Origin of the sequence: Bacillus sp. DE0042 (assembly GCF_007680225.1) — a bacterium.
Lineage (GTDB): Bacteria > Bacillota > Bacilli > Bacillales > Bacillaceae_G > Bacillus_A > Bacillus_A wiedmannii.
Map to the genome: position 1 here is coordinate 57,672 of NZ_VEJP01000009.1, position 57,671 is coordinate 115,342.

The 57,671-nt window shown below is 35.2% G+C and carries 48 protein-coding genes, 3 pseudogenes and 3 riboswitches (2 of these 54 cut by a window edge); of the genes and pseudogenes, 34 read left to right on the forward strand and 17 right to left on the reverse strand.

The features are described 5' to 3' along the window. Positions 1 to 292: the start of a mandelate racemase/muconate lactonizing enzyme family protein gene (locus FS802_RS26035; protein WP_098653533.1), read on the reverse strand. Its footprint begins 818 nt before the window's first position; 292 of the gene's 1,110 nt are visible here — the first part of the coding sequence; it begins with the start codon at positions 290 to 292; its stop codon lies off the left edge, out of view. A 92-nt stretch (positions 293 to 384) separates the two neighbouring features. On the opposite strand from FS802_RS26035, the gene FS802_RS26040 reads away from it, so the two are divergent. Next, on the forward strand, positions 385 to 1,656 hold the full coding sequence (locus FS802_RS26040; protein ID WP_098653534.1) for a transcriptional regulator: 1,272 nt from the start codon (positions 385 to 387) through the stop codon (positions 1,654 to 1,656). On the opposite strand, the gene nhaC is transcribed toward FS802_RS26040, so the two are convergent. Continuing rightward, positions 1,645 to 3,066 carry a Na+/H+ antiporter NhaC gene (gene nhaC, locus FS802_RS26045; protein ID WP_098653535.1) on the reverse strand — a complete coding sequence of 474 codons (1,422 nt, stop codon included), beginning with the start codon at positions 3,064 to 3,066 and terminating at the stop codon, positions 1,645 to 1,647. The genes FS802_RS26040 and nhaC overlap by 12 nt on opposite strands. Positions 3,067 to 3,332: 266 nt before the next feature. Here nhaC and FS802_RS26050 point away from each other — a divergent pair, with 266 nt between their 5' ends. Further along, on the forward strand, positions 3,333 to 4,448 hold the full coding sequence (locus FS802_RS26050; protein ID WP_098653536.1) for a M20 peptidase aminoacylase family protein: 1,116 nt from the start codon (positions 3,333 to 3,335) through the stop codon (positions 4,446 to 4,448). Positions 4,449 to 4,621: 173 nt separating this feature from the next. Then, complete coding sequence (locus tag FS802_RS26055) at positions 4,622 to 5,230, forward strand: SAM-dependent methyltransferase (RefSeq protein ID WP_098653537.1); 609 nt, start codon at positions 4,622 to 4,624, stop codon at positions 5,228 to 5,230. A 47-nt stretch (positions 5,231 to 5,277) separates the two neighbouring features. Here FS802_RS26055 and ahpF read toward each other — a convergent pair whose 3' ends face one another. Further along, positions 5,278 to 6,804 carry an alkyl hydroperoxide reductase subunit F gene (gene ahpF / locus FS802_RS26060; protein WP_000599491.1) on the reverse strand — a complete coding sequence of 509 codons (1,527 nt, stop codon included), beginning with the start codon at positions 6,802 to 6,804 and terminating at the stop codon, positions 5,278 to 5,280. A 14-nt stretch (positions 6,805 to 6,818) separates the two neighbouring features. Next, on the reverse strand, positions 6,819 to 7,382 hold the full coding sequence (gene ahpC, locus FS802_RS26065) for an alkyl hydroperoxide reductase subunit C (RefSeq protein ID WP_000924417.1): 564 nt from the start codon (positions 7,380 to 7,382) through the stop codon (positions 6,819 to 6,821). 585 nt (positions 7,383 to 7,967) lie between these two features. Between ahpC and mtnK the strand changes: the two genes are divergently transcribed. From mtnK to FS802_RS26080, 3 genes are read left to right on the forward strand one after another with little or no spacing between them, the layout of a single operon-like run. Next, positions 7,968 to 9,197, forward strand: a complete 1,230-nt coding sequence (gene mtnK, locus FS802_RS26070; RefSeq protein WP_098653538.1) for an S-methyl-5-thioribose kinase — start codon at positions 7,968 to 7,970, stop codon at positions 9,195 to 9,197. A gap of 12 nt (positions 9,198 to 9,209) precedes the next feature. After that, positions 9,210 to 10,253: an S-methyl-5-thioribose-1-phosphate isomerase gene (gene mtnA / locus FS802_RS26075; RefSeq protein WP_000392502.1), complete on the forward strand. Its 1,044-nt coding sequence runs from the start codon at positions 9,210 to 9,212 to the stop codon at positions 10,251 to 10,253. 54 nt (positions 10,254 to 10,307) lie between these two features. Next, a complete protein-coding gene (locus FS802_RS26080; protein ID WP_000926542.1) occupies positions 10,308 to 10,949 on the forward strand; it encodes an L-fuculose-phosphate aldolase in 642 nt (213 codons plus the stop codon). Positions 10,950 to 10,990: 41 nt separating this feature from the next. On the opposite strand, the gene FS802_RS26085 is transcribed toward FS802_RS26080, so the two are convergent. From FS802_RS26085 to FS802_RS26095, 3 genes are read right to left on the reverse strand one after another with little or no spacing between them, the layout of a single operon-like run. Next, complete coding sequence (locus tag FS802_RS26085) at positions 10,991 to 11,998, reverse strand: FecCD family ABC transporter permease (protein WP_000983741.1); 1,008 nt, start codon at positions 11,996 to 11,998, stop codon at positions 10,991 to 10,993. Continuing rightward, a complete protein-coding gene (locus tag FS802_RS26090) occupies positions 11,995 to 13,035 on the reverse strand; it encodes a FecCD family ABC transporter permease (protein ID WP_002096896.1) in 1,041 nt (346 codons plus the stop codon). The genes FS802_RS26085 and FS802_RS26090 overlap by 4 nt, the downstream gene beginning before the upstream one ends. A 48-nt stretch (positions 13,036 to 13,083) precedes the next feature. Beyond that, positions 13,084 to 14,001 carry an iron-hydroxamate ABC transporter substrate-binding protein gene (locus FS802_RS26095; protein WP_000732569.1) on the reverse strand — a complete coding sequence of 306 codons (918 nt, stop codon included), beginning with the start codon at positions 13,999 to 14,001 and terminating at the stop codon, positions 13,084 to 13,086. Positions 14,002 to 14,332: 331 nt separating this feature from the next. On the opposite strand from FS802_RS26095, the gene FS802_RS26105 reads away from it, so the two are divergent. Further along, positions 14,333 to 15,382: an NAD(P)/FAD-dependent oxidoreductase gene (locus FS802_RS26105; RefSeq protein WP_001070939.1), complete on the forward strand. Its 1,050-nt coding sequence runs from the start codon at positions 14,333 to 14,335 to the stop codon at positions 15,380 to 15,382. A gap of 195 nt (positions 15,383 to 15,577) precedes the next feature. Here the strand turns inward: FS802_RS26105 and FS802_RS26115 are convergent, their stop codons facing one another. Beyond that, positions 15,578 to 15,946, reverse strand: a complete 369-nt coding sequence (locus FS802_RS26115) for a hypothetical protein (protein ID WP_048541984.1) — start codon at positions 15,944 to 15,946, stop codon at positions 15,578 to 15,580. Positions 15,947 to 16,125: 179 nt separating this feature from the next. Between FS802_RS26115 and FS802_RS26120 the strand changes: the two genes are divergently transcribed. The 7 genes and pseudogenes from FS802_RS26120 (at position 16,126) to FS802_RS26150 (ending at position 21,182) form a co-directional block, all read left to right on the forward strand. Next, the gene (locus tag FS802_RS26120; protein ID WP_002006755.1) at positions 16,126 to 16,365 is read left to right on the forward strand and encodes a helix-turn-helix domain-containing protein; all 240 of its coding nucleotides are present in this window, start codon (positions 16,126 to 16,128) and stop codon (positions 16,363 to 16,365) included. Positions 16,366 to 16,599: 234 nt separating this feature from the next. Then, a pseudogene (locus tag FS802_RS26125) lies at positions 16,600 to 17,088 on the forward strand (spore coat protein). Positions 17,089 to 17,132: 44 nt separating this feature from the next. Next, positions 17,133 to 17,582, forward strand: coding sequence for a spore coat protein (locus tag FS802_RS26130; RefSeq protein ID WP_098653539.1), 450 nt, complete (start codon positions 17,133 to 17,135; stop codon positions 17,580 to 17,582). Positions 17,583 to 17,744: 162 nt separating this feature from the next. Further along, the gene (locus FS802_RS26135) at positions 17,745 to 18,413 is read left to right on the forward strand and encodes a hypothetical protein (protein ID WP_048560139.1); all 669 of its coding nucleotides are present in this window, start codon (positions 17,745 to 17,747) and stop codon (positions 18,411 to 18,413) included. 237 nt (positions 18,414 to 18,650) lie between these two features. Further along, on the forward strand, positions 18,651 to 19,916 hold the full coding sequence (locus FS802_RS26140) for an S-adenosylmethionine decarboxylase related protein (protein WP_098653541.1): 1,266 nt from the start codon (positions 18,651 to 18,653) through the stop codon (positions 19,914 to 19,916). 168 nt (positions 19,917 to 20,084) lie between these two features. Beyond that, positions 20,085 to 20,577: pseudogene (locus FS802_RS26145) on the forward strand (ATP-binding protein); the annotation flags it as partial. Between the two features lie 224 nt (positions 20,578 to 20,801). Beyond that, a complete protein-coding gene (locus tag FS802_RS26150) occupies positions 20,802 to 21,182 on the forward strand; it encodes a hypothetical protein (RefSeq protein WP_000424112.1) in 381 nt (126 codons plus the stop codon). A gap of 27 nt (positions 21,183 to 21,209) precedes the next feature. On the opposite strand, the gene FS802_RS26155 is transcribed toward FS802_RS26150, so the two are convergent. Then, positions 21,210 to 21,842, reverse strand: coding sequence for a cyclase family protein (locus tag FS802_RS26155; RefSeq protein ID WP_000862971.1), 633 nt, complete (start codon positions 21,840 to 21,842; stop codon positions 21,210 to 21,212). An 85-nt stretch (positions 21,843 to 21,927) separates the two neighbouring features. Further along, a riboswitch (SAM riboswitch) is annotated at positions 21,928 to 22,040 on the reverse strand. Between the two features lie 149 nt (positions 22,041 to 22,189). Between FS802_RS26155 and FS802_RS26160 the strand changes: the two genes are divergently transcribed. Further along, complete coding sequence (locus FS802_RS26160) at positions 22,190 to 23,299, forward strand: PRK06851 family protein (protein WP_098275662.1); 1,110 nt, start codon at positions 22,190 to 22,192, stop codon at positions 23,297 to 23,299. A 121-nt stretch (positions 23,300 to 23,420) separates the two neighbouring features. After that, positions 23,421 to 24,203, forward strand: coding sequence for a nucleotidyltransferase domain-containing protein (locus FS802_RS26165; RefSeq protein ID WP_098653542.1), 783 nt, complete (start codon positions 23,421 to 23,423; stop codon positions 24,201 to 24,203). 15 nt (positions 24,204 to 24,218) lie between these two features. Here FS802_RS26165 and FS802_RS26170 read toward each other — a convergent pair whose 3' ends face one another. Beyond that, positions 24,219 to 25,520 (reverse strand): MFS transporter, encoded by a 1,302-nt coding sequence (locus FS802_RS26170; RefSeq protein ID WP_098093665.1) that lies wholly within the window; start codon positions 25,518 to 25,520, stop codon positions 24,219 to 24,221. Positions 25,521 to 25,662: 142 nt separating this feature from the next. Then, entirely contained in the window at positions 25,663 to 27,189 is a 1,527-nt protein-coding gene (locus tag FS802_RS26175; RefSeq protein WP_098653543.1) for an FAD-dependent oxidoreductase, read from the reverse strand. A 581-nt stretch (positions 27,190 to 27,770) separates the two neighbouring features. On the opposite strand from FS802_RS26175, the gene desB reads away from it, so the two are divergent. Beyond that, the gene (gene desB, locus FS802_RS26180; RefSeq protein ID WP_000661209.1) at positions 27,771 to 28,856 is read left to right on the forward strand and encodes a Delta(10) desaturase DesB; all 1,086 of its coding nucleotides are present in this window, start codon (positions 27,771 to 27,773) and stop codon (positions 28,854 to 28,856) included. Between the two features lie 53 nt (positions 28,857 to 28,909). On the opposite strand, the gene FS802_RS26185 is transcribed toward desB, so the two are convergent. From FS802_RS26185 to FS802_RS26195, 3 genes are all read right to left on the reverse strand, one after another. Further along, positions 28,910 to 29,602, reverse strand: a complete 693-nt coding sequence (locus FS802_RS26185) for an amino acid ABC transporter permease (protein ID WP_000461606.1) — start codon at positions 29,600 to 29,602, stop codon at positions 28,910 to 28,912. 93 nt (positions 29,603 to 29,695) lie between these two features. Continuing rightward, on the reverse strand, positions 29,696 to 30,490 hold the full coding sequence (locus FS802_RS26190; protein ID WP_000823734.1) for an ABC transporter substrate-binding protein: 795 nt from the start codon (positions 30,488 to 30,490) through the stop codon (positions 29,696 to 29,698). A 121-nt stretch (positions 30,491 to 30,611) separates the two neighbouring features. Continuing rightward, a complete protein-coding gene (locus tag FS802_RS26195; protein ID WP_098653544.1) occupies positions 30,612 to 31,334 on the reverse strand; it encodes an amino acid ABC transporter ATP-binding protein in 723 nt (240 codons plus the stop codon). Between the two features lie 374 nt (positions 31,335 to 31,708). Here FS802_RS26195 and FS802_RS32110 point away from each other — a divergent pair. From FS802_RS32110 to FS802_RS26235, 9 genes and pseudogenes are all read left to right on the forward strand, one after another. Beyond that, a pseudogene (locus tag FS802_RS32110) lies at positions 31,709 to 31,894 on the forward strand (HAMP domain-containing protein); the annotation flags it as partial. Positions 31,895 to 31,909: 15 nt separating this feature from the next. Next, on the forward strand, positions 31,910 to 32,836 hold the full coding sequence (locus tag FS802_RS26200; RefSeq protein ID WP_428830773.1) for a methyl-accepting chemotaxis protein: 927 nt from the start codon (positions 31,910 to 31,912) through the stop codon (positions 32,834 to 32,836). A 146-nt stretch (positions 32,837 to 32,982) separates the two neighbouring features. After that, complete coding sequence (argR, locus tag FS802_RS26205) at positions 32,983 to 33,432, forward strand: arginine repressor (RefSeq protein ID WP_098653546.1); 450 nt, start codon at positions 32,983 to 32,985, stop codon at positions 33,430 to 33,432. Between the two features lie 268 nt (positions 33,433 to 33,700). After that, the gene (arcA, locus tag FS802_RS26210; RefSeq protein WP_098093676.1) at positions 33,701 to 34,933 is read left to right on the forward strand and encodes an arginine deiminase; all 1,233 of its coding nucleotides are present in this window, start codon (positions 33,701 to 33,703) and stop codon (positions 34,931 to 34,933) included. A gap of 30 nt (positions 34,934 to 34,963) precedes the next feature. Further along, positions 34,964 to 35,962, forward strand: a complete 999-nt coding sequence (gene argF / locus FS802_RS26215) for an ornithine carbamoyltransferase (RefSeq protein ID WP_098653547.1) — start codon at positions 34,964 to 34,966, stop codon at positions 35,960 to 35,962. 99 nt (positions 35,963 to 36,061) lie between these two features. Beyond that, on the forward strand, positions 36,062 to 37,477 hold the full coding sequence (arcD, locus tag FS802_RS26220) for an arginine-ornithine antiporter (protein ID WP_098653548.1): 1,416 nt from the start codon (positions 36,062 to 36,064) through the stop codon (positions 37,475 to 37,477). Positions 37,478 to 37,514: 37 nt separating this feature from the next. Continuing rightward, positions 37,515 to 38,477, forward strand: coding sequence for a carbamate kinase (gene arcC, locus FS802_RS26225; RefSeq protein WP_098653549.1), 963 nt, complete (start codon positions 37,515 to 37,517; stop codon positions 38,475 to 38,477). Positions 38,478 to 38,678: 201 nt separating this feature from the next. Further along, positions 38,679 to 39,368, forward strand: coding sequence for a Crp/Fnr family transcriptional regulator (locus FS802_RS26230; RefSeq protein WP_001081905.1), 690 nt, complete (start codon positions 38,679 to 38,681; stop codon positions 39,366 to 39,368). Between the two features lie 155 nt (positions 39,369 to 39,523). Beyond that, complete coding sequence (locus FS802_RS26235) at positions 39,524 to 40,207, forward strand: ABC transporter permease (RefSeq protein WP_098653551.1); 684 nt, start codon at positions 39,524 to 39,526, stop codon at positions 40,205 to 40,207. Positions 40,208 to 40,329: 122 nt separating this feature from the next. Here the strand turns inward: FS802_RS26235 and FS802_RS26240 are convergent, their stop codons facing one another. Further along, a complete protein-coding gene (locus FS802_RS26240; protein WP_144525585.1) occupies positions 40,330 to 41,664 on the reverse strand; it encodes an FAD-binding oxidoreductase in 1,335 nt (444 codons plus the stop codon). Positions 41,665 to 41,908: 244 nt separating this feature from the next. Between FS802_RS26240 and FS802_RS26245 the strand changes: the two genes are divergently transcribed. The 4 genes from FS802_RS26245 (at position 41,909) to FS802_RS26265 (ending at position 49,464) form a co-directional block, all read left to right on the forward strand. Beyond that, positions 41,909 to 43,573 (forward strand): glycoside hydrolase family 13 protein, encoded by a 1,665-nt coding sequence (locus FS802_RS26245; RefSeq protein WP_001044747.1) that lies wholly within the window; start codon positions 41,909 to 41,911, stop codon positions 43,571 to 43,573. Positions 43,574 to 43,778: 205 nt separating this feature from the next. Further along, positions 43,779 to 45,416 carry a PTS transporter subunit IIBC gene (locus FS802_RS26250; protein ID WP_000705549.1) on the forward strand — a complete coding sequence of 546 codons (1,638 nt, stop codon included), beginning with the start codon at positions 43,779 to 43,781 and terminating at the stop codon, positions 45,414 to 45,416. A 4-nt stretch (positions 45,417 to 45,420) separates the two neighbouring features. Beyond that, positions 45,421 to 46,212, forward strand: a complete 792-nt coding sequence (locus FS802_RS26255) for an endonuclease/exonuclease/phosphatase family protein (RefSeq protein WP_075311954.1) — start codon at positions 45,421 to 45,423, stop codon at positions 46,210 to 46,212. A 306-nt stretch (positions 46,213 to 46,518) separates the two neighbouring features. Next, the gene (locus FS802_RS26265; protein WP_144525587.1) at positions 46,519 to 49,464 is read left to right on the forward strand and encodes a YhgE/Pip domain-containing protein; all 2,946 of its coding nucleotides are present in this window, start codon (positions 46,519 to 46,521) and stop codon (positions 49,462 to 49,464) included. Positions 49,465 to 49,505: 41 nt separating this feature from the next. On the opposite strand, the gene topB is transcribed toward FS802_RS26265, so the two are convergent. Further along, positions 49,506 to 51,695: a DNA topoisomerase III gene (gene topB, locus FS802_RS26270; protein ID WP_000047265.1), complete on the reverse strand. Its 2,190-nt coding sequence runs from the start codon at positions 51,693 to 51,695 to the stop codon at positions 49,506 to 49,508. A gap of 277 nt (positions 51,696 to 51,972) precedes the next feature. Continuing rightward, a riboswitch (TPP riboswitch) is annotated at positions 51,973 to 52,082 on the forward strand. 63 nt (positions 52,083 to 52,145) lie between these two features. Here topB and thiM point away from each other — a divergent pair. From thiM to FS802_RS26290, 3 genes are all read left to right on the forward strand, one after another. Beyond that, the gene (gene thiM, locus FS802_RS26280) at positions 52,146 to 52,970 is read left to right on the forward strand and encodes a hydroxyethylthiazole kinase (RefSeq protein WP_369008789.1); all 825 of its coding nucleotides are present in this window, start codon (positions 52,146 to 52,148) and stop codon (positions 52,968 to 52,970) included. 13 nt (positions 52,971 to 52,983) lie between these two features. Next, entirely contained in the window at positions 52,984 to 53,643 is a 660-nt protein-coding gene (thiE, locus tag FS802_RS26285; RefSeq protein ID WP_098653555.1) for a thiamine phosphate synthase, read from the forward strand. Positions 53,644 to 53,725: 82 nt separating this feature from the next. Beyond that, positions 53,726 to 54,661 carry an alpha/beta hydrolase gene (locus tag FS802_RS26290; RefSeq protein ID WP_098653556.1) on the forward strand — a complete coding sequence of 312 codons (936 nt, stop codon included), beginning with the start codon at positions 53,726 to 53,728 and terminating at the stop codon, positions 54,659 to 54,661. Between the two features lie 58 nt (positions 54,662 to 54,719). Here the strand turns inward: FS802_RS26290 and FS802_RS26295 are convergent, their stop codons facing one another. After that, on the reverse strand, positions 54,720 to 56,033 hold the full coding sequence (locus FS802_RS26295) for an anaerobic C4-dicarboxylate transporter family protein (protein ID WP_000498713.1): 1,314 nt from the start codon (positions 56,031 to 56,033) through the stop codon (positions 54,720 to 54,722). 283 nt (positions 56,034 to 56,316) lie between these two features. Continuing rightward, positions 56,317 to 56,401, forward strand: a riboswitch (cyclic di-GMP riboswitch). Between the two features lie 143 nt (positions 56,402 to 56,544). Here FS802_RS26295 and FS802_RS26300 point away from each other — a divergent pair. Then, positions 56,545 to 57,671 carry the 5' portion of a methyl-accepting chemotaxis protein gene (locus FS802_RS26300; protein WP_098653557.1) on the forward strand. It continues 613 nt past the right edge of the window, so the window shows 1,127 of its 1,740 coding nt (coding positions 1-1,127); its start codon is at positions 56,545 to 56,547; its stop codon lies off the right edge, out of view.

The following is a 57,671-nucleotide window of genomic DNA, read 5'->3' on the forward strand; positions in this document are numbered from 1 at the left end:
TAGGAACACCGTAAATGGTATTGTCCATCATATCGTGTATTTTCTCGATATTCATTGGATTTTGCCCAATGAGCGCAGGAGCAAGTGTATGTTTTAAAGTATGGAAAGTACTTTCCCATGATTCGCCTGTAACGTGATCATCAGCAACGCCCTCACCGTAACCGATAATGCCTTCATCTGTTTCCATTTTGACGATAATAGAAGGCATATCAGAATAAGAACCATAACTAATAACAAACGGATCGCGAAGTGGTAAACGAATTGCGTAAAGATGAATAGCTGTAATTTTCATTAGGTAGAGACCCCTTCCTGTTTACAATAGTTTTGTACATTTGATATAGTTGACGTTAAATAGTCGTTAATTAATGATAAGGAGTTAAAGAAATGATGATAAAAATTGCAGTTGTCGGTTCAAAAGAGTTTATGGAGAATCTTTTACCTATTGCTCATAAACTAGAAGAAATAGAGATTGACCCATATATTTACCTTCATCCGGCGGAATCTTCTGAACTTTTAAAGCGTTTAAAGCCTTGTGATTTCATCTTTTTCTCAGGTGCTTTACCTTATTATATGGCAAAAGAAATAAGAGAACAATTACGAATTCCAAGTACGTATTTACAGCAAGACGAGACAACTGTCGTATCTTCCATTCTTTCTGTCATGTATCACCAACGTATTCAACCACATAAAATTTCAATTGATTTAGTAGACCGCTCATTTATTACAAATGTGTTCCATGATATCGGTATAAAAGAAAGTCCACAAGTGTTAGATTATGAAAATATGCTGTGGAGTAAAGATGAAATAAATAGAGTTATGGATTTTCATATAGCTAAATATCAATCAGGAGAAACTCATTTAGCCTTAACTAGTATTCACGCTGTCTATGATGAACTTCAAAAAATAGGTATTCCTTCAGAGCGTATGATAGATCCGAAGCAATCGATTATACATGGGTTAAAAGATGCGAAAATAAAAGCTGAGTTAGCAAAAAGCCATTCAGCTACTGTTGGTGCTTGTATGATTTCTTCTTTAGAATTACGAGAAGGTTTGCTTGAGCAATTAGATGTCATCTCAAAAGAACTGCGTGGTTCATTTAAAAAAGTCGATGAAATGACGTTCATTTTGTATACGACTCGTGGTGATATTGAATCGATTATAAAAACAAATATGATAAATAATTTATTTGCGAGTATAGAAGGAACGATAGCTATTGGATTTGGTTACGGAAAAACTGTGAAGGAAGCAGAGCAAAATGCTAAAATCGCTCAAAGTTTCGCGAAGAATAATCCAATAGACCACTGTTTTTATATACTAACAAGTGATAAAGAACTATTTGGTCCGTTCCCGAAAGAACAGAGAGTACAAAGTTTGAAGAATGACAACCCAGAACTAATGAAAATAGCGAAGGAAACGAAACTGAGTCCAGCCAACTTGTCAAAAATTATTCAATTTAGTCAATCACATCCGTCATTGAAGTTTACAGCAGCCGATCTTTCTGAATACTTACAAGTAACTCGGCGATCAACAGAAAGGTTATTAAAGAAACTAGTTGATTATGGGTATGCTCATATTTGCGGCGAGGAAATGCCCTATCAACAAGGGCGCCCTCGCGCAATATATGAAATGAATTTACCGGTATCTTTAAGCTTCTAGTTGTGCTTTTTGTTTTTTCAGTAGTTCTGCTTTTTCAATGTCTGATAGTTTTGTAATTGTGAGACCAGTTATGCCGTAAATGATTGAAATAATAGGTACGATGAAATTCAATATAGCATAAGGAGCGTATTCGAATGCGCCAACTCCAAGTGTTGCGAGTATAAATACACCACATGTATTCCAAGGTACGAAAACAGAAGTTAATGTTCCGCCATCTTCTAATGCTCTGGATAAATTTTTAGAATGTAGTCCTTTTTCTGTGTATGCATTTGCGTACATTCTTGAAGGAACAACAATCGAAATATATTGTTCAGAGCAAGTAAGATTTGTTGCAAAGCAAGATGCGATAGTAGAAGCGATAAGTCCTTTTGCTGATGTCGCTAATTTTAAAATTTGATTTACAATTGAGCGAAGAATGCCAGTATGTTCTAATACTCCTCCAAAAGTCATAGCGACAATTGTCATAGAAACTGTATTCATCATCGAATCTAAGCCACCGCGGTTAAAGAGTTCGTCTACTAGCTTGTTGCCAGTGTCTATGACAAATCCATTTTGGAGTGCACCGACAGATGCCGAGACAGAACCACCTTGAATAAAGACTTGTGATAAAAACCCTAAAATAATACCTACGAGAATGGCTGGTATAGCAGGAACTTTTTTAGCGACCAATATCATAACGACTACAGGTATGATTAATAGGAAAGGCGAGATAACAAAGTTTTGTTGCAATACTTGTAACGTTTGATCGATACCTTTTGCATCAATATTATTAGCGCCAAAGCTTCTTCCTAAGAACGCATAAACGATAAGAGTAATAATTAAACCTGGAATTGTAGTAAATAACATATGACGAATATGTGTGAATAAATCTGTATTTGTTAATCCTGCAGCTAAGTTTGTTGTGTCTGAAAGCGGTGACATTTTATCGCCAAAATAAGAACCGGAAATGATAGCGCCGGCAACCATTGGAGCGGGGATTCCCATACTTAGGCCAATTCCCATTCCTGCAACACCAATTGTTCCCATTGTAGACCAAGAGCTACCGATAGCTAATGCAACAATAGAACAAATAATTGTAATTGAAACTAAAAATAGTGATGGAGTTAAAAGATTTAAACCGTAATAAATCATTGTTGCGACGATTCCGCCGCCAATCCAAGCACCAATCGTTAAACCTACTAGAATAATGATAACGATAGCGGGTAACGCGAGGCGAATTCCTTTATACATTGCTTCTTCAATATCGTTCCATTTATAACCGTAACGCCAAGCGACGATAGAAGCAACGGTTGTACCGATAATAAGTGGGACGTGAGGGCTTTGTTTTAATACAACAATTGTAACCATCATAACTGCAACTGTAATGATAATAGGGATCATTGCTACGCCAAAAGGTATTTCTTTTTTCATAAACTGCCTCCTCATTATGTATGTTTGTATTTTTAGAATTGTCGCAAAATAGACGTTATTAAATTATAATAACTAAAAATCGATATGAGCGTCAATAAAAAACAGAAAATAAGGAATGTTCTATCGTTATGAAGTGAGTTGTCGATCGTATTTAAAAATAAACAATTGACTTTTTTCTTAAAATTCAATATGTTCATAAAAACATCTGTTTTTCATAAGTATAATTAACCTGAATGGTTTTGGAATTTGGGAAGGAGAATGTAGCTTTGAAAACATTAGAACTACAAGAGCGGTTAACTGAAATTTTTCAGCATTTACATGAAAACCCTGAAGTGAGTTGGAAAGAGTATGAAACGACAGCGTATATTACTAACTTTTTAAAAGAAGAAGGAATTTCATATAAAATATTTGATGATTGCCCAGGCGTGATTGCTGAAATTGGAAGCGGAAATCCAGTTATTGCAATTCGTGCCGATATGGATGCACTTTGGCAAGAAGTGGACGGAGAGTTTAAAGCGAATCATTCATGTGGTCATGATGCTCATATGACCATTGTGATGGGGCTTATTTTACAATTGAAAAATATGAGATGGGATAGTGGGACGGTTAGATTTATTTTTCAGCCAGCAGAGGAAAAAGGAAATGGTTCTTTAAAGATGGTAGATAAGGGTGCTGTGGATGATGCTGATTTCTTATTTGGTGTTCATCTAAGACCGATTGAAGAACTACCTTTGAAACAAGCTGCCCCATCTATTCGTCACGGAGCAGCAGGATTTTTAGAAGGAACGATTCATGGAGATGATGCACATGGGGCACGTCCACATCAAGGGATAAATGCAATTGATGTCATTTCTATGATCAATATCGGTTTGAAAAATATATGGCTACCACCGCAAAGTTCATATTCAGTGAAGATGACAAGGTGTCAAGCTGGTGGAGATAATTTGAATATTATTCCGGGTAACGGCCATTTTAGCTTAGATGTTAGGGCAGAGAGTAATACATTATTAGAAGAATTGAAGAAAAAAATAGAGCATGTAATAGAATCGGCCGCATCGATGGGATCGAAAACCTCATACAAATGGATCGACCTTGCACCAGGAGCTGAAGTGTCAGAAGAAGCTGAGCGCTTTATGCGAAAAGGCATTCTTGAAGTATACGGGGAAGAGGGATGCACTGGACCGCTGTATACGACAGGAAGCGATGATTTCCATTACTACACAGTGAAAAGACCACATTTAAAAGCTGTCATGCTTGGACTAGGGGCCAACCTACAACCTGGATTACACCATCCATATATGAAGTTCGATCATAGTTGTATTATGGATGGAGTAGAAATATTGAAACAAACTGTATTGAAAGTATTAGAGGACAGGGGCTAGATAGCTCCTGTTTTTTTGTAGGAATTTGTCGGTAAGTCGATATTCCTTGTTGAAACATCGATATATTGAAAAAAACGTTTATATAATTTCACGTATCAGTTAGCTTGATGTAAAATGAGTCTCCAGTACATGGTGTATAATAATAAGTACCATTTTCTAATAGGAGAAGACGAATGAACGAACAATATTACGATGCAGTATTACATATAAAAACTGTCGGTGAGCAAAAGGTCTTTAATAAATCTATGCATTATCACCGTTATGAACCGACGCCATATAGCGGATTAGATGAGTTATTGAATCAATATGAAATAAGAAGTAGCGATCAGGTTGTAGATTTTGGGTGCGGAAAAGGACGATTAAACTTTTACATGCACCATAAGTGTGGTGCTTCAGCGGTTGGAATTGAAATGAATGAAGAGTTCTATAAAGAAGCCATGGATAATCTTGATCGTTATGCACGAAAGGTAAGAAACAGTAAAGATAAAATTCGGTTTGAATGTTGTTTAGCGCAGGAATATGAGATTAATCCACGTGATAATCGGTTTTATTTCTTTAATCCATTTTCTGTACAAGTGTTTATGAATGTAGTAAATAACATTTTGCTTTCGGTAGAGGAAACAGAGAGAGAAGTGGATATTATTTTATACTATCCTTCTGAAGATTATATTTTCTTCTTGGAGAATCAGACTGCGTTTGAATTGAAGAGGGAAGTAAGGTTGCCTGGTTCTTATGAGAAAAATGGGAATGAAAGATTTTTAGTGTATACATTAAGAATATAAAAAAGCAGGTGCCAAGGCACCTGCTTTTCTTTACTCACGTCTATAAATTAGTTACGGATTAAGTAATCAAATGCACCTAAAGCTGCGTTTGCACCTGAACCCATAGAGATGATGATTTGTTTGTACGGATTATTTGTACAGTCACCTGCAGCAAACACTCCTGGTACGTTTGTAGCGCCGTGCTTGTCTGTTACGATTTCACCGCGAGCGCGTTCAACTGTTTCGCCTAACCAGTCTGTGTTTGGCACAAGACCGATTTGTACGAATACACCTTGTAATTCAACGTGATGAACTTCTTCAGTTTCACGATCGATGTAAGAAATACCGTTTACTTTATCAGTACCAGTGATTTCTTTCGTTTGAACGTTTTTCAGAACAGTTACGTTTGGTAAGCTGTTAAGACGCTCTTGTAATACAGCATCAGCTTTTAATTCTGGCATGAATTCAAGAACAGTTACGTGCTTAACGATACCTGCTAAGTCGATAGCTGCTTCAATACCAGAGTTACCTCCACCGATAACTGCTACGTCTTTTCCAATGAATAATGGACCGTCACAGTGTGGGCAGTATGCTACACCTTTATTTTTGAACTCAGCTTCACCTGGTACGCCAACGTTACGCCAGCGAGCACCTGTTGAAACGATTACGCTTTTACTTTTCAGAATAGCGCCGTTTTCAAGTTCCACTTCAATAAGTTCTTTTTTCTCTAAACGTTTTGCACGTTGTAGATTCATTACATCGATGTCGTATTCTTTTACGTGCTCTTCAAGGCTCGCTACTAGCTTAGGACCTTCAGTGCGTTTTACGCTGATGAAGTTCTCAATACCCATAGTATCCATTACTTGACCACCGAAGCGCTCAGCAACGATACCAGTGCGGATGCCTTTACGTGCTGCATAAATTGCTGCACTTGCACCAGCAGGGCCGCCACCAACAACAAGAACATCGTATGGATCTTTATCAGAAAGCTCTGATGCATCTGGACCGTTACCCATTTTAGCTAAAATTTCTTCAAGTGTCATACGACCGCTTCCGAAAGATTCGCCGTTTAGGAAAACTGTTGGTACTGCCATGATGTCTTTGCTTTCTACTTCCTCTTTGAATGCAGCGCCATCAATCATAGTATGTGTAATACCAGAGTTTAGAACGCTCATTACGTTAAGAGCTTGTACAACATCAGGACAGTTATGACAACTTAAGCTGATATAAGATTCAAAATGATATTCGCCTTGAATGTTTTTAATTTGATCGATTAATTTTTGTTCAACTTTTGGAGCGCGTCCACTTACTTGTAGTAAAGCTAACACTAATGAAGTAAATTCGTGTCCTAATGGAATACCAGCGAATACGACACCAGTGTCTTCACCAGGGCGATTTACGCTAAAGCTTGGTGTTCTCTCTAATTCAACTTTTTCTACTGTAATCTTAGATGACATAGTAGCTAATTCGTCTACTAGAGCTAACATATCTTTAGATACGTCGTCGTCTCCAGCGCTTACTTTAAGTAAAATATCGTTCTCCATTAACTGAAGGTATTGGGATAGTTGTGTTTTTATATCTGCATCTAGTATCATTTTGATCGAACTCCTTAGATTTTGCCTACAAGGTCAAGGCTTGGTTTAAGTGTTGCAGAACCCTCTTGCCATTTAGCTGGGCAAACTTCACCTGGGTTGTTACGTACGTATTGAGCTGCTTTAATTTTGTTAACAAGAATGCTTGCGTCACGGCCGATACCGTCAGCATTGATTTCCATAGATTGGATAACGCCGTCTGGATCGATGATGAATGTACCACGAGCAGCAAGACCTTCTTCTTCCATTAAAACGTTGAAGTTTGTAGTGATTGTGCGAGTTGGGTCACCAATCATAATGTATTCGATTTTGCCGATAGTTTCTGAGCTATCATGCCATGCTTTGTGAGTGAAGTGAGTGTCTGTAGATACAGAGTATACTTCAACGCCTAAGTCTTTAAGAGCTGCGTATTGGTTTTGTAAGTCTTCAAGTTCAGTTGGGCAAACGAATGTGAAGTCAGCTGGGTAGAAACAAACTACACTCCATTTTCCTTTTAAACTTTCGTCAGTAACTTGGATAAATTCTCCATTATGGTAAGCATTAGCTTTAAACGGTTTTACTTCTGTGCCGATTAATAACATATTAAAATTCCTCCTAAATGTTGGTTTTGAGCATCAAAAAATAGTGTGCTCATAAAATATATTTTTTAATTAACTATAATAATTCTAATTCGATATTAATTATCATATAGAAGTGGTTATTTTGTCAAGAGAATAAACCAACTTTATATCAATTTAATTAATATTAATTCTCAATTAAGGGTGTTAGAGAATTAAAAGGTAGTTTTCATGTAATCGATTTTCAATGAGTATATAAAAGAGTAGTGTGTATGTTAGAGACATGGTGTAAGTATAAATTGTTAGGAAGAGAATACTTCTTAGAAGTTGTGGAGTTGAAAAGGATTGCTTATTTCTATTTTACAAAGAATTGTGTGATAAATAAAATAAAATGAATTAAAATCTTTTTGAACAATTTTTGTCATCTCAAATATATAATTAGGAAGTATAGTGCAATGATATAGAAACATTGACTCAAGGTGCTAACAAGATATAATAAAATCTAGATATACCTTTCAAAAAGAAGATATAATATAGGATGAAAAAATTTCACCCTATTATTTTTTACGACCTTTAGAAAACGCTTACAATTAGTGTGGAGGGGAAACCATGTCTAAGTTCACAAAGTATTTTTTAATGGAAGCTAACGATGTGATTGTATATGTGAAAGAGAAATTATGTAAGTTTGAGGATGCAAAGGGGTTACAGTGTAAAGAAATAGGCGATGGTAATTTAAATTATGTATTCCGCGTTTGGGATGAACAGAAGAATATTTCTGTCATTGTAAAGCAAGCTGGGCATACAGCACGCATTTCAGATGAGTTTAAGTTGTCGACGAATCGTATTCGTATAGAATCAGATGTTTTACAGTTAGAGGAGGAGTTAGCACCTGGGCTTGTTCCAAAGGTATATTTGTTTGATAGTGTGATGAATTGTTGCGTAATGGAAGATTTATCGGACCATACAATATTACGTACAGCACTTATAAATCATCAAATGTTTCCAAAGCTTGCGGATGATGTAACGACCTTTTTGGTAAACACACTCTTATTAACGTCAGATGTTGTAATGAATCATAAAGAGAAGAAGGAACTTGTGAAAAATTATATAAATCCTGAGTTATGTGAAATTACAGAAGACCTCGTCTACGCTGAGCCATTTACAAATCATAATAAGCGTAACGAGTTATTTCCGTTAAATGAAGGATGGATTAGAGAGCATATTTATAGTGATAAAGGGCTTCGTATGGAAGTAGCAAAACTTAAGTTTTCTTTTATGACGAATGCACAGGCGCTTATTCATGGTGATCTGCATACGGGTTCTGTTTTTGTGAAAAATGATTCTACGAAGATTATTGATCCTGAGTTTGCCTTTTATGGACCAATGGGATATGACGTTGGGAATGTAATGGCGAATTTAATGTTTGCTTGGGTGAATGCAGATGCGACTATGAAGCCTGGGGCTGAGAAAGATGCGTATATGGGTTGGCTACAATCGACAATGGTAGAGGTAATTGATTTATTTAAGAAGAAGTTTTTAGATGCTTGGAATATTCATGTGACCGAGATTATGGCGAAGGAAGAAGGCTTTAACGAAGTATATTTACAATCTGTATTAGAAGATACGGCTGCAGTGACGGGCCTTGAGTTAATTCGTCGTATTGTTGGGCTAGCGAAAGTGAAAGATATTACTTGTATTGAGAATGAGGAAACACGTGCTAGAGCGGAACGCATTTGTCTTCAAGTAGCGAAGAAGTTTATTTTACGAGCGAATCAATATAAAACAGGCACAAGCTTTGTAGAAACGTTAAAGGAACAGTCAATGCACTATGCGAAGTAAGGGGAGAAGATGATGGAAGAACAATTAATACCCATTCAGTGGAAAGATAATGCTTTAGTTTTATTAGATCAAACATTATTACCGAATGAGGTTGTCTATGAATCTTTCAAGACAGCTGAAAGTGTGTGGGATGCCATTCAAGTAATGAAAGTAAGAGGAGCACCAGCGATTGGTGTTTCAGCAGCGTATGGTGTGTATTTAGGAACAAAGGAAGTTATTCAAAGTAAGATGGAAGACTTTATAGAGGAAGTCAAAAAGGTATGTGCATATTTGGCAACATCAAGGCCAACAGCAGTAAACTTATTTTGGGCACTTGAAAGAATGGAAGCGGTAGCGACAGAGAACTCACATTTATCAATCGTCCAGTTGAAAGATAGATTACTAGAAGAGGCAAAAGAGATTCATAGAGAAGATGAAGAAATTAACCGTCAAATCGGAGAACATGCATTAACATTATTCCATGATGGAATGGGAGTATTAACACATTGTAATGCTGGTGCGTTAGCGACGACTAAGTATGGGACTGCGACAGCTCCAATGTACTTAGCGAAAGAAAAAGGATGGGACTTAAAAATCTTTTCGGATGAAACACGTCCTAGATTACAAGGTTCAACGTTAACAGCATTAGAACTACAACGAGCGGGGATTGATGTTACTGTCATTACGGATAATATGGCAGCTATGGTCATGTCACAAGGGAAGATTGATGCGGTAATCGTTGGGTGCGACCGTGTGGCAGCAAACGGTGATGTAGCAAATAAAATTGGGACATTAGGCGTATCTATTTTAGCAAAATACTACAACATTCCGTTTTATGTAGCAGCACCAACACCGACAATCGACTTAAAAACACCGACAGGAAAAGAAATTCCAATCGAGGAAAGAGATGCTTCTGAAGTGATTAATCGCTTCGGACAATATTCTGCTCCGAAAGAAAGTAAAGTATATAATCCGGCATTTGATGTCACACCACATGAAAATGTAACAGCGATTATTACGGAAAAAGGGATTGTAAAAGCGCCGTTTACGGAGAATTTAAAAAAGCTATTTCAATAAGTAGATAGATTTAAAAAGTCAGTCATCATAAGCTTCATACTTAGGGGGATGTATATGTTATTACAAAAAGAAAGAGAAGAAATTGTAGCGTATGGAAAGAAAATGATTTCTAGCGGTTTAACAAAGGGGACAGGCGGCAATATTAGTATTTTCAATCGCGAGCAAGCTCTTGTTGCAATTAGCCCAAGTGGTTTAGAGTATTATGAAACAAAACCTGAAGATGTAGTTATATTAAACTTAGATGGTGAAGTGGTAGAGGGAGAGAGAAAGCCATCAAGCGAGTTAGACATGCACCTTATTTATTATAGAAATCGTGAAGATATAAATGCGCTTGTGCATACACATTCACCTTATGCGAAGACGATTGCATCATTAGGATGGGAACTTCCTGCAGTATCGTATTTAATCGCTTTCGCAGGCCCGAATGTACGCTGTGCACCGTATGAAACATTTGGTACGAAGCAATTAGCAGATGCTGCTTTTGAAGGCATGATTGATCGTCGTGCCGTTTTACTTGAGAACCACGGTTTAATTGCAGGTGCAAATAACATAAAAATGGCGTTTACTGTTGCAGAAGAAATTGAGTTTTGTGCGCAAATTTATTATCAAACGAAAAGCGTCGGAGAGCCGAAGCTATTGCCAGAAGATGAGATGGCGAATTTGGCGAAGAAGTTTGAAGGGTATGGGCAGCAGTAAATGAAGAAACCCCCTCAAGAAAAAATCTTGAGGGGGTTTCTTTACGCCTTCTTAAGCAACAAATACATAAAGTAAGGAGCACCAATTAAAGCAACGACAATACCTGCTGGGATGCCATTAGGTTCAACGATGTTTCGGCCAATTGTATCTGCTAATAGCAATAGCCATCCGCCGATTAAAAGGGCGATAGGCATGAAAATTTGATGTCTTGGACCTACTAAAGATTTCGCGATATGAGGAGCCATTAGTCCGATAAAACTAATTCCTCCTGTTACGGAAACAGCTGCAGCAGCAAGCGCAACGGCTGCAACTAATAAGTATCTGCGTTCTTTTTCAATTTCAATTCCAACACCGATTGCGACTGGCTCGTTTAATGCTAGAATGTTTAATCGATTTGCTTTATAGAAAACGAACGGAATTAATACGATTAACCATGGGAGCATTGCTAAAACGAAGACCCAGTCATCTCCCCAAATGTTTCCGGCAATCCACTTGGCGATAAAGTCCACTTTCATACGATCAGCGGATGAAATAAGGACAATCATCATTCCAGATAGTGCAAATGAAAAACCAATACCAGTTAATGTTAGTCGGATTGGCTGAAGCCCAGTTGATTTGCTATATGAAAATACGTAGATTAGAACAGCTGTAAGAAAAGCCCCAATAAATCCAACGACTGGTAGTAAGTAAAGAAATGAACCTACATCTATTGGAAAGTATAAAAAGAAAATAGCAACAGCAACACCGGCCCCAGAGTTGATTCCGAGAATACCAGGTTCAGCTAAATCATTTCGAGTAATTCCTTGGAAGATAGCCCCTGATAAAGCGAGAGCCATACCAGCTAATAATGTAATAACAATTCTAGGTAGTCTTAAAGAGTATAAAACAAACTCCTCTTTAAAAGTCCCTTGTCCCATTAATGTTGGGAGTAGTCGATCATAAGATAAAGATGCTGAACCAAGTCCCATTCCAACTACAATGGTGGTGATGGTCAGTATTAGTAAAGCGAGTATAATAAGACGTTGTTTTCTTAGAATAGATTGCATCATGAGAATGTTTTTCCTCCTTTACGTACAACGAATAGGAAGAATGGCAGCCCTACAATTGCGACAATAGCGGCAACTGGTGTTTCATATGGAGCGTTAATAGTACGTCCGATTGTATCTGCAAGTAGCATAAAGGAAGCTCCAGCAATTGCTGACATCGGTATAACAAATCGGTAATCTGGACCGACAATTGGGCGTACCATGTGAGGTACCATTAAACCGATAAATGCCATATTTCCGACAAGCGCTACAGAAGCACCAGCAAGTAAGATAATAATGATAAATAGAATGGTTTTAATAACAATAATTTTTTGACCTAGTCCAATAGCCACTTCTTCACTGAAACTAAGAACTGTCAATTTTTTTGCTAGTAAGATAGCGATAAAGATACTAATTGAAATGACTGGAATAATAATTTTCAATTGGCTCCAAGTAGTTCCAATTACGCCCCCGGCAGTCCAAAGTGATACATCTTGTGAAATTTTGAAGTAAATACCGACTCCTTCTGAAATTGCGAGTAGAAATGCTGAAACGGCAGCACCGGCTAATACAATTCGAAGAGGGGACAGCCCGCCTTTTTTCACCATACCAATTCCAAATACCATAATCGCGCCAATTGCAGCACCGATAAAGCAAGCAAATGTTAAGTAAAGATAGCTTATGGAAGGGTTGAAGGCTAGCGTTAACGCAAGTGCAGCATTTGCTCCACCAGATAGCCCTAATAATCCAGGATCTGCAAGTGGATTTCGTGTTAATCCTTGCATAATTGCTCCAGAAACAGCAAGGCCCGCTCCTACAAAAATAGCAGCAACTTCACGTGGCAAACGTATTTCGCGAATAATAGATATTTTGTCCCCTTTAGCGGAGGATGTGAGTGCTAACCATACGTCTTTTATTGAAGTATCTGCAGCACCTAATACCATTGCCACCATAAAAATAAGAAAGAATGCAATTATGCTCAAAATGAGTTTGTATGTAAAAGCTATAGAACGTGGATTGTCGTGATCTTTTGTCATTCGTTTCACATCTTTTCTGTTCATAGAATAAAGGAAGAGGAATTCTTAATTTAAGAATTCCTCATGTTTGTATTATTTACCAAGAAAGCTCTTCTTGAAGAAGTCTAGTTGGAAGTCTAATGTAAGTGGATCATTGAAATAGAATTCCATCATGTTTGCTTCGTATACGCGATTATTTTTTACTGCTGGGATGTTTTTATATGATTCTGTCTCTTGGAATGAGTTATCAGTATCTTTGTTTTTACTTACGATTAAGTAATCACCAGCAAATTCAGGTAATACTTCAGTAGATAATGCGTAGTAACCTTCTTTTAATGCTTTTTCTTTTACTTTTTCAGGCATTTTTAATTTCATTTCTTGGTACAGAATTTCTGTTCCACGGCCCCAGTTTTCGCCGTATACATAAAGCTGTTTGTTGAAGTTTTCTACAACAGAAACTGTTGCATCTTCACCAATTTTTGCTTTAATTTCTTTACCAGCGTCTTGTGCACGTTTCTTGAAGTCATCAACCCAAGTTTTTGCTTCTTTTTCTTTGTTTAATAACTTACCGATTTCTAAATGCTGTGTTAAGTAATCAACTTTTCCGTAAGTGTACGTTACAGTAGGAGCGATCTTCTTTAACTTATCAACATTTTTAATATTTGATAAACCAATGATTAAATCTGGATTTAGTTCAGCGATTTTTTCAACGTTTTCATCTGATACTTCAGCAACATCTTTAAGTTTGCTATCAAAGCGTGGGTTTTGTTTAGACCATGAATCTACCCCAACAAGATTTACATCTAATGACATTACGTTACCAGCGAATGATGATAAAACAACAACGCGTTTTGGATTTGCAGGAACTTCTACTTTACCATTTTCAGATTGGTATGTAATTGTTTCTGATTTACTACCTTTTGCATCGTTCTTTTTGTCTGTAGAGCCATTACTACAAGCGCTCATAACAAGAACGAAAAGAACTGTTAGTGAAATAAATAACTTTTTCATTGTCTTTCTCCTTTAACATAGATGATATGTGTATATAATAATTTGTTTAACTGCAATCTTTTTGAAAGAGTAGTGGTAATGCAAAATGCTTATTAAAAATCTTGAATATGAGATACTACAATATAGTATTAACCATATTAATAAAAGAAGATGTAATCTCAAATTTGCTAATTATTAACAAATTGATAATGATTATCACTATTGATTCTTTAAATAATATAATTTTATATAGGTGTATTGTCAATAGTAATTTTGATTGTAAATTTTGCGGAAACAGGTTATATTTTATTGAGAATGATAATCAACGACTAGTAGCTGAGGAGTGACACGAATGAATCAAGAAGAATTGTTTGATGTAACTGTGATAGGCGGAGGACCTGCAGGGCTTTATTCAGCTTTTTATAGTGGACTCAGAGAGATGAAAACGAAAATAATAGAATTTCAACCACAGTTAGGTGGAAAAATACATGTTTATCCAGAGAAGATGATATGGGATGTAGGAGGGCTGCTGCCAGTTACAGGTGATAAACTAATTGAACAACTTGTACAGCAAGGGCTAACATTTAAGCCAGAAGTGGTATTAAATACAAAAGTAGAATCGATTATTCGTAACGAAGATGGCACTTTTACGTTAAAAGCGAGCACTGGAGAAGAACATTTTTCAAAAACAGTTATCGTCGCAACTGGAAGTGGTATATTGAAACCTCAAAAGTTATCAATTGAAGGTGCTGAGCGATTTGAAGTATCTAATTTAAATTATACAGTGAAATCTTTAAAGCGTTTCAAAGGTAAGACGGTCATTATTTCCGGCGGAGGAAATTCTGCTGTTGATTGGGCAAATGAATTAGAACCAATTGCGAAAAAAGTGTATGTAACATATAGAAAAGAAGAATTATCTGGTCATGAAGCACAAGTAAAACAACTGCTGAACAGCTCGGCGGAGTGTTTCTTTAATACATCGATTACAAAACTCATTGCTGGTGATAATCATGAAGCGATCGAATATGTAGAATTAACGAATCATGAAACAAGTGAAATTTCACATTTACCTATTGATGAAGTGATTATTAACCATGGATATGAACGTGACATTACGTTATTAGAAAATAGTGAGTTAGACGTTGCAATTATAGATAATTATTATATTGCAGGTAATGCGAATAGTGAGTCCTCTGTAGATGGATTATATGCTGCGGGAGATATTTTAAAGCACGAAGGGAAATTACACTTAATCGCGGGAGCATTCCAAGATGCTGGAAATGCTGTAAATAAAGCGAAACAATTTATTCAACCAGATGCAAGTGAGTACGGAATGGTTTCTTCGCATAATGAAGTATTTAAGAAGAGAAATCGTGAATTGATCAAGCAGATGATGAAATAATAAAAAAACAAGTATACCCCCATTTACTTCTCTATTCGAGTGATAAGAGAGGTAAATGGGGGTTTTCCTGTTTACTATATTTTCAATCATTATAATGACACCGGTTTCATCAGTTCATGTGATATGAACGTTTTATTTGTAAATCTTCCTAGAAAACAATAAATCTATGTTTTGCTGACGCAGAACAATATTACATTATGCTGTCCCTTTAGCTCGTTCGTTAGGAAATGGCATATTTAATATAGACGCAATATACTGTTTTCCATGCATTCGAGCTAATGATTCTAATATTTGGCGGACGCGTTTTGTAAGATGTCCTTGTCCCTTTATAGCTTCACAATATGCGTCATAGAAAGCGTATTTAGCCCAAAGGAAATCATCTTGTTGGAATAAAAAATGATTTTTGTACCATTCCCCAATTGTATGGTAACAATTGTTTTCATGTATTACTGAGCTTTGAGAAAGAATACGATCAGATAAAGATGTAGTTAAATGAGAAATTGTGTTTTCAGTTTCAACCTGTAATGTTTTTTCTAACATTGTAATGATGTGACGAGTAGCCATATGTTAACTCTCCTTTGTGTAAATGGGTAATACCATTCTATATTTAAAAAATCCTTACTATATTATTATACAATATATGGAATGCATCCACCTTCTTTTTAAATTGCATTTACAAAATCTTTTTTATTTGTTTACAAAAATAAAGTAAGATACAGTATATATGAAAAAATAATAAAGGAATGAACGCGTTGTATATAACAGTAGAAGAAGCTGCGGAGTATTTGAATTTACCAAAGTCGTATATTGAAGAGCTAATTCAGCAAAAGAAAATTCGTGCATTATTTGATGGAGAGCAATATTTATTAAATAAAGAACAATTCAATACACATTTAGAACAAATGGAGAAATATAAGCAATTAGTGGAAGATATATTGAACGAACCAATTCCAGAAGATATGGATGTTAAAGACGAAGATTAAACTATGGGAGATCCCGTATGAAGATATGCAGAAATGTATCTTCATACGGGATTTTTAGTTTCAAGATATCAAAATTTTAAGGAGTCCCCAGGATTTTTTGGAATTTGATAGGTAGTAGTCTACCATGTTAAAAGCATATTTTTTTACAGCTAGGACAAACATAGAGCACGTAACCTGTACAGATACATATATTATCAGTGCAAAAGCTTATAAATTAATGGAAGGGGTTTTCTCGTGAGTTTATTTCATTGTGATTTTCTGAAAGACTTAATTGGATCTTATGTGAGAGTAAACAGGGGTGGTCCAGAATCTCAAAAAGGAACAATAATATCAGTATGTCCGGACTACTTCGTATTGCAGAATGAAAAAGGTGAGCTTTATTACTATCAACTTAGTCATCTAAAAAGTATTACAAAAAATGCGAAAGACTGTGGATCAAGTGATTCCGAGTGGGAAGATTGCGAATGTGCAGAAGACTTTTAGGCACTACTTCAAACTTTCAAATATTGCTGGGTAAAAATTAATCGCGGTGGTCCAGAGAAAGTAGAAGGCATTTTGCAAGATGTATCTTGTGATTTCGTAACATTAATCGTAAAAGAGGAACTTATATTAATTGCAATAAAGCATATTAAAAGTGTTAACTATAACGCATTAGCATGCGGAGAGAGCGATGAGAGCGACGATAGTAGCAGTAGCAATAATTCAGGTCGCGCTCGTGCATAAAGACAATCAAGTAGAGGAAGATAAGAGGAAAGGGGGATACGAAATTGGAGAATGTATTATGCTGTGAGCAAATTAAATGTTTAGTTGGTGAGACTGTAAAAGTAAATCTTCGCGGACCAGAAAGTCGAGTGGGTGAGCTCGTATCGTTAGGCAAAAATTATCTAACGCTACAATTACCTCATGGTGAATTAGTATATTATCAGTTGAAACATGTGAAGAGTCTAGTTAAGAAAGTGAAAGAAAGTAAATGTGGCGATTGTTATAGTTCATATTTCTGCTCTGATGAAGATACTTTTGTCGATGTATTACGTGACTTGAAGTATAAGTGGGTAAAGATTAATCGTAGTGGCCCAGAGTGCGTGGAAGGTTTATTAAGCGAAGTGCATGAAGAATGTATTACACTAGTAAACTGCGATGAAGTCATTTATATCATTAATTATCATATTAAGAGTGTGAGTCAAGTAGTGAAATGTAAAAAGAATGAAGATGAATAATGTTTAATAAATAAGAGGGGCATTATGAGGGAAAGAGAAGAACAATTTCTTATTTCGATAGTATGAAAAGGAATTACTTACTATTAAAACAGAACTTTTCCCTGATTATTTTTTTAGAAATGAAAGACAGGAAAGAAGAAATCCATAGGAAGGAGGATACAGATGAATGAGTTAAACAAAAGTATTGGAGAAAATATATATGTTAAATTAATCGGTGAACAAAGATTTAAAGGTGTATTAATAGACGTAGGAAATGATATTGTTGTTCTTTACAATGGACAAGACTACGTATATATATCTTTATACCATGTCCAATATTATAAATTTTTAAGACCACATGATGAAGAAATATCAAAACCAGATGTTGATTCTGTAATTAAGAGGGAATCCCCTTCTATTTCTTTGAGAAAAGTATTAAGTACTTCTAAAGGGATTTTTACAGAAGTTTATGTAGCAGGAAATGCTCCAATACATGGTTATGTTACAAGTGTAATGAACGATTATATTGTTTTTTATAGTCCAGTTTATAAAACAGTATATATATCTTTAAAGCATTTGAAATGGTTAATTCCGTATAAAGAAAATCAAGTCCCGTACGCCCTCAATAAAAATGAACTCCCCGTGAATCCATTAAATATTACGTTAGCTAGAACATTTGAAGAACAGCTTATTAAAATGTCCGGCAAAATCATGGTGTTCGATTTAGGTGAGGAATCTAATAAGATCGGAAAGATGGCAAAGATTGATGAAGGGCATATTGAAATATTAAAAGCACGTGATGCAAAAATGTATGTGAATATTCAACACGTGAAATCTGTCCATTGTCCGTAGACTAGTTGAAAGGGCTGGCTTTTTCTTTTATATGCAGAAGAAAAAGTCGAGCCTATTTGTTTAGCTCGATTTGAATATGAGGGGGAAAATGAATTGAATAGAAATATGTTAGCTTTACCTATGAAGAGCTAATCTTGTGCAAAATTATAAAAAATATGTACGAGCCATTTTTTCATATATTCAATTTGTTTTTTTGAGGGAGAACTGTTCAACTAATATATTAAAGGGGTTTTGTTTGTGGAGCAGTTTCCAAATTCGTTATCGATTACATTACTTGGTAGTGCTGGTGGAGCAGCAAAAGCAGTTTTAGCAATTTTAAATCAAGCGATAGTAAATGAAAAAGACACGATTTATGAAACGATAAAGAATGTTACATTTCATTTAGTTGATATAAAACAAAAAGATAGGACTTATTATGATGAGTTGTTTCCAAATTTAAAAAATCAATTGTTTTTATACGAAATCGACCTTCAAGATGTAGTGACATTTAAACAGCATTTAAAAGAAAGTAGTACGAGTGTTGTTATTGATGTTTCAGGGGCAGATACAATCAGAGTATTAAGTTGTTGTAATGAACTTGGAATTTGTTATATTAATTCAGCTTTGGAAAATGAGGCAGTAGATCAGGACGATAGTTTAATCGGCTTTCAGCTTACGGAAAGATATACGAGGTTTGAGAAGGAGAAAGAGAAATTTACAAATACAAAAGCAATTATAGGCTCAGGTATGAATCCAGGTGTTGTTCAGTGGATGGTTGTTGAACTTATGAAGGAACGCCCAAATGAAAAGCCAAGAGCATGCTATATAGTAGAACATGATACGTCATTTTTGAATGATACAGCACTAATAAAGCCTCATACACTGTATGCTTCATGGGCAGTAGAGCGATTTCTAGATGAAGCGATATGGAGTTATCCGATGTATATGAGTCATCATCGTCCCCTTTATTTTTATGAAGATGTATATGCTTCAGAGTATAAAGTAAAGTTAGGAGAGAAAGAGTTTTATGGTTGTTTAATGCCACATGAGGAAGTTTTAATTTTAGGGAAAAACTTCAATATGGAAGTTGGGTTTCTTTACCGAATTAACGAGTATACAACAAATGTAATTAGGCAGAATTTAGATAAGGTAGAAGATTTATGGAACTGGAATCGTAAAGTATTTAATCCAGCGGAAGAAGAGATTGCTGGCGAGGATCTAGTTGGTGTATTACTCGTTTATGAAAATAGCGAGACATATATGTATAACGTGATGAATAACAGTCAAGTTTTTCGTAAATATAAAACGAATGCAACTTACTTTCAAGTAGGATGCGGAATTTATGCTGGTTTGTGTAGTTTACTTTTCGATAACTTTAAACAAGGTGCCTATTATGTAGAGGAATTATTATTAAATACAGAAAGTAAGTATGGAGAATATTTAAATTTATATATGAAGGATTTTGTAGTAGGGGGAAATGATTTTACGGATGGACTGCTACATGATCGGGTAAGATGGATATAAGTTATAGCGAAAAGGGAGGGGGATGGGGATCCCCTTCCTTTTCGTATTGCCCTGAAAGCAATTTCATACTGATAATTTAAGGAGATAATATGTAGAGTGTTTGTATAGAACATGAGGAGTATTTATATGAACAAATTTAAAAGCTTTATCTATGAGGAAAAAGAAGCCTTAAAAGTATTTGAAAGAATTAACGGGTTTGTTAGTGAATTGATGTTATTAGGAAAACCGAAATCAACGAATTATGAATGGTGTAATATACGGGAATCCTTTTATATGTTGTACAGCTAATGGAAAGTTATGCAGCGCGATATAGAGTGAAATTTCATGTGCAAGTAGATGGAAATCTACCTGTTATAAATGGTGATGATAAAAAATTAAAACAAGTGTTATTAAAAATGGAATAGAATCAATGCCAGAAGGTGGAGATATTCATATTCGTGCATATCAAAAAACTGAAAGGCATTTGTGTATTCCTGTTGAAGATCAAGGCTTTGGTATAGAGAAGGTTGGAAAGGCTTTTTACACAACAAAGGAGAATAGTACGGAACGACTTGGATTGATGGTCACATATAAAATTATTAAGGAACATCAAGGAAGTACTGCGATTCCAAGTAGCATGGGAATAGGAAAGAAAGTGGAAATTTTTTTACCGACAGCATAATGTGCTAGAGGAAAATATTTTTCAGAAAAGTGTTCTTGTTGTGTAAATATAAACATTTTATAAAATGTTTCAAGAAGGGTTTTTTTTATAAAATACTTCGTTTATAATGGAGGAAAATATCGACATGAGATTTGTTATTCATGTAACGGTTCGGTAGTGTTAGAGAAAGAAGGGGTGCACGCGCATCCTTTTTTCTATGCAGATATTATGAAAGAGGTGGTATGATGGAATTAACATTAAATTCGACTGTATGTTTACACACGATTCAATTTCGAAAAGAGCAAAAGAATTATATTGTAAAAGATACAATTACAGGAGAAAAATATGAAATGCCGCCACTTTGGATTGATGCATTGGCAATGATGCGTGACGGTTTTTTATTAGGGGAAATTGAGGAGAAATTAAAAGAAGAGTATCCAGAAGAAGAAATAAATATGTTAGCATTTACGAGGCAACTGTTAGAGCTAGAGCTTGTCGGAATGGTAGATGGGGAAGAAATAGCTTGTACAAAGAAGAAAGAGAAAGATTATTTAGCTTGGTTACGTCCTCGTGTTGAGCAATTCTTTCTTAGTTTAAATAAAAAAAATAGAAGCAAAGGTCAATGATGATCTTTGCTTTTTTGTATAGTTTGTTTAAAAAATTACAGCGAATGCTCTTGCAAAAGCACCGTCGCTATCTTTAATTTTTAAAGGTGCCGCTGAGAAAAAGAAACGTTTCGTGTGAATGGCATCTAAGTTTGTTAAGTTTTCAATTAAATAAATATTATTCCCAAGTAGTATGTGATGAATTGGTGATGTTTCTGTCGTTACCTCATCAGGAGAAATGAAATCTAGGCCGACCGATTTTACTTTTAATTGAACTAATTCCTCGGCTAATTCTTCAGAAAGATAAAAAGCTTCTTGCTCATACGCCTCTGTATTCCATTTAGTAGATAGATTGGAATGGAAAATAACAATATCTCCTTCTTTTATGTCAGCGTTGTGTAATACTTCTTTAGGTAGTTTTCGTTCTTGTACATGAGTTACATCAATAAGAACAGCTTCGCCTACAAATTGATCTAGGGGTAATTGATCAATAGTCGTTGCGCCTGAAATGAAATGAGCAGGAGCATCACAATGCGTGCCAACATGAACGACAGAATGAAAATCTGTAACTTGATAGCCTGTCTCTTCAACGCTTGTAATGGCTCCTAAATTGATTTTTGGTGTTCCAGGGAATTGAGACATATTGTTTTCAAATGTTTGTGATAGGTCAATTACTTTCATTTTAAATACCTCCAATATATGTTTTGAAATATAAAAAACTCACCTTTCATAATCAAGAAAGATGAGTTTTACACACAATAGTTACGTTTTATCTTTCAAAATGCAATGCATTTTGCAGGAATTAGCACCTATTCAGTTTATATAAACTGAGGTTGCTGGGCTTCAAAGGGCCGGTCCCTCTGCCTCTCTTGATAAAGACATATTAAGTTTTTATTTCTGAATATTCACTACTTTTAAATTGTAATTCATTTCCTTTTTTCGTGCAATACAAAATAGGTATTCACCCAAATAAAGTTGCTCGCATATTGTAGCTTATGTAAATAGAATGCTGCGAAGGAGTGAGTGCAGTGACAGGGAATGTATTGAATTATTACGCTGGTGGAAATACAGCTAGAGGATTTCATAATTTATACGACGAGAATTTAAAAGGGCTAAACAGGTTATTTATTTTAAAGGGTGGTCCTGGAACCGGGAAATCTTCTTTAATCAAAGCAATAGGTCGTGAGTGGGTTGAAAAAGGATATGATATTGAATTTTTACACTGTTCTTCTGATAATAAATCGGTTGATGGTGTAATTATCCCGAAGTTAAAAGTAGGAATTGTTGATGGAACATCACCGCATGTTATTGAGCCGAAAATGCCAGGAGTTGTCGAAGAGTATATTAATTTAGGGGTTGCTTGGGACTCAAATAAATTAAGAAAGCAGAAGGTGGAAATTGAACGATTTGTTTCAGAAGCAAGCAAGGCTTTTCAAACTGCTTACGCTTGTTTTAACGAGGCACTAGTTATACATGATGAGTGGGAGAAAATATATATTAATAATATTGATTTTAATAAAGCAAATGAACTAACCGATCAGCTGATTCAGAAGTTATTTACAGATAAAGGCGGGAAACAATCGCTTGTGAAATATCGGTTTTTAGGGGCAGCTACACCGAAAGGAGCAGTTGATTTTGTTCCTAATTTAACAGAGGGATTACCACATCGTTATTTTATAAAAGGACGCCCAGGCTCTGGGAAATCAACAATGCTTAAAAAATTAGCTAAGGCAGCAGAAGAAAAAGGATTTGAAGTTGAAGTATATCATTGTGGATTTGATCCAAATAGTCTTGATATGGTTATCGTAAGAGAATTAGGGTTTGCAATTTTTGATAGCACCGCACCACATGAATATTTTCCGAGCCGCGAAGGTGATGAAATTATAGATATGTATGCCTTAATTGTGACACCAGGAACAGATGAGAAGTATGCGACAGAAATTCGTGACGTGTCGATTCAATATAAAGCAAAAATGAATGAGGCGATGTCTTTCTTGGCGAAAGCGAAATCAGTTCGTGATAAATTAGAAAGAATTTATATTGCTGCTATGGATTTTTCAAAAGTAGACGCATATAAAGAGGAGATTCAAAAAGAGTTTGAACGAATTGCGGTTAGTGTAACAGAAAAGAACAAGTAAAAAATAAGGAACTTTGGTAGGCTGTCGGGAATTTTCTGACAGCTATTTTAGTATGTAGTAAACTTAGTAGTATATTTGTCGAATTTCCAAGGAAATAATCAAAAAATGGAGAGGGTATGAAATGAGAGAGAAAATTAGGTTGGAGTTAGCAAGAATTGAACAAGAGAATGATGTGAAAATTTTATTTGCAGTGGAATCAGGGAGTCGTGCTTGGGGATTTCCATCGAAAGATAGTGATTATGATGTTAGATTCGTTTATATGCACCCGGTCCAATGGTATTTATCAATTCATGATAAACGAGATGTAATTGAGTATCCGATTAGTGATGATTTAGATATAAGCGGATGGGATATAAAAAAAGCGTTACAATTATTCGCAAAGTCAAACCCAGCTTTACTCGAATGGATTCGATCACCGATTTTTTATTCGAAAAACTCTCATTTTCCAGAACAACTTCAGCAAATGAGTGATAAGCACTTTGATCCAAAAGCAACGATATATCATTACTTACATATGGCTTCAAAAAATTATCGTGAATTTTTGCAAGGTGAGAATGTAAAGTTGAAAAAGTACTTTTATGTATTACGTCCTATTTTAGCTTGTAAGTGGTTAGAGGAGAAAGAGACTTTACCACCTGTAGAATTCGATCGATTGATTACAGAGTTATCATTAGAACGCAGTGTATTAGATGAAATTGAACAGTTGTTAATAAAGAAAAAGGCAGGTACTGAATTAGATATTGGATTAAAAATTGAGGTGTTGAATCAATTTTTAGAAGAACAAATTCATTACTACCAGCAATATGTAAAAGGAATTGAAAAGGGATCAGGGATCGATATTGAGAGTTTAAATACATTGTTTCGGGATATGTTGTTTGCAGTATATGAAAAAGAGCACAAGTGAGTTTGTGCTCTTTTTTTATTTTGTAGGAATAAAGAAAACAGATATAGCTGCAAGAAGACCCGCGAATGAGAATAAGTAAAAATTCCATGCTAAGTCATATTGCATTGTTATAATAATACCGACAAGAATAGGACCAGCAATCGCGCCAACTCGGCCAAGTCCAAGTCCCCAGCCTAAGGAGGTAGCTCGGATATGAGACGGGAAGTATTGTGTTACATATGCATTTAATATTTGAGTAATACCAACTGATCCAATTCCAGCAAGACCAATTAAAAGATAAATGATTGTAACAGATGGTTTAATTGTTAATAGTCCAATACATATAGCTGCCATAAGATAGGAGATGCTAATAACAATTTTAGCCCCTATACGATCCGCGATTGCTCCAGCAAATAATGCACCGATAGCGGCAGTAATATTTAGCATAAGTAAAAATGATAGACTAGATCCAAGAGGGTATCCTGCTTGGCGCATCATCTGCGGTAACCAAGTATTTAAACCATATATTAAAAACATTCCCATTATATAAGTAATCCAAAAAAGCAACGTCGCTTTTATGTACTCTTTTGAGAATAACGTAAGAAATCCATTTTTCTTTCGTATATTAGGTGGGACTTGATGAGTTTCATCTTTTTCATGGAATTCAATTTGAAAACGATTAAGGATTTGGTCTACTTCTTCTTGGCGATTACGTGATAATAAAAATTGAATGGATTCAGGTAAATAACGAATGATGAAAGGAATGAGGAGCAGTGGAATCATTCCGATGCCAAACATAATTCTCCATCCAAAATCTTCTAACATAAACATAGACAAAATAGCACCTAACACGATACCTAAAGGGTAGCCAGTAAACATAAGAGCATAAATAAAAGATTGTCTTTTTTTTGGTGAATATTCAACAGTAAGTGCTGAAGCTGTTGGAATAACACCGCCTAATCCGATTCCTCCGATAAATCGAGATAAACCAAATAATTCAGGGGAAGGAGCAAGTGCAGCAAGGCCCATCGTGATGGAGAAAAGTGCTAAACAGCATATAAGCGTCCATTTTCGTCCAATTAGATCTGTGATGGTTCCAACTAGAATAGCGCCAATAAACATGCCAAATAAAGCATAGCTAGCAATTGTACCAGCGTGTGCCGGTGAAAGTGCCCAGCTTTTGTCTTCTAGGAGCTTTGGCAGAACGGCACCGTAAATACCTAAATCATATCCATCAGCTAGAATGGCTAGCCAACAAATAAAAACAACAAGTTTTGTAATAGAGCTTGAAAAGATAGTTTTTGTAGATTCTAGATGAGGTGGAGCTGAAGGTTGCATAGTATTCCCTCCTTTTATTTATAGATAAATATATTATTTTATTTGATGTTAATATTTCCCTTCTTATGTCGAAGTTTATCTGAAAAGGTTTTATAACAAATAAAGAAGTTCAACAGGAATCCTGTTGAACTTCTTTATTTGTTTACTCATTATCAACTCGTTTTAACGGTTGATCTGCTGGACCTTCCATAACATCTCCCTCAATTGAAAAGCGGGAACCATGGCAAGGGCAGTCCCAAGTACAATCACCATTATTCCATTCAACTTCGCAGCCGAGATGTGTACAAGTTGTATCGACAATATGTAATTTACCATCTTTGTCCTTATAAGCACCTGCTCGTTTCCCATTAACATGTACGACAGATCCTTCACCAACTTCGAGATCTTCTGGCTTACGTAATGTGGTTTCAATCTTTCCTTCAATTAAATGTTTCGCAACATCAATGTTCTGGGAGAGGAATGTTTTTATATCTGGATTTGCATGGAAGCGTGATGGTGCATACAGTTCCTTATAGGGATTGTGGACTTTTAGAATGGAGTCCTTCAGTAAATGAGCGGCAGCAGTTCCAGTTGTCATTCCCCATTTACGATATCCAGTTGCAACAAATATATTTGGATTTCTTTCGTTAATATGTCCGATATAAGGAAGCTTATCTAGCGTGATTAAATCTTGTGCTGACCATCTATAGGGAACTTCATCTACTCCAAACGTTGCTTCCGCAAAAGAATACAGTGCTTCATAATGAAGCATTGTGTTTATTCCTTGTCCTGTTTTATGACTTTCTCCGCCAATTAAAATTAATTTTTCCCCATTGTTTGTTGTATAGCGCAAGGAACGTTTTGGGTCATCAATACTTAAATACATGCCACCTGGATAATCCGTTTTTGCTTTGATTGCAAGAGCATAAGAGCGTTCGGCATACATTCGCGTAAAGAAAAAGCTATTCGCATCATAGAAAGGAAAATGTGAACAAGAGACAACATATTTGCAAGTGATGCGATGCCCGCCTTTTGTAATGACTTGTGGATAATCACCTTTTTCCACATCAATAGCTGTTGTTTGTTCATAAACTTTTCCGCCCATCTCCACAAACTTTTCTAAAAGTGTTTTCAAATAAAGGAGGGGATGGAATTGTGCTTGGTTTTTCATGACAAGTGCAGATTGTACTGGAATCGGAATCGATAGAGATTGAACATAGTCACAAGGTATATTTAATTTTTGATAGGCTTCATATTCTTTCGATAAACTTCTTAATCCATTATCAGTAGTTGTATATAAATATGAATCTTCATTTGAGAAATTACAGTCGATTTTATATGTTTTCACCGTCTCATTTATGAATTGTAGAGCATGATTATTTGATTCATAGTAAAGCCTCGCTTTTTCCACACCGAAATGATTGATTAATTCATCATAAATAAGATCGTGTTGTGCTGTTACCTTCGCTGTTGTATGCCCAGTCGTTCCATTTAAAATAAGACCAGAATCAATTAAAACAACGTTCATACCTTCTTTTGCAAGTAAATAGGCAGTAGTAATGCCTGTAATACCAGCTCCGATAACAGCAACTTCTGCCTTTGTATCTTCAGATAAATGAGGAAAAGCAGGGACTTGAGTAGATTCAATCCAATAGGATAATGGAAATTGTGGAAATGTATCGCTTGTCATTATAGAAACCTCCCGATTTTAGAACAATTTTCCTTTTAATATTTCCATATGATAGGAAATTCATGTGTGCTGTTTTAGAAGGAGTCTATTTTTATTAAAAGAAAGATAAAAATATTTCAGTATAATTATTTAGTGGTATCGGTATGAAGAAGTAGGAGTTGTGTAAAACTAGATTCAGATGAGTTTATTTGTTGTTTACACAGAGAGTTCTTGAATAAGATAGAGTCTATAGTATGTCAGTGTATGTATATGCATAATGGATGAAGCCTTATAAAATCTATGTTTTTTCTTTAGTGAAATAAAGTATGATTATAAAAATATAACCAACTTTTATTACTAGGTCATAAAAGTTGTTGACAATATAGAAATTCTATTGATATGATTCATCATGTGGAAAGGTTGATAGAGAGTAAAAAGAGAAATGTTTTTCATTGATAATAAAAGCGAAAAATAAGTGACGATAGAGTGAGTTTATTTTCCTTATAATAAATGCTTTTTTAATCACCTAGTAAAATCAATCTGGAAGCAAGAATTGATATATGTAAGTTGCGCAAGGCGCGGCATAAGAAAGGGGCAAAAGGATGAAGGAGCTTCATACGTTTGGGTGGTATGCAGCACGTGTATCACCACATTTGCCGAAAAAAGCATTTAAACCAGTTCCTACTCGTTTATTTGGTGGACTGGCTTATTTGCTTGTGGCATTGGCGGGGTTAATATCGATTGGTGTATTTGAATTGAATGTGTGGGCGAATCTAGGAATTGCGATTGTTCTTGGATTATGTTTTGCTTCACTTGGATTTTTAGGACATGAAATTTTACATGGAACTGTTGTAAGAAAAGCATGGCTTCGTGATTTTTTAGGCGCGATAGCATTTATGCCATTATCAACTGGCCCGAAGCTTTGGAGAAAGTGGCATAATGCAACGCATCATGTTCATACACAACATGAAGAGAATGACCCAGATGCATGGCCTACACTTGAGAAACTGAAAAAGAGTAAGTTTTTAAGGTGGGTATATCGCATGCCTCTTCATGTTCGTTCATTCTTTAGTTTTCTGTCACTAACCATTCAATTTACGTTACATTCGACTCGAATGTTCTTTCATTTTATAAAGGATTTTAAGTCATCCAATCAAAAATCTGTATGGCTTCAACTTCTTTTGCCTTGGACTGTTTGGATTAGTTTATTGTTTATTATGGGACCTGGAAAATGGTTATTTGCATATGTAATTCCATTGTTAATTGCTAACTTTATTGTAATGGCATATATCGCAACAAATCATCGCTTAAATCCAATTGTTCCAGTAAATGATCCGTTAGCGAACTGTTTATCAGTAACAGTGCCGCGCTGGGTAGACGTTTTACATTTCAATTTCTCATATCATACAGAACACCATTTGTTCCCTGCTATGAGCTCTAAATACTATCCGTTAGTAAAAGATAAAATTAAAGAAATGTGGCCGGAACGCTATCATGAGATGCCAATGACAAAAGCTTTGGCAGCGCTATGGAATACACCACGTGTGTATTATCAAGGAAGTGAATTAGTGGATCCGCATAGAGAGCATTTCTATGGTTCTTTAGGAAATGGACTAGATCCTCATAATATTTCATATCGTGAGGAACATATAGAGGAAGAAGAGAGTATTAAAAAAGTAAATCAGTAAAAATTGATATATTTTGCAGTGAAAAAGCAAGCCATTTCAGGCTTGCTTTTTTTTTATAAAGAGACTTCTTTTTTATTCTTTTTGCTAAATTGAACTGAATTTGTTTCTTTTCTTTGTAATCGTTTCTCTAAAAGATTAACAAAATAAGTAAATAGAAGAACAAGTACGAGGTAATATAAACCAACAATTATGTATGTATCTAATTGTTGGAAGTTACTTGCAGCAATTGATAAACCTGATCCCCATAATTCGGACAATCCTACATATGCAACGAGAGAGGAGTCCTTTAATCCAATAATAAACTGATTTCCTAAAGGAGGAAGAGATTGACGAAATGCTTGCGGTAACACAATACGACGCATTGCTAAAGGATAAGGCATACCTAAAGAACGGGCAGCTTCCAATTGTCCACGGTCGACAGATTGAATGGAACCGCGGAAAATTTCAGTAATATATGCACCGTTATGGATTGCTAAAGCAATTGCTCCTGCCCAAAAAGGAGTGAAGACAATAATCGATGTAATACCGAAATAGAGAATGGCAATTTGAACAATTAAAGGTGTACCACGAATAATGGCGATATATACATGAGCAATACTATTTAAAATCTTATTGTTAGAGATTCGAAAAAAAGCGAATAGTAATCCAATTAGTGAACCAAGTAATAGGGATGTTAGTGTTAATTGTAATGTGACAATAGTAGCCTTTAAGAGTGTGGGATAAGTAGACATAAAAATTTCAAACATATGTGTCACCTCATATTGTATGGATTTTGGTAGGGAATGAAATACCCCACATAAAAAGTGGGGCATAATGTATGAAACATTTGACTAGCTAATTTACTTCGTTTTTTCCTCTTCGCCGAGAATATTACGCCCAAACCATTTTTTACTGATTTTTTCATACGTACCATCTTTAATGATTTCATCTAAAGCTTTATTTACTTTCTCAACCATTTCTTTATTATCTTTACGAATAGCAATTCCCATTTCATCAAGATTTAATGGTTTTCCAGCTTCTTTTATATTTGATTTACCTTCTTTGATCATACGTAAACCAACCATTTGATCAGTGATTACTGCATCAATACGCCCAGGCTCTAAGTCCATAAGTGCAGTAATATCGCTGTCATATTCTGTGATTTGATCTGTATGTTTTGCAACAAGGTCTTTAAAGGTACTAGCCTTTACAACACCAATTTTCTTACCTTTCAAATCTTCTGGAGAAGAGATAGATGTATTCTTTTTAGCCACAAAAATTTGGGCACCAGAACGATAATAAGGATTTGAGAAACTAACAGCTTTTAAGCGTTCTTCTGTAATTGCCATACTGCCCAATATAGCATCATATTTTTTCGATTGTAGACCTTGAATTAGCGTTTCCCATGGATTTGTAATAGGAGTGGGTTTCATATTCATTTTTTTCGCAAGTGCCTCACCAATTTCCACATCAAAACCGGCAAGCTTTCCGTCATTTTCTTTATAGTTAAAAGGTTTATATAAGCCACTCATCGCATAACGAAATTCTTTTTCACCATTTGAAGAAGTAGTAGCACTTTCCTTACTACAGGCTCCTAGTATGAAGGATGTACATAATGTAATACTCGCAACAATGGTTAATAGTTTTCTTTTCATAAAACCCCTCCTATATATTGATCATACGGATGGTTTTAAGTATGTTACTGAGATATTTTATTTGGAAAATTAGTTGTGCACCGTATGAATGCATTTCTTTTCATTTGAAACAGAAGTTACATTATAAAACGTTGCGTAAAAATTGTTTTGCTCGTTCATGTGATGGAGCTGAAAAGAATTGTGCTGGCGGAGCGTCCTCTACAATCTTTCCGTCATCCATAAATATGACGCGATCAGCTACATCTCTTGCGAAATTCATTTCATGAGTAACGATAACCATGGTCATTCCTTCTTCAGCAAGTTCTTTCATAACTTGCAATACTTCTCCAACAAGTTCAGGATCTAAGGCTGAGGTAGGTTCATCAAATAGCATAATTTTAGGATTCATAGCAAGAGCTCGTGCAATGGCAATACGCTGTTTTTGACCACCTGATAGGAGGTGGGGAGTTACATCTGCTTTATCTTGTAGGCCGACTTTTTGTAAAAGCTGATTTCCGATTTCCTTTGCATTTGCTGCTTCTAATTTTTTTACATGGATAGGTGCTTCTATGATGTTTTCTAGTGAGGTCATATGAGGAAAGAGGTTAAAGTGCTGAAAAACCATACCGACATTTTCACGGACTTTGTTTAAATTTGAATGCTTTGGATCAATTCGTTCACCTTGTAAATGAATTTCACCTTCATCATACATTTCTAAAAAGTTAAGACAGCGAAGTAATGTACTTTTACCGGAACCACTGGCACCAATTAAAACAACAACTTCTTTTTCTTTTACTTCTAAATCAATTCCTTTTAAAACATCAAGTGAGCCAAATGATTTTACTAGATTTTGAACCTGAATCATACAAAACCCCCAGTCAAAATATATTTTACAAATGTTGCCCCTTATTTCTGTTATTAGTCATAAATTGTCAGAATCCTTTATTTTTTTCGGGTAATTTGATATTCAAGGGAATAATGGTTTTTAAAATCCCTATATCTTTCTATAACGAAAATATGGATAATAATATATAGGTAGTACTTATATTACTTATAAAAAGGAGGAAAGAAGAGATGGAAAAAGAAAGGAAGACATTTTCCTTTGGCTTACGTACACAACTTATGCTATTTACTACAATTTTAGCTTTTATTACATATTCAACAAGCATATTTTTTATTTACGTGATATACGATTATTTTCAAAGTTATGTAAGTCAAACTGTTTATAATATTATCGTTATGTTATTAGGCGTAGTATGGTCTGGAATTTTAGCGTATGGAGCAGCCATCTTTTTAATTAAACCGCTTCGAAAGTTGGAGGAGGCTGCAAGGAAAGCGGCTGAGGGTGATATTCGTGAAGATGTTCCATTACCGAAGGCAGATGATGAAATTAAATCTTTAAGTGTCGCATTTAATATGATGTTAGGAAACTTAAGGGGCATGGTAAAAAATATTGATACAACATTTTCGTATACAAACAATCAAGTACAGCAAATTAGAAAACAAACAGGTGAAGCAACGAAACAAGCACAAGGTGTATCTGAGACACTTGCAGAGATTTCTTCTGGGGCTGAGCAATCAGCGGCATCAATTCAAGCGATTGTTTCTGCTGTTGATACAACGACTTCTATTGCGAGTGAAGTAGAAGAGAAAGCGAAACAGTCTGATGAGTTGTCTTTAGAAATGGTTCAAGCTTTAGGGCATAGTACTCGTGTCTTTACGTCTTTAATTCAAGGTATTCAAACATTGGCCAAAGAAAATGAAGATTCAATGCAAAATGTACAGAAGTTAGAGGAAAGAATGAAACAAGTAGAACATATTGTTTCCGTTGTGAGTGAGATTGCTAGTCAAACGAATTTATTAGCACTGAATGCTTCTATTGAGGCAGCTCGTGCTGGAGAGCATGGAAGGGGCTTTGCAGTTGTAGCTGAAGAAGTACGTAAACTTGCTGATGAAAGCAATCATTCTGCAAGAAATATATCGCAGTTATTACGAAATATGCAAGAGGAAGTGCAACAAGTCGCATTGAAAATGACAGAGCAAGTGAAAACAGCTAAAGAAGAGGCGAAACGTGGGGAAGCTACCGAATTAATTTTAAAAGAAATGTCATCAAGTATTATGGAAGTTGCCGATGCAACGAAGCAAATTAGTGGCTATATGAACGAACAAGTGCGTCATATTCATCAAACAGGAGCACAGACGAAGGCTGTAGCAGCAATTGCTGAGGAAACATCGGCTGGTTCGCAAGAAGTAGCACGTGTGACGTTGCAACAATCTAAAAATATGGTAGTAATCGATCAATTGTTAAAGGATTTAGAGAAGCAAGCAGCAGACTTGAAACAAACAATTGAACGATTTTCAATGTAAAAGGAAGAACAGAATGCTGTTCTTCTCTTTTTTATTTAGCTTGATTTAATATTTACAGTTAAACTATGAACGTTTCCGCAACATTCTTTTCTGTCCCTTTCGGATGAAAATTATAGCGAGCTATAATATTAAAAGGGGTGTCTTTTATGAAAAAAGAAAAAAGACAACGGTTAATTAAACAATTTGTAAAGGAGTATGAAATAGATAAGCAAGAAAGATTAGTAGAATTGTTAGCAAAAAAAGATGTGTTAGTAACACAAGCTACGGTTTCTCGCGATATTCGTGAGTTAAACTTAACGAAGGTACCTTCTCAAGAAGGATTAATGATATATAAAGTTTTCACAGAAGAGCATTTACAAACTGATATAAAGTTAAAGAAAAAATTACGAGAGGTTGTTGTAAAAATTGATTGTGTAGAACAATTAATGGTTATTAAAACATTACCTGGTAATGCACATGTTATTGGTGTTTTATTTGATGAGTTAGATTGGAAAGAAAAAATAGGATGTATATGTGGAAATGATACATGCCTTATAATTTCACAGTCGAAATCAGATAGGGAGATTATAGAAGAAAGATTAAATTTAATTATTTAGATGCAAAAATCCTGTTTTTAATAAAATTAAAAACAGGATTTTTGTTTAAATACGGAAGTTAAATATTCAACATATATGCGTAATATATGTATTTTTTATTGAGAAAGCGAGATAGTTTGTTATAAAAATACATATTCGTATGATTTTAAAAAAATTACTTGTTTAATATTTCACAATGATAATGTGGATGCTTTCACAAAGATGAAAGTGCAGAGCATTTATTATGTACTTGTAAGACATCAAACATATTTAAAAGGAGGTACAACAAATGAAACATCCGATACATGTTACTTCAGAAATTGGGGAATTACAAACGGTTTTATTAAAACGACCGGGTAAAGAAGTGGAAAACTTGACGCCAGATTATTTGCAGCAATTATTATTTGACGATATTCCATACTTGCCAATTATTCAAAAAGAGCATGATTATTTTGCACAAACGTTGCGCAATCGAGGTGTTGAAGTTCTTTATTTAGAAAAACTAGCCGCTGAGGCGTTAGTAGATAAAAAACTTCGAGAAGAATTTGTTGATCGTATTTTAAAAGAAGGACAGGCCGACGTAAATGTTGCACATCAAACTTTAAAAGAATATTTACTTTCCTTTTCAAATGAAAAATTAATTCAAAAAATTATGGGCGGTGTACGGAAAAACGAAATTGAAACAAGTAAGAAGACACATTTATATGAATTAATGGAAGATCACTATCCGTTTTACTTAGATCCAATGCCTAATTTATATTTTACTCGTGATCCAGCAGCTAGCGTGGGCGATGGTTTAACGATAAATAAGATGAGAGAACCAGCGCGTAGACGTGAATCATTATTCATGGAGTACATCATTAAATATCATCCAAGATTTGCAAAACATAATGTACCAATCTGGTTAGATCGTGATTATAAATTTCCAATTGAAGGTGGCGACGAGCTAATTTTAAATGAAGAAACAATTGCGATTGGAGTATCTGCTCGTACTTCAGCTAAAGCAATTGAACGTTTAGCTAAAAATCTCTTTAGCCGACAAAATAAAATTAAGAAAGTGTTAGCAATAGAAATTCCAAAATGTCGAGCATTTATGCATTTAGATACAGTATTTACAATGGTTGATTATGACAAGTTTACAATTCACCCAGCCATTCAAGGGCCAAAAGGGAATATGAATATTTATATTTTAGAAAAAGGAACAGATGAGGAAACTCTTAAAATTACACATCGTACTTCTTTAATGGAAGCGTTAAAAGAGGTATTAGGCTTAAGGGAATTAGTTCTTATTCCATGTGGAGGGGGAGATGTAATTGCTTCTGCTCGTGAACAATGGAATGATGGCTCGAACACATTAGCAATAGCGCCAGGTGTAGTTGTTACATATGATCGCAACTATGTATCCAATACGTTATTACGGGAACACGGTATAGAAGTGATTGAGGTACTAAGTTCGGAATTATCTCGTGGTCGTGGGGGTCCACGTTGCATGAGTATGCCAATTGTTCGTAAAGATATTTAGTATAAATAACGGAGAAAGTAGGGATGAAGTATGTTAATGACTAGACCAAATTTAAAAGGAAGAAGCTTTTTAGCAGAAAAAGATTTTACACAAGAAGAATTGTTATATTTTCTAGATTTGGCAGCAGAATTAAAAGAGAAAAAGAAAAATGGTATTCCGCATCATTATTTAGAAGGTAAGAATGTAGCGCTCTTATTTGAAAAAACCTCTACTCGTACGCGTTGTGCATTTACAGTAGCATGTACAGATTTAGGAGCGAATCCTGAATATTTAGGGAAAGGTGATATTCAGCTTGGGAAAAAAGAATCTGTAGAGGATACAGCAAAAGTGTTAGGGCGTATGTTTGACGGAATTGAGTTTCGTGGATTTAATCATGAAACTGTAGAATCTTTAGCACAAAATTCTGGTGTGCCGGTTTGGAATGGATTAACAGATATGTGGCATCCAACACAAACACTAGCAGATTTATTAACAATTAGAGAACATGTAGGGAAATTGAAAAATGTGAGGCTTGTTTATGTTGGAGATGGACGAAATAATGTTGCTAATAGCTTACTAGTTGGTGGAGCAATCGTTGGAATGGATGTACGTATTTGTACACCGGAATCTTTATGGCCTGCACAAGAAGTAATAGATTTAGCAAAAAAATATAATGAACAGGTAATGATAACAAGTAATGTGGAAGAAGCTGTTGCGAATGCAGATGTAATTTATACAGATGTATGGGTGTCTATGGGGGAAGAAGAAAAATTTGCTGAACGTGTCGAGTTATTGAAACCTTATCAAGTAAATATGAAAATGATTAAAGAAACAGGGAATGAAAACGTGATTTTCTTACATTGTTTACCTGCATTTCATGATGTTGAAACGATGTATGGCGAAGAAGTTTATGAGAAATATGGGTTGAAAGAAATGGAGGTAACTGACGAAGTATTCCGCAGTAAACATTCAAAAGTATTTGATCAAGCTGAAAATAGAATGCATACAATTAAAGCAGTTATGGCAGCTACTTTAGGAAACATGGAGTAAAGAAGAAAGGGAGTCTTCCTTTCTTCTTTCTCCTCCTTTAGACACTATCATTCACTATTGCTTTTGTATTGTTATTGCAATTAAAGAGGGGTGAGTGGAATGGGTGAAGATAAGAAACTAGGGTTGTTTACATTAACGGCTCTTGTAGTTGGGTCTATGATTGGCGGTGGAGCCTTTAATTTAGCGAGTGATATGGCAAAAGGTGCTGGTGCTGGAGCCATTATTATTGGCTGGGTTATAACAGGAATTGGGATGATTGCACTTGGATTATCTTTTCAAAATCTAACTGTAAAACGGCCAGATTTAGATGGTGGTATTTTTAGCTATGCAAAAGCAGGGTTTGGTAATTTTATGGGATTTAATAGTGCATGGGGATACTGGCTATCTGCTTGGCTTGGGAATGTAGCTTACGGCACATTATTGTTTTCTTCATTAGGATATTTCTTCCCGATCTTTGAAGGTGGGCAAAATGTAGCGTCCATTATTGGTGCAAGCGTATTATTATGGTGTGTTCACATGTTAATTTTACGTGGAATTCAATCAGCAGCACTTGTGAATTTAGTAACTACAATCGCAAAATTAGTACCTGTATTTGTATTTATTGTCATAGGAATCTTCGCGTTTCATATTGATACGTTCTTAGATGGATTTTGGGGGCAAACTGGTTCTTTTTCATGGGGAGCAGTTGGCAGCCAAGTTAAAAGTACAATGCTTGTAACTTTATGGGTATTTATTGGGGTAGAAGGTGCTGTTGTTTTATCCAGTCGAGCAAAAAATAGAAGTGATGTAGGGAAAGCAACGGTTATTGGCTTAATTGGTACACTCATCATTTACATTTTAATCACATTATTGTCTCTTGGACTTATGCAGCAAGCGGATATTGCTGGTTTGAAAAATCCGGCTATGGCTTATTTATTTGAAAGTGTTGTTGGAAAATGGGGTGCTATCTTTATTAATTTAGGCTTAGTCATCTCTGTATTAGGTGCTTGGTTAGGTTGGACTTTACTCGCTTCTGAAATTCCATATTTAGCGGCTAAAGATGGAGTATTTCCAAAATGGTTCGCAAAAGAAAATAAAAATAAGGCTCCAGTAAATTCATTATGGATAACAAATGGTTTAATTCAAATGTTCTTGTTAACATTCGTCGTTTCTGATCAGGCGTATAACTTTGCATTCTCTTTAGCATCTTCAGCTATTTTAATTCCATATGCTTTTTCAGCATTTTATCAACTGAAGCATAGCTTAAAGTCTGAGGAAGTAGATCGAAATAAAAATATAGTAATTGGCTTGATAGCAAGTATTTATGGCGTTTGGTTAGTTTATGCAGCTGGTTTAGAGTATTTATTATTAACAATGACTTTATATGCGCCAGGTATTTTTATTTTTTACAATGTTCAAAAGCAAAAGAGTTCGAAGCAAATATTTACTCGAGTGGAATTAGCATCATCCGTAGCAATTGGTGGTTTAGCATTCTTTGCGATTTATGGGTTAATTACAGGCAGCATTACTTTATAAAGCGCTGTGAAAACGAAATGAACTGGAGGGCTGAAATATGGCACGAAGAAAAATTGTAGTTGCACTAGGGGGAAATGCGATACAGTCTGGAAAAGCTACTGCAGGAGCGCAGCAAGAAGCGTTGGAAAAAACGGCGGAACAACTTGTGAAAATAATGGAAAATGATGTAGATATAGTAATTGCGCATGGAAATGGCCCACAAGTCGGGAATATTTTATTGCAGCAAAAAGCTGCAGAAACGGAAAAGACACCTGCAATGCCATTAGATACTTGTGGGGCAATGAGCCAAGGGATGATTGGATATTGGATGGAAAATGCGATTGAAAAGGCATTGAAAAAACGGAATATAAAAAAAGATGTAGCAACGGTTATAACACGCGTTGTTGTGGATAAAAAAGATGAGGCATTTAAAAATCCAACTAAACCAATTGGTCCTTTTTATACAGAAGAAGAGGCAAGAAGATTAATGGACGAAACAAAAGCAGTGTTTAAAGAAGATGCGGGTAGAGGGTGGAGACGTGTTGTTCCATCACCGAAGCCTGTAAGTATTCATGAACATAAAGTGATTAATTCTTTGGTTGAAGATGGAAATATAGTGATAGCTGTTGGCGGTGGTGGAATTCCAGTAATTGATTCTGAAGAAGGGTTAAAAGGAACTGAAGCGGTTATCGATAAAGATTTCGCTGCGCAGAAATTAGCAGAATTAGTAGATGCCGATACGCTCGTTATTTTAACTGCAGTTGATCATGTGTATGTAAATTATAATCAACCGAATCAAAAAAATTTAGAGCATGTCACAGTGAATCAATTGGAAGAATATATTGAAGAACAACAATTTGCTGCGGGAAGCATGCTTCCAAAAATTGAAGCTGCTATTAATTTTGTTAATACAAATCCAAAAAGAAAAACAATTATTACGTCTTTAGAAAAAGTATATGAAGCACTAGAAGAAAAAGCCGGTACTATTATTTCAAAACAGAATGTATGCATGTATGTTTAAATTATTATGTACGCTACTTATTAGTGAAAAAAGAATGAAGTTAGTAACTTCATTCTTTTTATTTATTCATATTTTTTGTACTCATTGTTCATAAAGTTTTCATGATGAAATCTGAATATATAAGTTAGTTATGATAAAATTCAAATTGAATACGCTTTCTTGATTTTTCGCTCCAACATACAGCAAGAGAGAGGGAATTTTATGAATAGACGGAACGTAGTTAAGGACTTAAAGCAGTTCGAATTATTTGCTCATTTAACAGAAAAAAAATTGAAAGGCCTAACAGAGTTTGTTTATTGGCGAACTTATAAAAAAGGTCAATTTTTATTTTTAGAAGGGGATTCAAGGGAAAGAATTTACTTCATGTTAGATGGTTTTGTAAAGTTAGAGCGGGTTAATCAAAATGGGAACTTATTATACGATGACTATGTAAAGCGGTATTCTATTTTTCCTTATGGTGGTATGTTTACAGACAGAGGATATAACTATACAGCAGAAGCAATGACGGATGTGGAGGTATATTATATTCCAACGGTAATCTTTGAAGATATGGTAAAATCCAGCAGAACGCAATTGATGTACGTTGTTCAGCAATTATCATCTATATTAAAATTGAACGAAAATCGAGTGCAAAATATTACAATTCCTAATGCACAAGATCGTGTTATCCAAACGTTAAATTATTTAATGCAGGATTTAGGAGAACAGAGTGGTGAAAAGATTGTAATTTCATGTCCACTTACAACAATTGAAATATCCAAAATATCTGGAACATCTCGAGAGACAGTTAGCAGCGTATTAAAACAATTAAAAAATGATAGCATTGTTACAATTTTAGATAAAAAAATTACAATACATGATCCAACATATTTTGAAGAAATCTCTATGTGAAAATTGTATATTGATTTTTAATTCATACGGTATATTAATAAGGTTCTTTATATATTTATAAAGAACTTTTTTACGTTATCCGCTATAAAAAGATTGTATAGTGTGGTAATAATAGCTAAAATCGATAATAAAAAACAAAGTGAAGGGGAGAAGGAATGATTCGCATTGAGTATGATCGATTAGTAGCTATTTTTTACAGTATAGGGGTTTTATTATTATTAAAAATTCCAAATGATAATGAATTAATAGGGGAAAAGCTATTTAATCTCTATAAGGTTCCGATACATACGGATATTTATATGAATTACAAAGTTTCAAATATATTGATTGTTTCTTTCGTACTACATGTAATTGCATTTATATTATTTTTAAAATGGCTAGGAAAAAAGGAGTCTAGTACATTTAGAAAAATGAATAAGATAAAAGTAGTAGGTATTAGTATTTTGATTTTAATGATGCCGTTTATTTTAAATAACATCCTCCAGACATTGAATAAAACATGGTACTACGCAGGAAAAACAGGCGTAGAAGCAATAGAATATAAAAAAGATGATAGCCAGTGTATAATGGAGAAAAATGGAGAGGATATCGAACGAAAGTGCATCGTTACTTTAAAAAATTATCGTAATCATTCACAAGCATTAAAAGTTGTTTTATATGATAATGCAAACGAGAATTCAACAAGTTATCCAGTACCGAAACCAGTCTATTTACAAAAACACGAGACAAAGCAATTCGAATTTCAAGTTCCTGTTTCTTATAATAGCGGTATTGAAAAAGATAAAGTTCCAAATATTAAATTACATTCATTGCATGAAAATGATACGAAATACAATTAATCTGTAAGTAAAAGTTTATGAGTAGGAGCAAGAATTTGAAACGATATAGAAAATCAACTTGAATCATCCAACATACTGCGAGGTAACGGTATATTGGATGATTTTTTATGTTATCCCTTCTTTCACGTATGAAAAGGAGGGATGCTTTGTTGAAAACGAAAAACATTGCAAGGATCATATATGGTTTTCACTTTACGCAATCTTTGAAAGTTAGGACCATAATAACTAGTTTGCCAATTTTTAATGTCGATATCGGGCCAATTGACATAGTCACCTAGTGTATAAGGATCTAAGCTTTCTCGTAAATCTTTAACCCAGTGTATATTGCGATTTTCTTCATCATCGCATTTCCAAGAGGTAATGTATTCTTGCGCAATAATTGCTTTACGATGGAAATAAGCTGTTTCAGTAGGGGGAATATTTTCAACAGCACCTACAAGCGATTGGTGCCAAATACTCGCATCTTTATTTGGAGCATGAGAAAGAAAATGTTGCATGATTTGAATTCCTTTAAGGGGAATCGGTTTATATACATAGGAACCGGAGCGCTTGAAGTTTTCAGGGATGTTACCACTATTAAAAAATTCAACAGCCTTTATATAAGGAACTTCATCTATAAAGAGAGAGGGGGTACCAGTTTCAAGAAGAGGAGATAATAAGGAATGGAGTTCAGAGGGAGAGCCAACAAATTCACCTTTTACTTCAATTTTATTTCGTTGCTTTGCGAATAATTCAATTGATGAAGTGAGACGTTTGTCTATATAAGGTGCCCAGTTTTGCCACGCTTGAAATGCAGCGATAAAATCTTTCCATTCCCATGTAATTGAGAAGATTGATACATTTTTTATAGGATGGACTCGAAAAGTTAAAGAAGTAACAATTCCGAAGTTTCCACCACCACCACCGCGGCACGCCCAAAACAAGTTATGGTTTTCATGTTCGTTTGCGCGAATGATTTTTGCTCCAAATTTACCACACGCTTGTACTATTTCAACTTCTACTAATTGATCACATGTTAATCCAAATAAGCGTGAAAGCATACCGATGCCACCACCAAGGGCTAATGCAACAATTCCAACGCTTGCACTTGTACCAGCCGGTATTGTCACACCAAAATTCCAAAGTTCTTTATAAACAGTGCCAAGATTTGCACCAGCTTCAATTGTTACTGTTAATTTATCTGTATTAACAGTAATACGATGCATTTCACTCACATCAATAATAAGTCCTCTATTTAAAAGAGAAAAATTTTCATAGCTATGACGTCCGCTTCTTAAGCGAAATGGTACATGACGTTCACGTGCCCATTTTAAGGCGTTACACACATCATTTTTATTTTGGCAAAAAACAATAATACAAGGGAGTTTTGGAATACTTAAATTTAAATTCATTCGGGCTACGTCATAGTCCGGGTCTGAAGGAACGACGATACGACCTGTTAATTTTGTTTGTTTCAATTTATCACTCCTTTCTAAAACAAGCAGTGCTTTTTATTAATATATGAAAAGTGTATGTAACGTGCGTGGACAAGAGCAGGTGAGGAATGAGATTTGCTTTTGTGAGAAATAAATAAAGCATAAGAATAAGGAATCTACATAGAGTTCAATGAAAACAGTTGCAAACTATTTATATTTTGTTATGATAGTGTTACGAAAACGTTTGCATAAAATTTCCGATGGGATGCAAAAGGAGAGAATGACTATGAACAAGACATGGTGGAAAGAAGCGGTTGCTTATCAAATTTACCCACGTAGCTTTATGGATTCAAATGGTGATGGTATTGGAGATTTACAAGGTATTATTGCAAAACTGGATTATTTAAAAGATTTAGGTATAGATGTAATTTGGATTTGTCCAATGTATAAGTCACCTAATGATGATAATGGTTATGATATTAGTGATTATCAAGATATCATGGATGAGTTTGGTACGATGGAAGACTTTGATGCTTTACTAGATGAAGTTCATAAGCGTGATATGAAGCTTATTATTGATTTAGTTATTAATCATACGAGTGATGAACATCCATGGTTTATTGAGTCGCGTTCATCTAAAGACAATCCGAAGCGTGATTGGTATATTTGGCATGATGGTAAAGATGGTTCGGAACCAAACAACTGGGAAAGTATTTTTAACGGTTCGGCATGGGAATATGATGAAGTAACAGGACAATATTATTTACACTTATTCTCGCGTAAACAACCAGATTTAAACTGGGAGAATAAAGAAGTTCGCGAAGTGTTATACGATACAGTTAATTGGTGGCTTGATAAAGGAATTGATGGTTTCCGCGTGGATGCGATTAGCCATATTAAAAAAGAAGATGGTTTCAAAGATATGCCAAATCCAAAAGAACTAAAGTATGTACCATCTTTTGATAAACATATGAATGTGGATGGTATTCAACCTTTATTAGAAGAGTTAAAAGAAAATACGTTTTCTAAGTACGATATTATGACTGTTGGTGAAGCGAATGGCGTTAAGATTGAAGATGCTGAGCTTTGGGTTGGAGAAGAGCAAGGCAAGTTCAATATGGTATTCCAATTTGAACATTTAAGTTTATGGGATGCAGAAAAGAAGAAAGATCTTGATGTTGTAGGGTTGAAAAAGGTATTAACGAAATGGCAAAAAGGGTTAGAAAATAAAGGATGGAATGCTTTATATATTGAGAATCACGATAAGCCACGTATCGTTTCAACTTGGGGAGATGATAAACAATATTGGCGTGAAAGTGCAACAGCTCTTGGAGCAATGTACTTCTTTATGCACGGTACACCGTTTATTTATCAAGGACAAGAAATTGGGATGACGAACGTTCAATTATTAAATATTGAAGATTATGATGATGTAGCAACTAAAAATTTATATCGAGAGAAAATTGCAGAGGGCGTATCACATCAAGATATGATGGAAATTATATGGGCTTCTTGCCGCGATAATTCACGTACACCTATGCAGTGGAACGATGAGATGAATGCTGGCTTTACAGCAGGTGCGCCTTGGTTTAGTATGAATCCAAACTACAAAGAAATTAATGTTGAAAAGCAAAAGAATGAAGAGAACTCTATTTTCAATTTCTATAAAAAAATGATTGCCTTGAAAAAAGAGCACGATGTACTGAATTACGGTACGTACGATTTACTTCTAGAAGACGATCCGCAAATTTATGCATATACTCGTACATTAAACGATGAAAAAATCGTTGTAATTAGCAATATCTCAAAAGAGGAAGCTGTGTATAATGAGGGTTCATTTGCACTAGAACGCAAACGTTTGCTTTTAAATAACTATAAAGTTGCGGAAAATGAACAAGTAACTTCAATCACGTTAAAGCCTTATGAAACAAGGGTTTATCGCATTTCATAATAAAAAAGGATGCTCTTAGAGCATCTTTTTTTATGAAAAAAAATAAATTTCTATTGCAAAGTGAAAACGCTTTTATTAAAATAGATTTATGAAAACGGTTGCGTAAAGATAAAAATAAAGTAACATAAGGAATCGTTTTCATAATAGGAACAGAAATTATAATTTAAATCATTATGTTGTTATAAATAAAGGGGAGGAAGAACAGATGAAAATTACGTCTTTTGATTTTTGGCAAAAGTTCGGAAAAGCATTATTAGTTGTTGTAGCTGTAATGCCAGCAGCTGGTTTAATGATTTCTATCGGTAAGTTAATTGGGATGTCTGCTGGGGATATTAACGCAGTTCATACAATCGCTCGCGTAATGGAAGACATAGGTTGGGCAATTATTACAAATCTACACATCTTATTTGCAGTAGCAATTGGGGGATCTTGGGCGAAGGATCGCGCAGGTGGTGCATTTGCAGCGCTATTAGCATTCGTCTTAACAAACAGAATTACAGGAGCTATATTTGGCGTAAACGCTGAAATGTTAGCGGATTCAAAAGCGACAGTTTCTTCAGTATTAGCAGGAGATTTAGTTGTAAAAGATTACTTTACTTCTGTACTTGGTGCACCAGCATTAAACATGGGAGTTTTCGTAGGGATTATCACAGGTTTCTTAGGAGCTACTCTATATAACAAATATTATAACTATAATAAACTGCCACAGGCATTAGCATTCTTTAACGGAAAACGATTCGTACCATTCGTTGTAATTGTTTGGTCTACAGTCACTGCAATTGTATTATCACTTTTATGGCCGTTCATCCAAAGTGGATTAAATGAATTCGGTCGCTGGATTGCAGCATCTAAAGATAGTGCACCAGTTGTTGCACCATTTGTATATGGAACGTTAGAGCGTTTACTATTACCATTCGGTTTACATCATATGTTAACGATTCCGATGAACTACACAGAGCTAGGCGGAACATATACGATGTTAACTGGTTCAAAAGTTGGACAAATTGTAGCAGGACAAGATCCTTTATGGCTTGCATGGATTACAGACTTAAATAATTTACTAGCAAATGGAGATACGAAAGCATATAACGATTTATTAAATAACGTTGTACCAGCTCGTTTCAAAGCTGGACAAGTTATTGGCTCAACAGCAGCGTTAATGGGTATTGCTTTCGCGATGTTCCGTAATGTTGATAAAGAAAAACGTGCAAAATATAAACCAATGTTCTTATCAGCTGCATTAGCAGTATTCTTAACAGGTGTAACAGAACCAATTGAATTCATGTTCATGTTTATTGCTCCAGTATTATATGTTGTATATGCAATTACAACAGGACTTGCATTCGCATTAGCAGATTTAATTAACTTACGTGTTCACGCATTTGGATTTATTGAATTAATTACTCGTACACCGATGATGGTTAATGCAGGACTAACAAGAGATTTAATCAATTTCGTTATCGTTTCATTAGTGTTCTTCGGTCTGAACTTTACATTATTCAATTTCTTAATTAAAAAATTCAATTTACCAACACCAGGACGTGCAGGTAACTATATTGATAATGAAGATGAGTCATCAGAAGGAACAGGAAATGTACAGGATGGTTCATTAGCAACAAAAGTTATTGATTTATTAGGTGGTAAAGAAAATATTGCTGACGTAGATGCTTGTATGACGCGTTTACGTGTAACAGTAAAAGATTTAGATGTTGTTGCACCAGAAGCACAGTGGAAACAAAATGGTGCTTTAGGACTTATCGTAAAAGATAAAGGTGTACAGGCAGTATATGGTCCGAAAGCTGACGTATTAAAGTCAGACATTCAAGATATGTTAGGTGCGTAATAAGATGAAATTGCTAACTTTAAACTGTCACTCTTGGCAAGAAGAGAATCAAATGGAAAAGATAAAATATCTTGCTAAAGTCATTCAAGAAGAAGAGTACGATGTCATCGCATTGCAAGAAGTAAGTCAGTCGATACAAGCTGAAAATGTATGCGGTAACAAGAAAGAAGATAATTTTGGACTTTTACTATTAGAAGAGTTAAAAGCGTTACATGTAAAAGATTACAATATTACTTGGGATTTCTCTCATATTGGTTATGATGTGTATGAAGAAGGATTAGCGATTATAACGAAGCATAATGTTGTAAAAGAAGATACGTTCTTTATTTCAGAAAATAAGGATACAACGTATTGGAAAACACGCAAAATTGTAAGTGCGACAATTGCTTATAATGATAAGAACATCACGTTTTACTCTTGCCACCTCGGTTGGTGGAATGATGAAGAAGAATCATTCAAAGATCAAGTTAATCGTTTGATGGGGCGTGTAGACAGTAATGAACTTTCCTTCTTAATGGGTGATTTTAATAATAACGCTCGTTTACAAGGTGAAGGCTATGAATATATGATGCAAAAAGGTTTGTATGACACATATGAACTAGCAATAGAGAAGGATGAAGGAACAACTGTCCAAGGTGAGATTGCTGGTTGGGATGAAAATAAACATAACTTACGAATCGATCTAATATTGTGTAACCAAAGTGAAAAAGTTCGTTCTTCAAAAGTCATTTTTAATGGTACGAACAGAAATGTAATTTCAGATCATTTCGGTGTAGAAGTACAAGTAGATATATAATAGAAGAAATCCTCACAGATGATGAAAAGCTGTGAGGATTTTTTTGAGGAATACAAGTATTTCCAAGAGAAAATACTTGTATTTTTTATGACATTTCCTATATATTTGTTATTATTGAATGTAAAACTAATTTGGTCATTTTGTATGCATACTTTTTTTACTTCGTTATATAATGAAGTAAGTGAAATATTTAATGGGAAAAATAGTGTATTTTCGTTTAATCCACGATGTAGAAAGTGATATAATTGCAAAATGTATGTATCATTTTCTAAAGAAGGAAAAATATATAATTAGGTGATAACTTCTATGAAACAAATTTGGCGTATTTATAAGACAGATTTACGGAATGTAGCTAAACATTGGGCTGCAATTGTTATTGTTTTAGGATTAATGATTTTACCATCGTTATATGCATGGTTTAACATTAAAGCTTCTTGGGATCCTTATGGAAATACGAAAGGAATCCAGATTGCAGTTTCTAACCAAGATGTTGGATCAAATTTAAGAGGGAAAGATATTAACATCGGGAAAGAAATTGTAGATTCACTTAAGAAGGACAAAAATTTTGGTTGGAAGTTTGTCGATGAAAAGCAAGCGATTTATGGGGTAGAGCGTGGAGATTATTCTGCAAGTATTACTATTCCAAAGGATTTCTCTGAAAAGATTGCAACAGTCTTGAATGAAAATCCACAGAAACCAGAAATTGATTATTACGTAAATGAAAAGGTCAATGCCATTGCGCCGAAGATTACAGCTAAAGGTGCATCGGGGCTGACAGAAGAGATTAGTAAAAACTTTGTTAAAACAGCAAACGGCGAGATTTTTGAAATCTTCAACGACCTTGGAATCGATTTAGAAACGAACTTGCCGAGTATCGAGAAAGTAAAAGACCTTGTATTTAAGTTAGAAGCGCAGTTCCCGGAAATGAATACATTGATGGATAAGGCGTTAGATGATGCGACTCGAGCAGAGGATGTTGTGAAAGTAGCACAAAAAGAGTTGCCGGTTGTAGAAAGTGTTATTAATGATGGGCAAGAAGCGTTAGGGAATTTAGATAAATTCTTTGCGAGAAATGATGAAACACTGAATCGTGCTCCGGAAACTATTAAAAATAATTTAACGGTAATGAAGCAGGGATTGGATGCTGCAGCGAAAATTACGGATTACTTAAAAAATCCGGCATTTGATTTTAATCTGACACTGCCAGATCCAGCACAATTACCAGAGTTACCTGTTGTAAATGTCCCACAAATACCAGAAATTCCAGCATTACCGCAAGTGAATGGTGAAGGATATAAAAATATTGCTAATAACATTAATCAAACTGTAAACAATGTTTTTAATTCTACTCGTGTTGGAACGGCATATGTAAAAAGTGTGATGGATGGGCTTCAAAATAAAGGTGTAGATCCAGCTGTAGCACAGAAAAATGTACAGGATGCTTCGAAGCTTCTCCAAGAGCGTATCGATAGTGTTTCATATTTGATTGATTTCTTTACAGCTTTTAAGGAAAAAGCTTCAACAGATTTCGGTAAACAGTTCTTTGGAAACAGAGTGGAAAGTTTAACGGTGCTTAAAAATTCTATGGTAGATGCTAACAATAGAGTTAAGCATGTAGGGGATTTAATTAGTTCCGGGCAAGAAGTTAAACAAGATGTGCGAGATGCTGTAAATCAAAAATTAGATGCAGTAAATAATTTAGTAAATCAAGCTGAAAAGGATTATAATGCAACATTTGTAGCTGATTTTGAAAAAGCAGTAAGCACAGCTGAACAATTGAAAACCAAGGCTGAAAATGTAAAAGAAGATGCTCAGCAACTAAGAGGAAATTTAAATCAAGATATAAACAAAGCTAATGAGGCATTAAACAACGGTAGAGAAAAATATGATAAGGCTGTAAATGATTACGGCAGGATAAAAACAGAGCTCGAAAAAGCAAGAGAAGACCTAAGTAATAAAGGTGTTAATGGATTAGATTCTACAAAAGTAGCCTTAAATGATTTAAATGGGCAGTTTAAAGCAAGTTGGAATTTAGTTAATGACATGATTCCAGTTCTGGAAAGTACAAATAAAGTTTTAGCTGATGTGAATAGTGATAAAAACCTTAATGGTACAATTGCTAAGTTAAATAAAGCAAAAGATGGTTTGCAAAAAGGAATGGATTTAACTGATAAAGGAATTGACGCTATTAATAAAGGTCAAAAACCAGCAGCAGATGTTATTGAGAGTATTAATGAAGTATCTAAAAATGTTTCAGCACAATTAGGCGATATTTTGGCTAAATATGATTCTGAAATTACTCCAAATTTCAATGCAGCTATTGCTCGTACAAAAGAGATGTCTAAAAATACATCTCAAATTTTAAAAGAGGCAGACAAAAAGCTTCCAGATGTTAAAAAATTACTAGAAGATTCATCAAAAGGTTTAGTAGACGGTAGAAAGAAATTAGCAGATATTAAAGCTGAAATGCCGGAAACTGAGAAAAAAATTAAAGACTTAGCAAATAAAATTCGTGATTTTGAATCAGAAGAGGATATAAAAGACATCATACGCTTATTGAAGAATGATGTTGAAAAGCAAAGTGATTACTTTGCAAATCCAGTAAATTTAAAAGAGAATAAATTATTTGCAATGCCGAACTACGGTTCAGCGATGTCACCATTCTACACAGTGCTTGCATTATGGGTAGGTGCACTACTAATGGTTTCGTTATTAACGGTAGAAGTACATGAAGAGGGCGCGAATTATAAGAGCCATGAAATATACTTTGGACGTTTATTAACATTCTTAACGATAGGCCTTTCGCAGGCGTTTATCGTATCGATGGGGGATATATTCTTACTCGGTACGTACGTAGTCGATAAATTCTGGTTTGTGTTATTTAGTTTATTTATTGGCGGAGTATTTGTTTGTATCGTGTACTCACTTGTTTCTATTTTCGGAAACGTTGGGAAATCGATGGCAATCATTTTACTTGTGCTTCAAGTGGCAGGATCGGGTGGTACGTTCCCAATTCAAATGACACCACCATTCTTCCAAGCGATTTATCCGTTCTTACCATTCACATATGCAATTAGTGCAATTCGTGAAACAGTAGGCGGAATGCTATGGGATATCGTAACGCGAGATTTACTTGTTTTAAGTGCTTTCGTAGTAGTTATGATTGTTGCTGCGTTATTACTGAAAACACCAATTAACAAATCGAGTGAAAAGTTTGTTGAGAACGCAAAAGGAAGTAAAATTATTCATTAATAAAAAAAGGTTCCTACCGATAGAGGTAGGAACCTTTTTGTTTAATCAAATTTTAATTTCTTTAATGCTTCTGCGAACGGGTTATTTAATGGTTCTTCTTCTTTATTCTGTTGTTTCATATATTTTTGAACGTCGCGCTTATCAGCCTTGCTTCCAGATTCTTTTTTACGTCTCTCCTGGAAGGTCGATAATTTCTCGCGATAGCCACATTTACATGCGAAAATTTGTCCGGCACCTTCACCACGTAATTCTAACTTCTTCTTACATTGTGGGCAACGAGCGTTTGTTGTACGAGATACATTTTTACGATGACCACATTCACGGTCTTGGCAAACGAGCATTTTTCCTTTTTTGCCGTTTACCTCCAGCATTGGTTTACCACAGTCTGGACAAGACTTCGTTGAAATGTTGTCATGTTTATATTTTTTATCACTTGATTTAATTTCAGAAACAATTTCTTTCGTATAGTTCTTCATTTCTGAAATGAATACTTCTTTTTTCAGTTTACCCTTCGCAATTGCTTCAAGCTTTTGTTCCCATTCACCAGTTAGTGTAGGTGATTTTAACTCTTCTGGAACTAAATCAAGTAACTGACGGCCTTTTGAAGTAATGTGAATATCTTTACCACGTTTTTCAAGTAAGAATGAATTGAATAGCTTGTCGATAATATCAGCTCGTGTCGCTACAGTACCTAATCCACCAGTTGATTTTAACGTGTCAGCAAGTTGTTTGTTTTGCGTATCCATATATTTTGTAGGATTTTCCATTGCTGAAAGTAAAGTCGCTTCGTTAAATCGTGCAGGTGCTTTTGTTTGACCTGATGTTTGCATAATTAACTTTACAGTTAATGTATCGCCTTTTTCAATGTGAGGTAGAAGTTGTTCTTTTACGTCATCAGTTATATCATCATCTTCAAAGCGATTTTCATATACTTCTTTCCAACCGGCATGTAGAATAGTTTTTCCACGTGCGATGAACGTTTCATTGCCAACTTTTGTGCGTAACGTTAGTTGTTCATATTCAAAGGCCGGGAATAAAACAGCTAAGAAACGTTTTACAACTAAATCATAAATTTTACGTTCTTTATCTGTGAAGGCCGAGAAGTTAACGTATCCTTCTGTCGGAATAATTGCGTGATGATCACTTACTTTACTATCATCAACAAATGACTTATTAGACTTGATAGGCTTTTGTAATACTTTATGTGCTAAAGGACGGTACTCTCCAACGCCACATGCTTTTAGACGTTCTGGAAGTGTTCCAACGATATCAGATGAAATATAGCGTGAATCTGTACGAGGGTACGTTAGCACTTTATGTTGCTCATACAATTTCTGCATAATGTTTAACGTTTCTTTCGCAGAGTAACCGAACTTTTTATTTGCATCACGTTGTAATTCAGTTAAATCGTAAAGACCAGGAGAGAATGACTTCTTCTGTTTTTTATCAATTTCCACAACAGTAGCATTATGTTTATCTAAACCTTTTACAATACCATCAATTTTTTCTTTATTAAAACTGCGGCTATTACCATTTGCATCTTGCCAAGTTAGTTTTAACTGATTCGTTGTTTGTGCTTCGATGCCGTAGTAAGTTTGAGCTTTGAAGTTCTTTATTTCATCTTCACGATTAGCGATCATAGCGACAGTAGGTGTTTGCACGCGGCCGCAATTCAGCTGGGCATTAAAGCGAGTAGTTAATGCTCGAGTCGCATTAAGGCCGATATACCAGTCAGCCTCTGAACGTGCAACTGCTGAAGCGTATAAATTGTCATATGCTTTACCTGGTTTTAAATTTGCAAAACCATCTTTAATTGCTTTATCAGTAACAGATGAAATCCATAAACGCTTAATAGGCTTCTGTATTTTAACTTTATCGATAATCCAACGTGCGACTAATTCGCCTTCACGTCCAGCATCTGTCGCTACAATAATTTCATTTACATCTTTTCTAAGTAGCTGACTTTTTACAGCATTAAATTGTTTCCCAGTTTGTTTAATAACTGTTAATTTCAAACGCTCAGGTAGCATCGGTAAATCTTCTAAATTCCACTTTTTATATTTCACATCATAGCTTTCTGGATCTGCTAATGTAACAAGGTGACCTAAAGCCCAAGTTACAATATATTTACTACCTTCAAGGTAGCCGTTTCCCTTTTTATCGCACTTCAGTACGCGAGCGATATCACGTGCAACAGAAGGCTTTTCAGCGATTATAACGCTTTTTGACATATTAAAAACATCCTTTCAAATTTCCATACGTTAACTATAGCATACATCTTCTTGAGATTCAGTTTCGCTCCATGTTTGATCGGTTTTTTGTGGAGTGAACAAAATCTGTTTGAAATCAAATGATAGCGACAGAACATAATATGCAATATGATGAGACTATGAAAAATAGATCCTTATTTATTATGCTTATTGTTTTATCAGTTTCTTCTATAATTAAATAGAAAAGTAAAGAACTTGTTATTTTAGTAGAATAAGAGTAGACTTTGAAGTAGATGAATACTAAACACATGGGAGTTTGTGGATGCAAACTGAGAGTATGACTAATCCGTCATTGACCATTTGAACCTGTTGGATAATGCCAGCGTAGGGAGAGTGTAAAAGCACATGTTCAGGCACTTTGCGTACGCGCAAAGTGCCTTTTTGTGTATCTCCCATCACAATAGTTAGGGGATGAGAAGGATGAATATGAAAGAAATTAGTAAAGTAGTGGATTTGGTGAGAGAATCTAATCCGCTCGTTCATAATATTACAAATGTTGTTGTAACAAACTTTACAGCTAACGGTTTGTTAGCGTTAGGGGCATCGCCTGTAATGGCGTATGCAAAAGAAGAAGTAGCAGAAATGGCTAGCATTGCTGGAGCGTTAGTATTAAATATGGGGACACTTCGTCCTGAAGAAGTAGAAGCGATGTTACTTGCGGGTAAATCAGCAAATGTGAACAATGTACCAGTACTGTTTGATCCAGTTGGTGCAGGAGCAACATCGTATCGAACAGAAGTTGCGAGACATATTCCGGCTGAAATTGATTTAGCGATTATTCGCGGAAATGCAGCTGAAATAGCAAACGTTATTAATGAGAGCTGGGAAATTAAAGGGGTAGACGCCGGTGCTGGAAATGGCAATGGCAATGTCGTAAGTATTGCAAGGCAGGCAGCGGATGAATTAAATACAGTAGCGGTGATTACTGGAAAAGAAGATGTTGTTACAGATGGAGAGCGAGCGATTCTTATTCGAAATGGTCACTCTATTTTAACGAAGGTTACGGGAACTGGTTGTTTACTAACTTCTGTAATAGGAGCATTTGTAGCAGTAGAAAAGGATTATGTAAAGGCAGCAGTAGCGGCATTAACGTTTTATGGTGTAGCTGCGGAACTGGCAGCTGCTAAGACAGTGGAAAAGGGACCTGGTAGTTTCCAAATTGAATTTTTAAATCAGTTAGCGAATACCACTTCGGTTGATATAGAGAAGTACGGGAAGATTGAGACTATACAGTAAGGAGGGGAAATAGATGCCGCGTATTACAAAGGCAGAAATGTCTAGGTTGTTATCAGTATATTTTATTATGGGAAGTAACAATTGTACGAAGGAGCCACTACAAGTATTGAGAGATGCACTTGAAGGCGGTATAACAATTTTTCAATTTCGTGAAAAAGGGGAAGGCGCTTTAACGGGAGAGAAACGCATTTGTTTCGCAAAAGAACTACAAGCAATTTGTAAGGAGTACGGTGTACCATTCATCGTAAATGATGATGTGGAACTAGCTCTCGAGTTAGATGCAGATGGCGTGCATGTTGGACAAGATGATGAGGGAATTACATCTGTTCGTGAAAAGATGGGGGATAAAATTATCGGTGTATCTACACATACAATTGAAGAAGCACGCTGGGCAATTGAAAACGGAGCTGATTATTTAGGAGTTGGCCCGATTTTTCCGACGAGTACGAAAAAAGATACGAAAGCAGTTCAAGGAACGAAAGGTTTAGCTCACTTTAGAGAACAAGGAATTACAATACCGATTGTTGGAATTGGTGGGATTACAATTGAAAATACAGCTTCGGTTATAGAAGCGGGTGCGGACGGTGTTTCAGTTATTTCAGCTATTAGTTTAGCGGAATCTGCGTATGAAAGTACGAAGAAGCTAGTAGAGGAAGTAAGTAAGAGTTTGTAGAAGAAGGCTATGTAGTATTAAAACGCTACATAGCTTTTTATTTTTTTCTGATATTGATATTTAGAAAAAGGGAGATGATTGTTTGAAACGTAAACAGTTTGTAGAGTTGCAAAATGAATTATTTCGTTTATTTGAACAAGGAGACTTTGATGTTATTTATAGATACATAGATAAAGCGAAAAGAGAGTTCCCTGAAAGGATGGATAAAACTAGTTTTTGGGAAGCGTGTGTACTTTCGATAGAAGGGAAGTATGAAGAAGCAATTGTTAGTTTAAATGAAGCTTTAGAAAAGGGGATTTGGTGGAATCCACATACACTTATGCAGGATGAAGATTTAAAGGGATTACGAGAGAAGACAGCTTTTAAAATGATAGTGAAAAAGTGTGAAGAAATCTTTAAGAAACAGCAGCTAACAGCTAACCCAAAGTTATTTACTTATGGAAATGAAAAAGCGAAGGCTGGACTATTTTCTTTACATTGGAGAGGATCAAATATAGATGATTTTGCACCATATTGGTGTGAAGAAGAAATACTACATGAGTATATATTAGGTTTTTCCCAATCCTCACAAATACATGGAATGAAGTCGTATAGCTGGGATAATCATGAAATAGCTATAAAAGACGTTATGAAAACTTTTAATGATTTTGTAAATAAATATAACTTGGAGGACATCATCATCGCGGGAGCTTCTCAAGGGGGAAATATAGCGATAGAGTTAGCGTTAAAGAATATTTTAGCGACTCAAAAATTCATTGCAGTTATACCTGCTATTCGAGACGTTAAGGAAATTGAAAGTATAGTTGTATCAAATGATATAACGAATGTAGAAGGATATATTGTTACGGGAGACAAAGATCTATTTTACGAAAACACACTTCAATTAATGTCGATGTTCGAGGAATATAATGTGAACTGTAAATTAATTGTGAGAGAAGGTTTGGGGCATATTTTCCCAGCGGACTTTACACAAATATTAAAGAACATAATGGAAGAATGGACGGTTAAAAATATTTAAACAAACGTTTGATTAAAAAAGCACAAACCCTTTAAAATTGTAGGTTTGTGCTTTTTCTTTAAAACATAATTGATATTAAGAGCATTCCAATTCCGATAGAAGTGAATGTTGCGATTAGGCCTGGAATCATAAAGCTATGATTTAAAACATATTTACCAATGCCTGTTGTACCAGTACGATCAAAGTTAATGGCAGCAACGATCGTTCCATAGTTTGGAATGAAGAAATATCCATTTACTGCAGGGAACATTGCGATTAGTAGTGCTGGTGGAATACCGAGTGATAATCCAAGAGGCATTAAAGCACGTACTGTTGCTGCTTGGCTATATAGTAAAATAGATAGAATGAATAATGCGATGGCAAATAGCCATGGTGCACTTGTTACTAGGTGCTGAATTGATCCTTGAATCATATTTAAGTTTCCGTTAAAGAAAGTATCTCCCATCCAAGCGATACCGAAAATAGCAACAACTGCTGTTGCCCCCGCTTTAAAGACGTTACCAGACACGATGCTTTCTACATTTGGTTTGCAGAAAATAATAATAAGAGCTGCGATAGTTAACATAACCATTTCAATTGTGTTTGGCATGGAAAGACGAACTAACTTCCCGTCAACCATCCATCCTGGACGAAGTGCTTCAAATGAACCGAGAAGTACGACAAGGAAAGTTCCTACTAAGAAAAGGATAACGGATAGTTTAGCGCCTTTTAAACCAACAAATTCTTTCTTCTCTTCAATTTTAGGAATCATTCCTTCTTTTAAACGTTTCAAGTATTCAGGGTCTTCATTTAATTCTTTCCCCATTTTGCTAGCAACAAATGCAGCTACCATACAAGCGATGAAGGTAGAAGGAATACTTACTTTTAAAATATCTAATAAAGTGATTTTATAGTCAGCTAGCATTGCTAAAAGTGCAACTGTCGCAGCTGATATAGGGCTAGCTGTAATTGCTTGTTGGGAAGCGATTACGGCAATTGACATTGGTCGTTCCGGTCTAATCCCAGATTCGCGAGAGACTTCTGCGATAACAGGAAGTACAGAATAAGCAACGTGACCAGTTCCTGCGCACAGTGTAAATAAATAAGTAACAATTGGAGCAAAGAATGTAATGCGCTTTGGATTTTTTCGCAATGCTTTCTCAGCCAGATGAACAAGGTAGTCCATTCCTCCAGCGGCTTGCAGTGCACCGGCAGCTGTAATTACTGCTAAAATCATAAGCATTACATCAATAGGAGGAGCTGTAGGTTGTAAGTGGAAGACGAAAACAAGTATTGCCATACCAACGCCACCCATTACTCCTAGCCCAACTCCGCCTAGGCGTGCGCCAATAAAAATGCAGAGTAGTAACGTAAGAAATTGTAGCCAAAACATGATAAACTACCTCCGAAATTCAATAGTTAAGATATATTTGAATAATTTAATTTGAACGAAAATTAAAACAAATACTCAAAATAATCCTTGTGTTATATACATTTTTTATTATATAACACAAGAAATGTAACATTCACGAACTTTGTTAAATTATTTTGAAAAAATAATGCATTGAAACTTTACATTTGCATCTCTAAATAGGTAGACATTTTAATTTTTATGTTGTAATCTTTGATAGAGAATAATTTAATTCTCATAGAACTCCCATATCGTTCAACTCGTTCAGCGAGAAAGGCAAACTGATGGAAACATTAGGACGCAAAACTACAGGAGCTAAGGCCGAAAGGTTATGCTAGCCAGTTACCGGACGGATAGGGTTGGTCTTGACCAATGCTCTTTTCATTGGTCTTTTTTTTGTTTATAAAAAAATGAGAACCGTTATCGTTTATTAATAAGGTGTATATTTTAATAGCGTTACTTTATAGTAAGTTAATTAAGAAAGGTGATGTTAATGAGAAAATATTGGCATAAGCTATCATTTCTTCAAAAAAATGTATTGTTAACTGTGTTAGTTATTTTGACGCTTGTCGGTACTATGGGAGCGTTAAGTTTTAACATGTTTCAAAATAGTATTATGTCTATGTTTGAAAGGCATTCTTTTGAAACAGGAGATACGGTATTACATAAATTAGACGCGGAAATATTGAGAGATGTTGCAAAAGACCCAACGGCAGAAAGAGAAAAGAGAGAGAAGTTAACAGAGAAATTAGATGAATCAACGGAAGAATTGAACAGTGTTGGACAAACGTATATTGTTGGAGCGAAAAAAAATGAAAAAGGTGAGCTACAAATCATTGATTTGTCTACAGGTTTAGCAAATGTTGTTGAAGTAAGGCCGGGAGAATATTATAAACAACCAGATCTTTGGATGAAAGCATATGATAAAGTAATGAGCACGAAAAAAGCAAACATGACAGAAGTATATGAAGACGTATTAGGAACATGGGTAACGATATTAGAACCGATTAAAGATAGGGAAGATAATATTGTTGCACTTGTTGCAGCTGATGTAGATGCCTCGATTGTTCCTAGTACAAAGGAAAAGTTCATTATACAAGGTTTAATGTTTATTTGTATTTCTGTTTTAATTGCAACTGTTATTCAATTCTTAATTGTGCGTAACGCACTTGCTCCATTGCGAGATTTACGTGAAGGATTACGCAAAGTCGGTGAAGGTGATTTAAGTATTAAATTAGAGGAAAGACCAGATGATATTGGTATTATTAATGCGTATTTTAATAATACCATCGAGAAGTTTAAAGGAATTATAGATAAAGTGAAGCAGACAGCAGAACAGGTTTCCTCATCTTCGCAAGAATTGTCAGTGAGTACGAAAGAGAATAGCATGGCAGTCCAAGGAATCGTAAGTTCTATAGTTGAGTTAAGAGCTGGCGTTCAATCACAAGAAACTTCAGTACCACAGTATTTAGGTATTGTATATGAAATGGAAGATAAGATGGAAGAGATAACTAATATTGCAAAACAAATGGCGAAAGAGTCTGAAGGTACGAAGCATCATTCAGTAAAAGGAAATGGTGTTATTGAACAGGCGATTAATCAAATGAACATAATACAAAA

Coding starts and splice junctions, on each gene's coding strand:
- FS802_RS26040 (WP_098653534.1), top strand. CDS start 385: ATGATGATAAAAATTGCAGTTGTCGGTTCAAAAGAGTTTATGGAGAAT.
- nhaC (WP_098653535.1), bottom strand. CDS start 3,066: ATGAAAAAAGAAATACCTTTTGGCGTAGCAATGATCCCTATTATCATT.
- FS802_RS26055 (WP_098653537.1), top strand. CDS start 4,622: ATGAACGAACAATATTACGATGCAGTATTACATATAAAAACTGTCGGT.
- ahpF (WP_000599491.1), bottom strand. CDS start 6,804: ATGATACTAGATGCAGATATAAAAACACAACTATCCCAATACCTTCAG.
- ahpC (WP_000924417.1), bottom strand. CDS start 7,382: ATGTTATTAATCGGCACAGAAGTAAAACCGTTTAAAGCTAATGCTTAC.
- mtnK (WP_098653538.1), top strand. CDS start 7,968: ATGTCTAAGTTCACAAAGTATTTTTTAATGGAAGCTAACGATGTGATT.
- mtnA (WP_000392502.1), top strand. CDS start 9,210: ATGGAAGAACAATTAATACCCATTCAGTGGAAAGATAATGCTTTAGTT.
- FS802_RS26080 (WP_000926542.1), top strand. CDS start 10,308: ATGTTATTACAAAAAGAAAGAGAAGAAATTGTAGCGTATGGAAAGAAA.
- FS802_RS26085 (WP_000983741.1), bottom strand. CDS start 11,998: ATGATGCAATCTATTCTAAGAAAACAACGTCTTATTATACTCGCTTTA.
- FS802_RS26090 (WP_002096896.1), bottom strand. CDS start 13,035: ATGAACAGAAAAGATGTGAAACGAATGACAAAAGATCACGACAATCCA.
- FS802_RS26095 (WP_000732569.1), bottom strand. CDS start 14,001: ATGAAAAAGTTATTTATTTCACTAACAGTTCTTTTCGTTCTTGTTATG.
- FS802_RS26105 (WP_001070939.1), top strand. CDS start 14,333: ATGAATCAAGAAGAATTGTTTGATGTAACTGTGATAGGCGGAGGACCT.
- FS802_RS26115 (WP_048541984.1), bottom strand. CDS start 15,946: ATGGCTACTCGTCACATCATTACAATGTTAGAAAAAACATTACAGGTT.
- FS802_RS26120 (WP_002006755.1), top strand. CDS start 16,126: ATGAACGCGTTGTATATAACAGTAGAAGAAGCTGCGGAGTATTTGAAT.
- FS802_RS26135 (WP_048560139.1), top strand. CDS start 17,745: ATGAATGAGTTAAACAAAAGTATTGGAGAAAATATATATGTTAAATTA.
- FS802_RS26150 (WP_000424112.1), top strand. CDS start 20,802: ATGGAATTAACATTAAATTCGACTGTATGTTTACACACGATTCAATTT.
- FS802_RS26155 (WP_000862971.1), bottom strand. CDS start 21,842: ATGAAAGTAATTGACCTATCACAAACATTTGAAAACAATATGTCTCAA.
- FS802_RS26165 (WP_098653542.1), top strand. CDS start 23,421: ATGAGAGAGAAAATTAGGTTGGAGTTAGCAAGAATTGAACAAGAGAAT.
- FS802_RS26170 (WP_098093665.1), bottom strand. CDS start 25,520: ATGCAACCTTCAGCTCCACCTCATCTAGAATCTACAAAAACTATCTTT.
- FS802_RS26175 (WP_098653543.1), bottom strand. CDS start 27,189: ATGACAAGCGATACATTTCCACAATTTCCATTATCCTATTGGATTGAA.
- desB (WP_000661209.1), top strand. CDS start 27,771: ATGAAGGAGCTTCATACGTTTGGGTGGTATGCAGCACGTGTATCACCA.
- FS802_RS26185 (WP_000461606.1), bottom strand. CDS start 29,602: ATGTTTGAAATTTTTATGTCTACTTATCCCACACTCTTAAAGGCTACT.
- FS802_RS26190 (WP_000823734.1), bottom strand. CDS start 30,490: ATGAAAAGAAAACTATTAACCATTGTTGCGAGTATTACATTATGTACA.
- FS802_RS26195 (WP_098653544.1), bottom strand. CDS start 31,334: ATGATTCAGGTTCAAAATCTAGTAAAATCATTTGGCTCACTTGATGTT.
- FS802_RS26200 (WP_428830773.1), top strand. CDS start 31,910: ATGGTAAAAAATATTGATACAACATTTTCGTATACAAACAATCAAGTA.
- argR (WP_098653546.1), top strand. CDS start 32,983: ATGAAAAAAGAAAAAAGACAACGGTTAATTAAACAATTTGTAAAGGAG.
- arcA (WP_098093676.1), top strand. CDS start 33,701: ATGAAACATCCGATACATGTTACTTCAGAAATTGGGGAATTACAAACG.
- argF (WP_098653547.1), top strand. CDS start 34,964: ATGTTAATGACTAGACCAAATTTAAAAGGAAGAAGCTTTTTAGCAGAA.
- arcD (WP_098653548.1), top strand. CDS start 36,062: ATGGGTGAAGATAAGAAACTAGGGTTGTTTACATTAACGGCTCTTGTA.
- arcC (WP_098653549.1), top strand. CDS start 37,515: ATGGCACGAAGAAAAATTGTAGTTGCACTAGGGGGAAATGCGATACAG.
- FS802_RS26230 (WP_001081905.1), top strand. CDS start 38,679: ATGAATAGACGGAACGTAGTTAAGGACTTAAAGCAGTTCGAATTATTT.
- FS802_RS26235 (WP_098653551.1), top strand. CDS start 39,524: ATGATTCGCATTGAGTATGATCGATTAGTAGCTATTTTTTACAGTATA.
- FS802_RS26245 (WP_001044747.1), top strand. CDS start 41,909: ATGAACAAGACATGGTGGAAAGAAGCGGTTGCTTATCAAATTTACCCA.
- FS802_RS26250 (WP_000705549.1), top strand. CDS start 43,779: ATGAAAATTACGTCTTTTGATTTTTGGCAAAAGTTCGGAAAAGCATTA.
- FS802_RS26255 (WP_075311954.1), top strand. CDS start 45,421: ATGAAATTGCTAACTTTAAACTGTCACTCTTGGCAAGAAGAGAATCAA.
- FS802_RS26265 (WP_144525587.1), top strand. CDS start 46,519: ATGAAACAAATTTGGCGTATTTATAAGACAGATTTACGGAATGTAGCT.
- topB (WP_000047265.1), bottom strand. CDS start 51,695: ATGTCAAAAAGCGTTATAATCGCTGAAAAGCCTTCTGTTGCACGTGAT.
- thiM (WP_369008789.1), top strand. CDS start 52,146: ATGAGAAGGATGAATATGAAAGAAATTAGTAAAGTAGTGGATTTGGTG.
- thiE (WP_098653555.1), top strand. CDS start 52,984: ATGCCGCGTATTACAAAGGCAGAAATGTCTAGGTTGTTATCAGTATAT.
- FS802_RS26295 (WP_000498713.1), bottom strand. CDS start 56,033: ATGTTTTGGCTACAATTTCTTACGTTACTACTCTGCATTTTTATTGGC.